The sequence below is a fragment of the Alkalibacillus haloalkaliphilus genome (genome assembly GCF_007991275.1).
GTDB lineage: Bacteria > Bacillota > Bacilli > Bacillales > Alkalibacillaceae > Alkalibacillus > Alkalibacillus haloalkaliphilus.
This window is the reverse complement of the sequence record NZ_BJYA01000010.1, coordinates 1-57671: the sequence shown is the minus strand read 5'-3', so window position 1 is coordinate 57671 and position 57671 is coordinate 1. Positions and strand designations below refer to the sequence as shown.

Below are 57671 nucleotides of genomic sequence, written 5' to 3'. Positions count from 1 at the left end.
ATGGACTGACGAATGCTGAGATCAGTGAAAAACTATTTATCGGAATTAAAACTGTGAAGACACACGTTAGCCACGTCTTGCATAAATTAGAAGTGCAGGATCGAACTCAGGCAGCGGTATATGCACATCAAAAAGGGTTAATGAAATAGCATATGCTCTATTAAGAAACGCTAATCAAATGCGGATGACGTATTTGGTTGGCGTTTTTTATTGCTTTGTGTTGGACTTGCATGAGAATTTATCGGCGTTCGGGGGCATTTATCAGCGCTCGGGAAAATTTATCAGCTTTCACAAGGATTTATCAGCGCTCACGAGAATTTATCAGCGCTCAAGAGAGTTTATCAGCACTCGTGAGTAATTATCGGCTCTGGCAATAATTTGGCTTTCGCGTAATTATTTTGGCGCTCACGTAATTTTTTTGGCACTCGTAAGAACTAATCTGGCGCTCACAAAAATTATTTGGCGTTCGCAGGGATTAATCTGGCGCCCACAAATTTTTATTGGCGCTCGCAAAGATAATTTGGCGCACGCACAAGTAAACAGTGCTCCTACAATTAATTGAGTTTACAATAAATGTTTTGTCGAAAAAAATAGACTATAATATAATGTAGAGTGGTTTATTGTGAAGATTAATAATTGAGGTGGCATTATGGCCGTTAAAACATATATGAGAAACACGTTCGGTAAATGGCGCTGGGTGCTATATAGTGTCGGTTTATTAATCGTGTTAAGTTTATTAGGATTTATGTTCATCTTATTAGGTGGGCGTTTTGTTGTAGATGATCAGCACTTCGTATTCTCTGAGTCGACTGTTCTTGAGACGGAAGATGGAGATGAAGTGGTTAAATTATACGACGAAAATAGAACTTATGTGCCGTTAGAGACGGTGCCAGAGCATGTTGTCGATGCGTTTTTGGCAATTGAGGATCATCGCTTTTACGATCATAGCGGAGTAGATTTTTGGGCTGTTGGACGAGCATTGTATCGTGACGTGACGACATGGAGTAAAGCTGAAGGTGCTAGTACGATCACACAACAGCTCGTTAAAAATACAGCTTTGACAAATGATCAAACGTGGATGCGTAAAACGAAGGAAGTGATGGGCGCGATCTATTTAGAAAGACAGCGCTCAAAAGATGAGATTCTCGAATATTACTTAAATGAAATTTATTTTGGAAATGGTATATATGGAGTTGAAGAAGCAGCGCAAACATTTTTTTCTAAGTCTGTTTCTGAACTTTCTATATCAGAAGGTGCGTTATTAGCGGCTATGCCTCGTGCACCAAACTATTATTCTCCATTAAATAATGAAGAAAGAGCGATGGAGAGAAGAGACCTTGTCATTGAGAGAATGTATCAAATTGGTATGCTAGATGCTGAAACAGCACGTCATGAGCAAGGGAAGACGTTAGGTTTAAACATTGGTGAAACGAAAGAAAGTCCGTGGTTAAGTAGTTATATTGATCTAGTGTTAGATGAGTTGGAAGAAGATTATCACTTTACACGTGAGGAAATTTATACAGGGGGATACCGTGTCACAGTAGGACTAGATCCGAAAGCACAAGAGATTGCATATCAAAGGATGCAACAGGATGAATTTTTCCAAGGATCGCAAGAAGGTGTTGAAGGTTCTACTATCATTTTAGATCAAGATACAGGTGTTGTTAGAGCTGCGATTGGTGGTCGTGAACATAACCGTGGTGATTTAAACCGAGTTAATATCAAAAGACAACCAGGCTCAACCTTTAAGCCGCTTGCGGTGTATGGCCCTGCTTTAGAAGAAAGCTTTTATCATCCTTATACGTTATTGACTGATGAACCAATAGACTATGGCAATTACAGTCCAAGGAATGTTGACCAGACGTATGATGGTGAAGTGACGATGTATGATGCGTTAAAAGATTCTAAAAATGTGCCAGCCGTTGCATTACTTGAGGAAATAGGTGTTGAACAAGGTTTATCATACTTGAGGGACTTAGGGTTTGATATAGAAGATCAAGGTTTATCAGTAGCTTTAGGTGGACTTGAAGAAGGTGTGTCACCGTTACACATGGCTGCTTTATACCGTACGTTTGCACAAGGCGGCGAATATATTGAGCCGTACACCATCTTGCAAGTTGAAAATCGACATGGTGAACGTCTCGACTCACCTGAACCTGTAGTAGGCCGACTGTTTTCCGAACAAACATCTTGGTACTTAACACGTATGCTTGAAGGTGTCGTAACAGATGGTACTGCAGCTGGTGGGGAATTTCCGAAAGATTTCGCAGGGAAAACTGGCTCGACTCAACATCCGCACCATGACGGCGGTGTTAGAGATGCGTGGTTTATCGGGTTTAATCCGAATTATACGGTTGCCTCTTGGATCGGTTATGATGTGAGTGACGAAGAGCATTATTTAACAGCAGGAAGTCGTATGGCAACAGCATTAGTTGATACGATTATGACGGATTTAGATGGCGAAAGAAGTCTTCAAACGAGTTTTACTGTCCCTAATCATTTAGATGACTTAGAGCCACCAGTAAGACTACCTGAAATTACTGATTTATCCGCTAATGTGTCATTAGGCTTTTTAGACGGTCTGTACGTCGATATAAGTTGGTCTGGTGAGACAGATGAGCGGATTAATTATAATGTGTACCGTGAAATAGATGGTGAATTAGAACATATTGGTACAGTAGCGGGAGAGACACGTTATAGAGTAAGGCAAGTGCAAATGATTAATAACCCTTCTTACTTTGTTATTCCAGTTAATCCACTAAACGGTGAAGAAGGAGAGCAATCGAACCGCGATTCAGCGTTCTAAATTAAAGGTTGCTGGAACTTGGTAACCTTTGAACATTTTATTACAAAGAATTAGGCAAAATGATGACATTTGAGCCCTATGACTATACACTATAAGCATTTTGTTTTATATTGAATGCAGATGGATAGACGAAAGGTGAGACATTATGACACAGTTCAATGATACGATTTTACGAGCATATCGTGGAGAGAAAACAGACTATACGCCACTTTGGTTTATGCGCCAAGCTGGACGTTCACAACCAGAATACAACAAACTAAAAGAGAAGTATTCCTTATTCGAAATTACGCACCAACCAGAACTTTGTGCTTACGTAACAGAGCTTCCAGTGGTTAACTACCAAACAGATGCCGCAATCCTTTACAAAGATATCATGTCTCCTTTACCGCCAATGGGTGTGGATGTAGAGATTAAAAAAGGAATCGGCCCTGTCATTTACAACCCAATTCGCTCGAAAGCTGATGTCGACAAGCTAGACGATTTGGACCCACAAAACGATGTACCTTACGTATTAGACACGATTAAAATTTTAACTGAAGAGAAGTTAAATGTTCCGCTTATTGGCTTTAGTGGTGCTCCTTTTACATTAGCTAGCTACATGATTGAAGGTGGACCGTCAAAACAATACAATAAAACTAAAGCGATGATGTATGGCGATTCAGAGACGTGGTTTGCGTTAATGGACAAGTTAGGTGATATGATCATCACTTATACGAAAGCGCAAATTGCTGCAGGAGCTAAAGCGATTCAAATTTTTGACTCGTGGGTAGGTGCAGTAAGTGCAGCTGATTACCGTATTTTCATTAAGCCAGTTATGGAAAAAATCTTTAATGCTCTAAAAGAAGAAGACGTTCCAACGATTCTATTTGGAATTGGTGCGAACCACTTATTACTAGAGTTTAATGATCTACCAGTGTCAACAGTTGGTCTAGACTGGCGCACGTCAATTACACAAGCAAGAGATATGGGGATCACGAGTTCATTACAAGGTAATTTAGACCCAGCAATTTTACTTGCTGATTGGGACATCATTGAAAAGCGCACGAAAGAAATTTTAGATCAAGGAAAAGATGAAGAAGGTTATGTGTTTAACCTAGGACACGGCGTATTCCCTGATATCGAACCAGATACGCTAAAGCGCTTAGCTGCGTTAGTCCACGAATACAGTTCGAAGTAAGAGGAGTTGAATAAAATTATGGCACAGAAAAAAGTAGGATTACTCGTTATGGCGTACGGTACGCCTTACAAGGAAGAAGATCTAGAACGTTATTATACACATATTCGTAAAGGTAATCGCCCGACTGATGAAATGATTGAAGATTTACGTAGCCGTTATGAAGAAATTGGCGGTATATCACCATTAGCACGTATTACACGTGGACAAGGTGAAGCACTAGAGGCGAAATTAAACGAAGAGCAAGACGATGTAGAGTTCAAACTATACTTAGGTTTAAAGCATATTGACCCATTCATTGAAGATGCTATTGAGCAAATGGCAAAAGACGGTATTACAGAAGCGGTTAGTATCGTATTAGCACCACATTATTCAACTTTCAGCATTAAGTCATACAACGGACGTGCGCAAGAAGAAGCTGAAAAGCACGGCGTTAACTTGAAGTCTGTAGTTGATTGGTACGATCAGCCAGGTTATATCGAGTACTGGGTAGAACAGGTTAATAAAGTATACGGTCAAATGACTGAAGAAGAGCGTAACAATGCTTGCTTAATCGTTTCAGCTCACAGTTTACCTGAAAAGATTATCCAAGATGGTGACCCATACCCAGAGCAACTGCAACGTACAGCCGATTTAATCGCTGAACAAGCAGGCATTACCGATTATGAGATTGGTTGGCAAAGTGAAGGTAATACACCAGAGCCTTGGTTAGGACCAGATGTTCAAGATTTAACTCGTGATCTTTTTGAGCAAAAAGGTTATACAACATTTGTCTATGCACCAGCAGGCTTCGTGTCAGATCACTTAGAAGTGTTATATGACAATGATATTGAGTGTAAAGAAGTATGTGATGATATTCAGGCTTCATACTATCGTCCAGAAATGCCAAACACTCATCCGAAGTTTATTAGCACGTTATCAAAGGTTGTACAAGAGACATTGAAGGGGTAATCCTTTATGACGAATAAGCGTAAGCAAATAGCAATTATCGGCGGTGGCATTACAGGTCTCACCGCCGCTTATTATTTACAAAAGAATGAAGTCGATGCTGATGTGACGTTAATCGAAAAGACTGACCATTTAGGCGGAATCATCTGGACTGAACGGCGTGACGGTTTTACGATTGAGCGTGGTCCTGATTCTTTTCTAGAACGCAAAACGACAGCCAAACATTTAGTTGAAGATTTAGGCTTAGAAGACAAATTAATTAGAAGTGCAACAGGTAAGGCTTTTATTTTATCCCAAGACCAGCTGCACCCAATGCCTCAAGGGGCTGTGATGGGAATTCCGACACAGCTAGCACCATTTTTTAGCTCAACGTTATTTACGTTTAAAGGTAAGTTAGACGCTCTGAAAGACTATACAACAGGTAAAACAGAAGTAGAAGATGACATTTCTGTTGGGCACTTTTTCCGCCGCCGTTTAGGTGATGAAGTAGTCGACAGGCTGATCCATCCACTTATTTCTGGAATCTATGCGGGAGACATTGATCAATTAAGCTTAAAGGCAACATTCCCACATTTTCTTGAAACGGAAAAGAAACACGGTAGCTTAATTCGCGGCTTACAAAAGTCAACACCGAAAAAACAGACCGGCGGCCAAAAGCAAGGGATGTTCTTAACCCTTGAAGGTGGCTTAAAGACGTTAGTTGACGGATTAACAGATGCGCTAACTTGTAATGTTCGTATGTCAACGGATGTTAGTCAAGTTGAAAAGCATGATGAACGTTACTTGTTACATATTAATGGTCAAGAAGAGCCGTTAGAAGCTGATTACGTCATTGCGACAACACCACACTATGTAACACAACAGTTGTTCAGTGAGTATGAATTTATGAATGAGCTATCTGAGACGAAAAATACGTCTGTTGCGAATGTCGCTATGGCATTTGATGAAGACGCGGTGAAAAACTTACCAGATGGAACAGGTTTCGTCGTTTCACGTAAAGAAGATTACCGTATTACCGCTTGCACGTGGACATTTAAAAAGTGGCCACATACAACACCTGAAGGATCTGTATTACTTCGTGCTTATGTTGGTAAACCAGGCGATGAAGAAGTGCTAGATTTATCTGATGATGAGATCTCTCAACTCGTCATTAATGACTTGAAGAAAATCATGACGATTGAAGACGATCCGAAGTTCAAACTTATAACACGATTGTATGACGCAATGCCACAGTATACGGTTGGCCACCTTCAACGCTTAGAAAGACTAGAAGAGAAGGTGAATGAGCAGTTACCAGGTGTTTATTTAATCGGTAACGCTTATCGCGGTGTCGGTTTACCAGATTGTATGGATCAAGCGATTAGAATCGTAGAAGAAATAGCTGAGAAATAATTGAATTTAGCAAAGGCTGTCCTCATCGTCATGAAAAGTGGCTGTTTGAGGGCAGTCTTTTTTTTGTGTGAAGATTAATTAGGCGAAATTTTCGATAATTAAGCGAAAATCTAAATAATTGGGCGAACTTCAAATTAATCAGGCGAACGCCTAAATAATTAAGCGTTCGCCTAAATAAGAGCGGACGGCTAGCTTAATCTACTTCTCGATAAGTTATTAAACCAGATGATGAATTAAAAGGAAAGTGATTAAAAACTTCCATAGCATGATCATCGGTTGTATCGAACTCTCCAACAATATGCAGAACACCACGATTGACCGCGTACTGTATTTGATGATTAATTAATGTAGGGATGATGTCCTGACTGTATCCCTCTGCAACGCCGCACCAGCCTAATTCATATGTGCCTTTTTCGTCTGATTCGTGTAGAAAAGAGTAAGCTGCAATGTTATCACGATCAACATAGATGTAGCTTCCATCTAGGGTCGTGTCTTCTGCTAGAATCATTTGCTTCCATTGATCATCGTCGAGTTTCGCGACTGGGTTTGCTAGGTGTGTGCGTTCATAATTGTTTTTAACAACTGTTACTAATCTATTTAATTTTTCTTCATCTAAAGAAAGATCTTTTAACGATTTTAAGACGTATGGTGTGTGGGTAGTTGGCCCAGGCACATCGAGTTGTGAAAGCTTTAGTGTCGGCAAATAAGTTCTTCTAATTTCTTGAAAATGATGAGATTCATAAAGGTGTCTAAGATGTTCTTGCGATTCCCAAACCGATGTTTGTAATGGAGCTTCCACCTTATCGTCATTGGTTAATTTACTTAATAATTTTTCTTCAACACGATAGTCTGGATTAGATAGAATACGAAAATATGTACAATTTGGGTGAATTGAACTTGTCCAAGCAAGGGCGAGCCCAATTAACTCTTGATCATTAAAAGCAGAGTAAGCAAATTTTAAACCAGGACTATTCAAAATGTGAAGTGAAGTGTGATCTTCATGACAGAAATCCAATAATTTAACCAGCTCACCTTTATGGTCAGTGTTATATGGCTTGATTGAAATTGACATAGGAAGCCTCCTTTATAAGCAGGTTGTCACTATATTAGCACAGAAGGACAGCAAAAAACACGCTCAAAATGACTTGAGCGTGTTTTCGTTTAGAGATGGATGGTTTAGTGATAAACTAATTAGTGAATTGAATCGCATTTTTCGCATTTGTTTGTGTAACAATCGGCTTGCTCTACCATGTCTTGTTTGCAAACTGCGCATTGCTTTTTCGGTAGGTTACGGAAAAACTGTACAGGTGACATTAACATGAGTAAGTCCTCCTTAAAGGTTTGAATTTTAAGAAAATTTATCTTGTACTTATACTATACTGTATTAATACAGATTTGTTAAGTGTTAATCTGTTATATAACTTAAAATGGGAGGAAAGACCTATATGGAATTAAAAGTGATTGGATATTGGGGCGCTTATCCAGAGGCTGAAAGCGCGACATCATGCTATTTGTTAGAACAAGATGGCTTTAAAGTAGTCATTGATTTAGGAAGTGGTGCCTTATCGAGACTGCAACAGTATGTAACAGTTGATGAAATCGATGCTGTTGTATTATCACACTTTCATCACGATCATGTAGCTGATCTAGGCTCATTTCAGTATGCTTGTTTAGTACAGCAACAATTGAAAAATATTCAAGGTCATATTCCGGTTTATGCAGCAAATGACAATGAAACAGATTTTAATCAACTTAATCACGTTGCAACTAAAGGAAAAGGCTATCAAGAAGGACAAGACTTACACATCGGCCCGTTTACTTTTTCATTTCAAAAAACGAAACATCCGAAAACGTGTTATGCGATGCGTGTCACTAACGGTGAGAAGACGTTTGTTTATACAGCTGATACAGCGTTTTTCCCAGAGTTAGCAGGTTTTGCGAAGGGAGCAGATTTGTTAGTTGCTGAAAGTAGTTTTTACAAAGGAATGGACGGGGCGAAAGCTGGGCACATGACAGGTGAAGAGTGTGGTAAATTAGCACGAGATGCGAGTGTGGAAGCGTTATGGTTAACGCATTTACCTCACTTTGGAGAACATGGTGACTTAGTCAATGAAGCGAAATCGCTATATAATGGCAGTGTCACGATTGCGTATGAAGGATTAACGTGGCGTTCTAAAGGGTAATCATTGCGAATGTTGTCATAGTTTCTTATACTTTTAATAGAGAGAATAGAAGGGGGCTTAACGGATGTTATATTTTATTGATAATGAAGGAATTACAGATCCACAACTTAATCTAGCAATTGAAGAATATGCGCTAAAGCATTTAAACATTGATGATGATCAGCAATACTTATTATTTTACGTGAATGGCCCGTCGATTATCGTCGGTAAAAACCAAAACTCTGTAGAAGAGATTAATACAGATTTCGTTGAGGCTAATGACATTAAAGTTGTTCGCCGTTTATCGGGTGGCGGCGCCGTATATCACGATTTAGGTAACTTAAACTTCAGCTTTTTAGCTAAAGATGAAGGTAATAACTTCAGTAACTTTAAAAAATTCACACAGCCTGTAGTAGACGCACTACAAAAGCTAGGGGTTAATGCTGAGTTATCAGGTCGTAATGACATAACAGCGGATGGCCGAAAGATTTCAGGTAATGCTCAATTTACAACAAAAGGTCGAATGTTTAGCCACGGAACGCTCATGTTTGATTCGGAAGTTGAAAATGTGATCCAATCATTACGTGTAAAGTCGGAAAAAATCCGTTCAAAAGGGATTAAATCAATCCGCAGTCGTGTCGCGAACATTTCTGAGTTTATTGATGAAAATATTACGATGGACGACTTTAAAGAAACGTTACTGAAATATATTTTCGATGTGGAAGATGTTAAAGATGTCCCGCGATATAAACTAGATGAAGAAGATTGGAAGAAAATCCACGAAATCTCTGAGTCACGCTATCAGAAATGGGACTGGAACTATGGCCGTTCTCCAGCTTTCAACATTCAGCATTCAAAACGAGTTGAAGGTGTTGGATCATATGATGTACGCCTAGATGTGAAAAAAGGTGTGATCCAAGATGTCACGATCTTCGGTGACTTCTTCGGTATCGGTGAAGTGTCAGATGTAGAGGACAAGCTTAAAGGTGTTAAATACGAACGTGAAGCAATCCAAGCAGCGTTAAAAGATATTGATTTACAGCACTATTTAGGCAAAATTGAAGATGAAGACTTCATGTCTTTAGTTTATTAAGTGAAAAACCGTCAGAGCTTATAAAGGCTCTGGCGGGTTTTTGCATTTTACTCCCGAACAGAAAGTTTAAAGGCGTAAGTTGCTTCCCCGTAGTATTGATCATCCCATGTGAGATAAAAAATATAATGGTGCACTCCAGGTTCATCTGGTGCTTCAAACGTAGGACTGTCTGCGATTGTAAACTCTTCTTGCTTTTCACCTAGTCGATAACGAGTCACGACAATACTACTTGGTTTTGGCGCAGCTTCATCAAAGCTGTCAAAGTCATCAACATTAGGTATTATAGTATGTTGGATTCGTTGTCCGGCATTTACGATAGGTGTTTGGTACCCTTCAGTAAGCTCGCGTGGGTCACTACTTTCAAGGTCACACGGTTGTTCTTCAGGCTCCCAACAATAGTTGTCTAAACTTGGTGTGTATCCTCGGTCATTTACTGATATACGAAATGCAGGCGGTTCCTCTAGTGCTAGACCGTTTTCGGTATCTTCTATGTATTCATTTTCAACTTCCTCTTCTACTTCGTTAGTAGGTGGCTTTACCTCTTCACCTGTACAAGCAGTCAATAAAAGAACTCCACTAAGTAAAAATATTATTTTTTTCACAGCTACATCTCCTCTATTGAAGATTAAAAAACTAATATCTCAAAGATACCTTATGAATGTGATTATAGAAGTAAGAAAACCTACATTCTATTCACGAACAGTAAGTTTAAATCCGTGTATAGATTCCCCGTAATAATCATCATCCCATACGAGATGGAACAAATAATAATGTAATCCAGATTCTTCAGGGGCATTAAAGGATTTATTTTCCATTTCAAATTCTTCTTGTAACTCACCTCGTTGGTATCGCATGACGATCACTTGATCCGGATCTGGAACTAAACCTCCTAATTTATCAAAGTCTTCTCCAGAAGTAACGATTCCATAAGAAATTTGTTCGTTAGCATTAACTAGGGTGTTTGGTAGTTCGCTCGTAATCTCTCGAGGGTCATTTTTTCAAGGTCACACGGTCTTTCTTCAGGTTCCCAACATAAGGTATCACGTGGAGAGAAAAGCTCTTCATTATCTACCTCCACTCTAAATGCGGGCGGACTATCTAATCTAGCGTTTTCTTCTGATTCTTCCTCTATGTTTTCCTGTTCACTTTCTGTATCTGATTCCAGTTCGTTAGTAGGTGGCTTTACCTCTTCACCTGTACATGCAGTTAATAAAAGAATTCCACAAAGTAAAAGTATTAATTTTTTCACCATCACATCTCCTTTGTTAAGACGGATATTATTTTAATATTCTATCATTTTATTAATTTTTTATCAATTTTTTCCAAACGAAGAGGTGTTTAGAAATAAATGTAGAAAATAAACATTAATTATATAGGAAGTTTTCCACTGAAAGTTATGAGGGGAGTTTGCAATTTTATGCATAAATTCATCATGTTTGAAATGAAGAAAGCCGCAAAATCTTCATTCTTTTACATATTGCTAGCTTTATTAGTTCTAGTGATTAGTGGCTATTTTATCTACAATTACATACAAACTGAACGAGTTGAAGATTTAATAGAAGAAGCTGAGACTACAGTATCAGCTTATGAACGTAGGCTTCAAGAAAGAGGATTTGAAAAAGGGAGCGACATAAATGACGTAAAAAACCCATTAGAAGCCAGAGAAATTGAAATCAATCTCAAGTTTATTGAAAGAAACGAAACAAGACTTCAAGGGTATGAAAACCATGACTGGAAGAAGGTTGTGGGAGAAGAAATAAAGATATTAGAATACTACTTTGAAAGATTTCCAACACAAGCGGAAGAACAAGTATATACATGGCTGACACACTTCAGTCGGGAAGTCAACTTAGAGCGAAATCGCTGGCTTCGAGACCGTGAGATCCGTCCCGTGTTTCCGATTCATGAGGGCACTGAATTAACGGTGTATGATGAAGTGTTTGATTCAGAAATAGATGAAGAAGCTGCTCATATGGCTAGTAATATCCATTCATCATCGGGCTTTTATTTTTTATACCGCTTGTTTGAATTGTTTTTAACGGTATTCGGTGCGGCTTTTTTCTTATTCTTGTTCGGTAATGTTATGACGAGAGAAGGGTTAGGACAAAATGGGCCGATTCACTTTATCTACACACAACCTGTTCGACGTGGAACTGTTTTCGTCAGTAAGGCTATATCAGTAGCGCTAATGTCGTTATTAATCGTGTTTAGTGTTGGTTTATTTTCATTGTTGCTTGGAGTCGTTTTTGATCGTTTGGGTGCATGGGATTATCCTGTACTGATCTATGAACCTGAATTCCAGTTTAGCTTTATGCTGATGGGGACATTTTTACTATGGTCAGCGTTGTTGTTTTTAATGGTACTCGTCTTCTGTTATGCCTGGTTGTTTTTATTTTCAGTATTAGCAAGAAGAACATCGATTGCGATTGGTTTAACGTTAGCTGTCGCGTTCTTGGGTGTACAATTCAGTGACCAAATCGTCGGTGCTTATAACCCATTTTTATATTTTAATGTGTACGAAATAATCACGTTGGAAACAGCATTAGTGCAGGAGAATTTTGACATCAATCTAGTCAGTGGTGTGTTGTCACTTGGGGTTAGTAGTTTACTAATTTTAAGTTTGTCATATTTCATATTGAGGGTGAGAATGAGATAGAGTGATGTAATTTTTTCTATTTTAAGAAGGTATTATGTAAGTGGGTGTAGAATTATGTACAATACATTTGGAAATTTTTGATAATTACCGTGAGGGGAGGGCTATGTCTTAATGATTAAATTTATATTTTTTGAAATAAAGAAAGCCACAAAGTCTGCATTCTTTTACATGTTGCTAGCTTTATTAGTTCTAGTGGTTAGTGGCTATTTTATCTACAATTACATACAAACTGAACGAGTTGAAGGCGAGGTAGAGGAGGCGGAGTTTAAAGTATCAGCTAGTGAACGCTCTCTAGAAGAAATGGGATTTGAAATAGGTGATGATTTATATGAAATCACCGATCACGTGGAACGATTAGCAATTGAAAGTGATATACAGATGATTGAGAGTAACCGAACAAGGCTTGAGGGGTATGAAAATCATGATTGGGAAAAAGTTACACAAGTTGAAGTGGACATGGGTGAAGAACATTTTGAAAGATTTCCAACGCAAGCGGAAGAACAAGTTTATACTTGGATGACACACTTCAGTCGGGAAGTCCACTTAGAGCGTAACCGCTGGCTTCGAGACCGTGAGATTCGTCCCGTATTTCCAATTCATAGTTTCTCTGAATTAACGGTGTATGACGAAGTATTTAATTCAGAAATTGAAGAAGAAATGGCTCATAACTTTAATAATATCCATTCATCATCGGGCTTTTATTTTTTATACCGCTTGTTTGAAATGTTTTTAACGGTATTCGGTGCGGCTTTTTTCTTATTCTTGTTCGGTAATGTTATGACGAGAGAAGGATTAGGACAAAATGGGCCGATTCATTTTCTATACACACAACCTGTTCAACGTGGAACTGTTTTCGTCAGTAAAGTTATCACAATTGCGCTGATGTCATTATTGACGGTTGTAGGTGTTGGTTTATTTTCGTTACTGCTAGGAGTTGTTTTTGATCGTTTAGGTGCATGGGATTATCCTGTGCTGATCTATGAACCAGAGTTCCAGTTTAGCTTTATGCCGATGGGAATATTTTCATTATGGTCGGCGATGTTGTTCTTAATGGTACTCGTCTTCTGTTATTCCTGGTTGTTTTTATTTTCAGTATTAGCAAGACGAACATCGATTGCGATTGGTTTGACGTTAGCTGTCGTGTTTTTGGGTGTGCAATTCAGTGAACAACTCGTCGGCGCTTATAACCCATTTTTATATTTCGATGTGTACGAAATAATCACGTTTGAAACAGCATTGGTGCAGGAGAATTTTAACATCAATCTAGTTAATGGTGTTGTGTCACTTGGGGTTAGTAGTTTACTAATTTTAGTCGTGTCATATTTTGTGATGAAAGTAAAAATGAAGTAGTGAGGGGGTTTTTGCATGATTGTTAAAGTTGATGGTCTAAAGAAAAAGTACAAGAAGGATTGGGTTTTAAAAGGAATTGACATAGAAGTAGAAGAACCACAAATTATAGCGCTCGTTGGCCCAAATGGTTCGGGTAAGACAACGTTAATGAATTGCATGACGAATTTATTAACCTATGATCAAGGTGAAGTGGAATTGCTCGGTCAGAAAAATTCTGATACGAAAATTTTTAAAGACGTATCGTACCTTCAAGATAATCGAATTTTATACGGAACGTTAACTGCTTATGATCATTTGAAGTTTATTTGCGATGTTCAAGGGTTACCTAAATCAAAAATTGAAGAAGTCGCTAAGCGCGTTGGGATGGAAAGTTACTTAAAGAAGCGCGTACAAAATTTCTCATTAGGGATGAAGCAGCATTTGTTGTTAGCTATGGTTATTATTAATGATCCAAAGGTGTTGTTAATGGATGAGCCACTAACAGGGCTGGATCCAACGAGTGCGATTGATATGCGTAATATTTTGTTAGAGCTAAGAGAAGAAGGAACGACGGTTATTGTTTCGTCGCACAACCTTGATGAAATTGATCGACTGACGAATAAAATATACTTTTTGAAAGATGGCGCGCTTTTAAAAGAGTCGCTCGAGCAATTTGCAACAAAGGAATATTACTTAACGGTTGATGATTTGGAAAAGGCTAAAGGTGTTTTAGAAGAAGCAGCCGTTCCATTTTTAATTTATAATCAAGAACAAGTAACATTTGAAGAAACAGATGTTGAACTTCAGACTGTCATTGATCATTTAAATAAGCAGGGTGTAGCAATTTTAGATATTGAAAATGAGCGTGTCGGTGCTGAAAAACGCTATCGTGAGCTGTTTGAAGGGGACGCATCTGTATGAAGTTATTAGTCTTTGAATTTAAAAAAATGTTCTTTTCGAAAAAGTTTTTAGTTTTATTGGCTTTTTTAGTCGCGTTAGTTGTACTGTTGTTTTTTCGGAATGTTATTTTAGAAGATTATGTTTTAGATGAGAAGCAGTCGAACTATAGCTATTTAGTAGAAGTTAGCGAGATGAATAATCGCACTTATACTAGACAGCTTGAACAAGATCTTGAAGAAGGAACAGAAGAATATGAAGAAATAGAAATGCGTCAAGAGATGAACTTGGATCTTTTAAATACAGCTGATGAACTGCATAATTTAGTTGGGACAGATGAATGGCAGCAGCAATTAAATGTTGAAATATCTTTTATGGAACAAGTAAGGGATTATCGCATGGCAGAAGGGGAGTACCCTATTACTGAAGAGGAAATTCACCATACGCTTGCGTTGAACCAACAACTTTTAGCACAGGGTATCCCGAAAGAAATCGAGAACTATAGTCATGCGCCACCTAACTTCTTGCTCCAAGTCGTTAATTTATGGGTGACGTTAGGTGCGTTGGTCGTTGTATTACTACTAATTGGTGATTTGATGACGAGTGAATTTGAAAGTCGTTCAATTAACTTATTGTTCACACAACCATTTAACCGTGCGCATATAATTGTGAGTAAATTTGTAAGCTCGCTAGTTATCTATTTGATTGTTTTAGTCGCTGTATTGCTGACGGCGCTCGGAGTTAGTTATCTGTTTGGGACGGAAGGCAATTTCCAATACCCAGTCATTATTGAAGTGGATGGTGTTTTAAGGGCGCTGACGTCTGTTGATTATGTCGTGCAAGCTGTAGGATTAATGAGCTTGATGGTCGTGTTTATGATTTCGCTCTATTTACTTTATAGCTTGTTATTCAAACAAACGATAATGACACTGTTTGCTTTGTTAGGAACATTATTATTAGGTTATATTTTAACCGCTACTTTTTCTATGGATGCCTTGGCGTGGTTTAATCCATTTAAATACGTCTTGCCTGAACAAGCAATTTTAACACAAGAAAATGAGAGGTGGTACGATGCAATTCCAGTCACATTAATCGTATCAGTCGTCCTACTTTTCATTGCTTCAACAAAAATTAAAACGAGTAAAGTTGATTAAAGAAACCCACGACAGCTTTAGTGGCTGTCGTGGGTTTTGGTTTATGGGAGGGTGGATTTTATACGGGTTTGTCCGACAATAATTGGTTCTCGTCCGACATTAATTAGCAGTCGTCCGGCAATTATGTGGTTTTGTCCGTCAATAAGTCGCTGTTGTCCGACATTAAGGGTAATCCGGTAATAAGTTGAGCTATTCGGTAATTATCACTCTCTATTCGGTAATAAGCAGTCCTTATTCGGTAATAAATCGATCCATTCGGTAATAAGCAGTCCCTATTCGGTATTAAATCCACTTATTCGGTAATAAACTGAGCTATTCGGCAATAACCCACTACACTACCCACTCTTCTTCTTCCCTGAAGCTGTAGTCTTTTTCTTTTGGCCTCCTCCAGTAGATTTCTTCTTCTGGCCGCCTTTTTGCGTTTTGTTAAGCGACTTTTCTAAAGCGTCCATTAGGTCGGTGACGTTGTCTGGTTTTTCTGGTTCTTTGGCTGTTGCGACTTCTTCGCCATCTTTCTTCTTCTCGATTAAATCGAGCAAAGCTGTGCGGTATTCGTCTGTATATTTTTCTGGATCGAATTCAGTTGTCAGTTGGTCGATTAACATTTTCGCTGTTTCTAATTCTTTTTCTACGACGTTGTCTTCCTCTGGCACGTTCGGCACTTCGCCAACATCACGGACTTCATCTGGGTAGTGGATCGTTTCCATGACAATCGTATTGTTATAAATACGCACGACGGCTAGATGTTCTTTTGAACGTATTGTAATTTTGGCTAAGCCAATTTTGCCGCTATCTTCTAAAGCTTGGCGCAGTAGTGAATAGGCTTTGCCACCGCCTTCGCTCGGTGATAAGTAATAGCTTCGATCAAAGTAGATTGGATCAATTTCATCCAACTTAACAAAGTCCACGATTTCAACGGATTTATCGTCTTTTGCTTCTTTTAAATTTTCTAAGTCTTCATCTTCCAAAATAACGAATTTATTTTTCGTATATTCAAATCCTTTAACAATATCGTCATTTGTCACTTCGGTTTCACAAACGGGGCACGTCTTTTCATATTTAACGGGGGATTGGCACTCTTTGTGCAAGTTGCGCAGTTTAATGTCTTTGTTTTCAGTTGCGGAATGTAGCTTGACTGGTATATTGACAAGGCCGAAGCTTATCGTCCCTTTCCACATCGTATGCATCACGATCATCTCCTTTATTGGTTATCTTTTCTCGTTTAGTGATAAAAATGCACCTTTACGTTAAAAATAACCATGTAAAATTGGAGGTGAGCGCTATGTGGAAGCCGATGTTGCTGACACTTGTTGAGGATATGCCGACAGGTGACAATTGGGTGTATGAAGTAAAATATGATGGATTTCGATGTGGGCTTGAATGGACGGAAAAGGGAGTGAAACTGTGGAGTCGTAATGGCAATGACTTCACTGCACAGTTTCCTGAAATTACGGCTTGGTGTGAAAATCATTCTGAACAGGTCAAACCGCATCTACCGCTATTTTTAGACGGTGAATTAGTCGTGTTGGATTCAGAATTAAAAGGAAACTTCTCAATTATTCAGACGCGTGGTCGCATGTCATCGAAAGATCGAATTCAAAGTGTCAGTCAAAAAAGACCCGCGACGTTTATGGCATTTGACCTGTTGCAACTTAAAGGAAAAAGTTTAGAAAGCCAACTTTTACATAAAAGGCGCAGTCAATTAGAGGAGTTATTCGGCGAAGGAGCATTTAGATATAACGAAAGATTAAACATAGTAAAACAATACGACGATGCGCAAAAAATATGGCAAGATGTGCAGTTGCACCAAGGTGAAGGAGTTGTAGCTAAAAACGCTCGCTCCAAAGTAACGAGTGGCAAGCGAAGTGAACAGTGGCAAAAGATCAAAAACTGGCGTGCGGTTACGGGCTTTTTAACAAAATGGAATATGGAAAATGAGTACTTTGATGTGTCGGTTTACAAAGGCGAGGAGATGCCCCTTTTAGGTAAGCTGAAACACGGCTTTTCAGATGAAGAAAAAGAAACACTTAAAGCTTTTGTTTATGAAAATGGTGAAAAAATAAACGCAAAAACGTGGGAGATCCCGCCGAGTGTCTGTTTAGAAATTCACTGTTTAGAAGCAAAAGATCGAGAGCTGCGCGAGCCTGTCTTTCATCAATTTCGTTTTGACATAGAGCCTAGTGATTGTACGTGCGAACGTGTTAGAGAAGGGTTAGGGCAGCTGCCAGAGTCAGTTGAGATTTCTAAGCCTGATAAGTTGCTATTTCCGCAGTTTAACAAACGTGACTTTGTGTTATATTTGCGCGAAGTGGCACCACTTTTACTTCCAAGGTTACAAAATAAGCGATTGACGATGATTCGGTTTCCTGACGGTGTCGATGATCATTCATTTTACCAAAAACATTTGCCTGATTATGCACCTGATTTTATCCAAACAGTGCCGGGGGATGAGGAAGATGAGGATATCATCTGCCAAGATTTGCAGACGTTACTTTGGTTCGGCAATCATGCGGCAATTGAGTATCATGTGCCTTTTAACACGGTTGACTCAGAGTTACCTGATGAAATGGTGTTTGATTTAGATCCACCGACTTTAAAGCAGTTTTCGTTAGCGGTTTTCGCAGCACAGTTGATTAAAGAAATGTGTGAACATCAAGGGTATGACGTGTATGTGAAAACGTCTGGGAAAACGGGTTTGCAGTTGCATATTCCGTTAGATGAAGAGACGACTTATGATGACACGCGCGAATTTATGGAAGCAGTGGCGAAAGTGCTCGTCGAAAAATATCCGGAAAAATTTACGATCGAACGGTTGAAGAAAAATCGTGGCAATCGACTTTATATCGATTATATTCAGCACGCACCTGGTAAAACAATCATTGCTCCTTACTCCCCGCGAGCGACGAAAGAAGGAACAGTGGCGACACCACTTTTTTGGGATGAAGTTAACGAATCACTTGACCCGCGTGATTATACGATGGATGTCATATCGAAACGGTTAAATGAGAGAGGGTGTCCGTTTTGGAGGTAGTTTTGGCCGGCTTATGCTGGCCTTTACTTTTGGAAAATACACCCTTTCCATTGGAATATTATGTTAAGATTTAGAGAAGGAAGGGGAATCTATATGGAACTTATAGCAATCATGTTACCAATCATTTCAGTTTTAGTTAGCTTGTACTTTATAACATTAGGTTTGTGGGAGTTAAGAGAAGGTGTGGACCGTAATCAATACATAAGATATATGTTTACAGGACTGTTTCTATTAGTGATTTTGACGCCAATGTTATGGCTGTTTGGAAGTAGTTTTATGGTGAACATTTAAGTAGAAAAAGGGGATTATCATTTTGATTATTTTTGGACTATTAATCGCATTGATTACAGGTGTTTTGTTTATAATTTTATGTACTAATATCATCATTTCTCTTTTCAGAAAGAAACCTTTTCCGAAAAAGATGTTGATTGCAACGTCGATCGGTTTCTTCCTATTACTGACCATTTACATATATGAGGTGTATTTTTTTACATTCAATCATATTGACCGAGACAACCTTCAAGAGGGGCCTGGACCTGTCGCATCACCTACAGAAGAGTATACGGCTAATGCATATTATGAGCCTTACGGAGGTGCAGCAGGTGGGGTGAATGTATTAGTTGAAATAACGGATCACCGGGATCATCAATCTCAAATTATATATTATGGTGATGCTAAAACTGATTTCAATTTGGATTGGGTAGGTGAAAACACTTTATATATTCACAATGACCACCCGGAAAATTCTAATTCGAATAGAAGTATAACGCTACAGGTAGACAAGGAAATTTATCACGAAAGTGGCTTCGTTTGTAAGAGCTTATTAATGAAAGATAGGTATGAGACTTGTTATCAAAATTAGTATATTGTAAAGCTGGTTAGTATATTTCATTATCTTATTATGATCGGCAGGTGTGTTGATCTCTTGAGTTTTATTTCAGAAAATTGTGTAACTTAACATCTTTCAGGTGGAATATTATGTTAATATTTAATTGTGAAGTATCTAGTATAAGAGGTGAGTTATGACTAAAAAAGCTTTATTAATAATAGATGTACAGAATGGAATGTTCCAGGAAGAAAACGTTGTGTATAGAGGAAACCAGTTGTTAGAAAATTTGAAAACGGTGATTAGTCAAGCACGATCATCAAAAGTACCTATCTTTTATGTTCAGCACAATGCACCTACTGGCAAACCTTTAGAGTATGGTTCTCATGGATGGGAAGTTCACCCTGACATAACGCCTGAAAATGGTGATGTTATCATTCAAAAGTCAACTCCAGACTCCTTTTTCAAAACCAATTTGGATCAAGAGTTGAAAAATCATAAAATTGCCCACTTAGTGGTAGCGGGAATTCAAACTGAAGTATGTGTCGATACCACTTGTAGAAGGGCTTTTAGTGAAGGATATAAAGTTACTTTAGTTTCGGATACACATAGTACTTGGAATGCAAATGGGTTAAGCGCTCAACAAATAATTGATCACCATAATGGAACTTTGAGGTGGTTTGCTCGTGTTACTAATCATAGTGAAGTCAGTTTTATATAGGAGATATTTTGAGAAGGTGAAAAAATGAGTAATAAATTAGACCCAATGATCGCTGCGCAAAAGTTTGTTGAAGAACATTTTCAAGGTTGTGAAGGTGCTTTATTGGCCGGAAGTGTTGTACGAGGAGAAGCAACATCGACATCTGATCTTGATCTCGTTATTTTTGGTCGTCACCTAGAATCTTCATATCGAGAATCGTTAATTAAATATGATTGGAATATAGAAGTTTTTGCACACAATCTACAATCTTATAAAACTTACTTTGAAAGTGACTGTAAACGCGCTAGACCGTCGTTACCTCGAATGGTAGTTGAAGGAGTCGTGTTAAAAGATAACGGCGTCATTCCTGGAATTAAGAGTGAAGCAGCGTCTTTATTAAATAAAGGACCTGAACCATGGCCAAAAGAGACTATAGATTTTAAACGGTATTTTATTACAGATGTATTGGATGATTTAATAGGTTGTCAGAATCGGGCAGAGGGGATATTTATAACTAACGAACTTGCGAATTTATTGAGTGAGTTTGTGCTTCGAACGAACAATCAATGGGTAGGGAACTCAAAGTGGATTATAAGGTCATTAAGGCAATTTGATCATAAACTTGCCGAACGATTTGTAGTTGCTCTTGACCAATATTATAAGTCGGAAAACAAAGGGCCACTTGTTCAACTGACAGATAAAATTTTAAAGCCATATGGCGGTCGTTTATTTGCAGGATTTTCGTTAGGGAAAAATTAATTTAAACATAATTTAGGAGGGTCTTTAATGGATCATTCTACAAGAGTTGCTAAATGCCCAAAATGTGGGAGTGCAGAATTAGGGAAAGGTAAACATGCAGGATATAGTGCCATGAATCCTGTAAATAAGCTGAGATTTGGTTCAGAGGTTGAGTATATTCTTTGTACTGAATGTGGGTTTATTATTGAAAGCTATGTAAAAAAGCCAGAAAAATTTAAGGGGACACTATAAAGTTTAATACTTCTATTTAATTCTAACACAATCGTTTTATAATTCGGTCTTTTAATTTAAGATTGCGACTCAGGAAATGCTTGGGGAGTGAGGGTATTATGAGCTTTTGGGTGAGAGGCGTTTTGAAAATAGTGAAGGGTTTTTCTTATTTATTCTCGAAGTAATACTTGTAAAATATGTATTTTAAGAGGTGGAGATATTGAAGAATTATCTGGAGTTTGAAAAGCCAATATATGAATTAAATGATAAAATCAATGAACTCATCATCTACGCAGAAGAATCAGACGTTGATCTTACTGAAGAGATTGCTAACTTGCAAGAGCGTGTCTCAAGTTTACAAGATGAAATTTATAATAATTTAACGCCGTGGCAAAGGGTCCAAATAGCACGTCATCCGAACCGCCCCACGACTTTAGAATATATTGATCTATTATTTGATCAGTTTATTGAATTGCACGGTGATCGTTACTTTAGTGATGATCAAGCAATTGTTGGTGGAATTGCTAAGTTTGAAGGTATGCCAGTTACCATTATTGGTCAACAAAGGGGTCGAGATACGAAGGAAAATTTAGCACGAAACTTTGGCATGCCGAATCCAGAAGGTTATAGAAAAGCGTTACGGCTAATGAAGCAAGCAGAAAAGTTCAATAGACCCGTTATTACGTTAATCGATACAAAAGGAGCTTTCCCAGGAAAAGGAGCAGAAGAACGTGGACAATCAAGAGCACTTGCACATAACCTTTTTGAGATGGCCGGATTGAAAGTACCCATTATAAGCATTGTTATTGGTGAAGGCGCGAGTGGGGGAGCATTAGGAATTGGAGTAGGTAACCACATTCATATGTTAGAAAATACGTGGTTCTCTGTCATTGCGCCAGAATCTGCAGCTGCTCTTCTTTGGAAAGATGCAACTCAAGGTGAGTATGCAGCTAATACGATGAAGATTACCGCACCAGATCTTAAAGAATTAAACATTATTGATGAAATTGTCCCTGAAATTAAAGGCGGAGCACACCATAATCCGAGTGAACAGGCAAATCGATTGAAGAAAGCAATAGAAAGCTCACTTAAGGAGTTTTCGACTTACACCGAAGAAATGGTCGTTGAACAAAGGTATGTAAAATATAAAGGTATTGGAGTATATAGCGAGTAAGAAAAATATACTAAAAAGAGTAATGCTTAGACGATGACTTTTTCCGAACTTTTGAGTAAGGAGAAAAGGATTGTATGAGAGTTTTGCAATTCAAATATATTTATTTTGGGGTGCTATGATGAATAGAGTGTTGTTAGTATGTATTATATGTTCGTTAATTGTTATGGTAGCTTGCACATTAGATGAAACAGATGTCCAATTGCCTGAGAATATTCCTGAATTTGTTCGAGAGGGTGACTTTGCACAAATAGATTGGGATAAAAAAGCCGTAACTTTTAATAACAATATTGTTGGTAACAAAGATAAGTCAGGTGTTATTGGTACAGATATGCCCAGTATAAACAATGATCAGAAATGGATGTGGCATCTCTGGGGAGTTGAGGAACCCTATTCTATTGAATTATCGGTTATTGGTTTTCATAAAGGAACTGAAACTGTCCATGAAATTTTAACAGACGGATGGTTAACTGGGCTTAGTGGAGAAAATAATGGTGCAGATGCTCATTCACCATCGACTGTAAATATACCAAAATCAGGGGACTGGGCTATTCTACTTTATACGAATGGGGAATTATTCGATATATTGATTTATGAAATAACAGAGTAGTAGGGTAGTGACAAACTTAGTTTTCTTGGGTTTCGTAATGTGTATTCATGTGTGGAATATACTGGTCATTATTATATATTAAAATGATATCAGCTATATGTTCACGATCCCATCTGATAACTTTATTAAGATGTTCCTTAGGTAAATAAATTTCAGTTCCTGCTGAATAATCCGTTGCCATATTATTCTTCCATTCTTCATTCTCATATTGATATTGAATTTCTCCTATCTTTTCAACAGGACTAAGGTCTAAATCATCTAAATATCCTACCTCGCTTACATCCCTATAAAAACTATCTTCAAACTTTATGACACTTATATCTTTTTCAACTAAATTATATATATGATCCATGTTAATGTCTGACACATTATTACTATCGTCTAATTCGCTGTTGGAGTCACACGAAATTAAAGCAGCTAAAAGTATGAATATACCAATCAATACTTTCAAAGTGATTCCTCCTAAAAATATCTAATTATTTAAATTTATATTAACATAAAGGTCAAAAAAAGAAGGTGGAATAGTAGATTCATCAATGTAGTGATTGGCTCAGGATAGTGAATAAGTGTAAATAATAGCCCAAGGCAAAACTAGCAGAATATAAGCACAGATATTACTAATTAGTCCTTTACAAAATAATGAAATAATTCTATACTATTGTTAACTTTTTATATTGGAGGGTTAACAATTAAACTAGTTCATCTAATCTATGTATCTATGTTCGCAGCAATTATGGGGGTATTAGGACTTCTTCCTCCAATTCCTTTAGGTTTCTCACCTGTACCAATTACGCTACAGACTTTAGGTGTAATGCTAGCGGGAAGCATTTTAGGAGCACGTTTGGGTCCTAAGTATGCAGCTTTAAGTCAGGTGTTATTTCTATTAATTGTGGCGACAGGTATGCCACTATTATCTGGTGGCCGTGGTGGAATAGGCGTATTTTTAACACCGTCAGCAGGATTTTTGATTTCGTGGATTGCAAGTGCTTATGTGATTGGCTATTTATGTCAGCGATTGAAAACGGTAGTAGTCTGGAAAATGCTACTGATTAATTTGGTAGGTGGTGTGTTTGTTGTTTACTTAATTGGGGTGCCCGTACAGGCAATGATGATGGAGATCCCTGTTACTCAAGCAGCAATTTATAGTCTATCATTTTTACCAGGTGATGTTTTGAAAGTGGTGGGTGCATCATTTATTGCTGTTAAATTGTATCATGCGGCTCCTTTTATGAAGGAGGCACGAGCCTAAATGAATATTACGGATTCATACGCTCAACATGCCGAAAAGCATCCAAGTCGTCCTGCAATCGTAACGGACGATAAAACAATTTACTACCGCGAGTGGGAGAAGATCGTTCGACAGACAGCGTCTGCTTTTTCGAAGGAGCCGGCTGTCCATAATCGAGTTGCGGTCTTCCTTCCGAATGGACACTTGTTCTTGCAAGTATTTGCCGGTGCAAGTGCGGCAGGATGGGCTAATGTCGTTGGCGATATGAGGTGGAGTCAATTAGAAATTGAAACACGATTGAAAGAGGTCGAACCTGATTTAATTGTGGCTGACGAAAGTATGAAAGATGTCTTTCAAAACCAAGATGCGAAAGTCATTTTCTCTGGAGAAATCAGTGAGTGGGTTCATAATCAAGATGAATGGCAATCCAGTGAAAAGGCTAACACCCCTTTTTATATTGGATTTACTTCAGGGTCGACAGGACAGCCAAAGGCATTTGTGCGTTCACATCAATCATGGGTGGAGTCGTTCCAATGTAATCAGGTAGATCTAGGTATGACATCAGAAGACCAAGTTTTAATTCCTGGATCTTTTGTTAATTCCATTTTTATATACGGAGCGTTAAGCACGTTATACATAGGTGGTACTGTTTATATCCTGAATAAATTTTCAACGAGTCGGTTAATGAGTGTGTTGGAAGATAACCCTATTTCGGTCGTGTATGTAGTGCCAACAATGATTCATGCCCTAATTAATGAAGGGTGGAAAAGCGTACAGCAACTAACTTTTATTTCTACTGGAGCCAAATTGTTGCCTTCTGTGAAGAATGAGGTGAAAGAGCACTTTCCACACGCAAGTATTTATGAATTTTATGGTGCTTCTGAACTAAGTTTTATTACAGTGTTAAATAATGATGATCAAATGACATATGCAGATTCAGTTGGTAAGGCTTTTCATAATGTAGAAATTAAAATTTGCGGGGATGATGGTAAAGAAGTACCTTCAGGTGAAGCTGGGGTGTTGTATGTCCGCAGTAAAATGTTATTTGACGGTTATCTCAATAATGAAGAGGAAACGGATAACGTGTTTGATGGCGAGTGGGCGACGGTTCATGATATTGCCAAAAAAGATGAAAATGGCTTCATATACATACTAGGACGCAAAAATGACATGATTCTCTACGGAGGTATTAATATTTATCCTCAGGAAATAGAAGAAGTGTTAAAAGGAATAGAAAGCGTTGAAGAAGTCGCTGTATTTGGTGCAAAAGATGCCTACTGGGGAGAGAAAGTCGCTGCCTATATCAAAGGAGACGTTACGATCCGTGAATTGAAAAGCTATTGCCTCGACTATTTACCTGCTTATAAAATTCCACGTATATGGAGAAAAGTCGATCACTTTCCTTACACATCAGGTGGAAAGATATCACGTAAGGAAATTAAAAAGTGGCTAGAGGAGGAGAAGCATGAAGAGAGCCGTAATCGTTAAGGCAAAAAGGACAGCGATTGGTAAGAAAGGTGGATCCTTAAAGGAATCCCCACCTGAACAATTGGCTGCGTCTGTCATTCATGAACTTGTCCAGGATCTACCTCTTCCCGTGGACGACATTTTGATGGGAAATGCAGTTGGTCCAGGTGGAAATCTAGCTAGACTGTCTTCATTAGAAAGTGGACAACCTATTTCAGTGCCTGGTGTAACGATCGACCGACAATGTGGTGCTGGCATGGAAGCCATTCGACTTGCGTGCCATTTGATTCAAGGTGGTGCTGGGGAAATTTTCATTGCTGGCGGTGTAGAAAGCACGAGCCAATCGCCTTTTGATAGCCGTGCGCGCTTTTCACCAGAATCTATTGGTGATCCTGATATGGGGATAGCGGCAGATCAGGCTGCCAAAAAATACGGGATTACTAGAGAAATGCAAGATGATTATGCGCGACTCAGTTATGAACGTGCGATTCATTCTTTAGAAAAAGGCTATTTTGATGACGAAATTGTAAGCTCTCAAGGGTTACCTCAAAAAGATGAAAGTTTGAATCCGAAAATGAATTATGAACGTATGCTGGAACGTTTATCGCCTGCCTTTACGAAGGGTGGGACTGTCACAATGGGAAATTGTTGTGGGATCAATGATGGGGCTGCTGCAGTGTTGGTCATGTCTGAGGATAAAGCTTATGAACTTGGGTTTAAACCTAGCTTAAGGTTTGTTGACAGTGTTGTAGTTGGTGTCGACCCGAACTATCCAATTGTCGGGGCCGTTACCGCCATATCTGAGCTGCTTTCTAAATGTGATTTAACTGCCGAGGATATTGATTTGGTGGAATTAAATGAAGCATTTGCTGCAAAAGCTGTGTTAGTTTCTCAAGAACTTTCGATTCCTTATGAAAGAATAAATGTAGAAGGCGGTGCTATAGCGCTAGGTCATCCATATGGTGCATCCGGCGCCATTTTAATCACACGGTTATATTATGTGATCCAGCGATACTTGGCGAAGTATTGTATTTCTGTCATTGGAGTAGGTGGAGGAATGGGTATTGCGATGTTATGGGAGCGTCCAGAATGAAATCAGGGAAAGTATCTGTAACGATTACAGAAAATATGGTTCAAGATTTTGAGCAGATTTTTGGAAAACAGGGTACACAGTCTCCAGTCTTTCCGATGATCTTTTACCGTTATATCGAGGTTCCTTGGGAGGCACCATCTCCTCCAGTTTTAAGAAAACAGCATGGTACGTGTACTAAGCAACTAATGATCGGAAAAACCTATCAATGCCAAGTGATCCTCGAAGCAGAAAAGCAAAGAAGAAACCATGTGTTTTACACGCAATGTCTTTACGTTTATGACGAGCATGGAGAGGAATGTGTTCGATGTGTTTCACAATTAGTCACGAGTTCACCGTTACAGAAGAAAAAATAAGGCAATATGCACTCTTAACTGGAGACGATAACCCCATTCATTTAGATCAGGCAGAAGCGGAACGTCAAGGGTTTCAAGCCCCCATTGCACACGGTTTACTAACAATGGGACTTGTCATGAATATGACTTCTCGTTTTACTGAAAAAGGAATGCATGTTTCCGATTATGAAATTAGATTTCTCAAACCGGTTTATAAAGATGAGACGGTTGAAGTTTCTGCAGAAGTAGAAACTTTAGAGAGCCAAGTTCAGCTGAAGATTACTGGGGGGAAGGTACAAGGTTCGGTGGTTTTAGAAGAATAGTTAGAGGTTATTTTTAAACATATGTTGTTAAGTTAACAATGGGTGAGCAGGGCGATCATTAAAGTTGATCGTCTTTTTTTATTGATACGATTGTTGGAATATTATGTTAACATTGTTGTAGAAGAAGAAATTGAACAAATGAATCAGGATATTTTTATGAACTACTAACTAGGTTTTAGGATACTCTCTTAGGAAATATTTTTAATAAGGTGGGATGAAAAATGGGGATTGAAAAAGAATATCTGAGAATTGTGATTGAAAGATTTAATAGTGTGAAAAAACTTGGAGATCAAACAATAAATCAATTATCGGAGAATGAAATACATTGGACTTATAATAATGAGTCCAATAGTGTTGCAACAATAGTAAAGCATCTAAGTGGGAATATGGTTTCTAGATGGACTGACTTTTTAACTTCTGATGGTGAAAAGGAATATAGAAATCGTGATGAAGAATTTATAAATGACATATCTGCGAAAACAGAGTTAATTACTGAATGGGAAAAGGGATGGAAAGTTTTAATCGATACACTAACTGATTTAAGTGAACAAGATTTATTAAAAAGTATCTACATTCGTGGTGAGGAGCATTTAGTGTTAGAGGCTATCGAAAGGCAAATGGCACATTATGCATATCATGTCGGGCAAATAGTGTTTATTGGTAAACAATTAAAGGGGGATAACTGGAAGAGTCTTAGTATCCCGAAAGGCAAATCTGAAGAGTATTTAAAGGAAATGCTTGATCAACATAAAGATAAATAACTAAAGGTTGTTTAACTAAATAGTCTGAAGTTTAGTAAGGAGATTTTTAGGCAGGCAAGTGGAGTGATCACTAAATGTGAAGTGAAAGAGGAAATGGTAATCAAAGAAGTAACGATATAGATGCTTTTATGGATCAAGTCGAGTCACTAGTAGAAAAAGTTGAAGGTACAACAACAATTTGATTAATTAAAATTTCCTTATTTAACTAGGAGGTGAATTCATGTCTACTTTTAATGATGATGTATATTGGAAATTATCTAATAAAAGAAAGTTTATAAGAAATGCTTTAACAACTCCTTTACTTGGCCCAGTGATCATGTTTTTCCTCATAGTTGAGCCATTCCCCCAACCATTTAATATTGTAATGTCCATTTTAATAATTGTTTTAGGGTCTTACTTTCTATTTAGCACCTATAGGAAATGGGTTAAAGATGAAGAAGAGTAATTCCACTATGTATAGGGGTGATAGGTTAGGAAGAATAAGGGTTTAGTAGATCTATTAAATAGAGATGAAAGAAGGAATAGAAGATGGCATTAACATTTAAATTACTAGATGATGAACTAACAGAATTAGTAGATTTATATACTCAGAACACATGGGATTTTCACTCTGACCCATCCCCGACCGTAGAAGATATTACAGAACGCTTTAAATCGGGTTGGTTTTCCGATGATCGAGAAACATATTGGGCTGAGAAACATGGAGAGAAGGTAGGGCTAGTTATTATTGGAGATTTCTCAGATACGATTCCGTTATTGTATGATGTAAGGCTAGCCAATAAAGCGCGGGGAAAAGGGTATGGTGAACAATGTGTCAATTGGGTTGCTAATCATATTTTCTCAAGTTCTAAGAGTAAAATTCGAATTGAATCCTATACAAGGTGTGATAACTATGCCATGCGGAAAGTGCTATACAACTGTAACTTTCAAAAGGAAGGTTACTTAAGAAAGTCATGGGAAAATGATGACTGCACAATAGATGACACGATAGTTTATGGCATTATAAGAGAAGATTGGGAAAATGGCGAGAGGACGTCCATTATTTTAGATGACATGCCTTTCTAATTAGAGGGCAACGTTAATAGCCACTATTTCAATTAATAGGAGAATGAAAATATTGAACCTAGGTAAACCAATAGCAAGCGGCAATACAGCTAATATTTATTTGTCGGGCGATAGAGTTGTAAAGGTGTTCCATGAGCACTTAACAAATGTTGACCCATACTATGAAGTGAATAAGCAAAAGTTCGCCTATTCATGTGGCCTTCCTGTACCTAAAGTGTTAGATGTAACGAAGGTTGATGGAAGACAGGCTATTATTATGGAGTATGTGAAAGGAAAAACGTTAGGTAACCTCCTCCATGATAATGAAGAAGATACAGCATACTATATGGGTGTTTCTATAGAAGTACAGCAGGCTATTCATCAGATTGAGGCTGCTGAAATCGAGACAATGACGGACAAATTAAAGCGTCAAATTAAGTCTGCTCATCTATTAAGTGATCAACAAAAAGAGAGGTTACTAGGGCAATTACAATCAATGCCGTCTGACAACAAACTTTGTCACGGAGATTTTCATTTGTTTAATGTTATTAAAAATAATGACGATGAAATGACAATCATTGATTGGGTTGATGCAAGTTCAGGAAATCCTGTTGCAGATGTTTGTCGCTCTTATTTGTTGTATTCACAAGCTTCAATAGACTTGGCGGAAATGTATTTACATATGTATTGTGAAAAAAGTGGGTTGCATAGAGAAAAAGTGATGGAGTGGCTTCCAATCATTGCTGGTGCACGGTTAGAAGAAAAGCTTCCAAATAGTGAGGAAGAAAGACTATTGAAATTGGTCAATTCCTCTTAAAAACTACTTAAGCTCAAAGCTGTTATCAATTAACGATTCACCATTTTCGTTTGTAAGATTAATAGCAAATTCATCACTTTTGATTCTAGGAAGGTCATGTTCTGCCGAATCACTCGGAATTAATTCCAGCTGAAACTCTTCGTCTTCTAATTCAACACCGATCGTTCCTCCATGTCCTTCAGGAGGTTTTAAACGGTCTGTCGTGTTGATAAGAACATATTGGTCGTCAACATAGTCAATATGGTTAATTTGATACTGGTGTTGAGGGTGTTCAATTAGTATTAGTTCGTGTCCTTCGTTAGTGGTAATGATTGTAGCATGATGGAAGTCTTCAGATACTTTGTTTAGTAACTCAATGATACTTGGTTCTGAATAGACAACTCGTTTTTCGCTTGAAGCATCTGCGCCAATTGAACAACCTGTTATGGCCAATGAAATTAACAAAATGATCGTCAACAAGATATTATTCATATTCACAAAGCAAGACTCCTTTTGAGAAAAGTGTTAGTTATATCTTATCACCCTAATTTTTCCATTGCAATGTGTGGTGTGTGACTTGCATGGCGGTTGGGAATGAACAAATCGGAGTGAAACTAAGTGAGGGAATCAAAAATGGATGTTAATAAAAAAACGTTGAAAAAATCTCTAACTTTCTTTATTCCAGCGGTAATTATAGCTGGTGCCGTATTATACTATGTTTATATACTCACACCTAAAAACTCGGTTGAAATGTATCAAGAGTTACGTTTTGCAGATAGTTTTGACGAAGTGCAATCATTAAGTGTAGAAGGATATGAAGAGTATTTTTCCGAGGAAGAGTTTAACTACATTCAAGAAAATAGGGTTAATAGAGTAGGGCAGTTCACGTTATTCGAGTATAACTCAAAGTCATATGTAATCATGACTTCTCCTGGAACTGAGAGGTTAGAGGTGCTTTCTGTAAATGAGTTGCCAGAGGAAATTAGAGAATTCTTTTTGGAATTACCGAAATAAAAAAGCATCGAATTGCTATACAATTCGATGCTTTTTTGCCTAATGGTGTTTATGTCCCATAGCTTCTGCTTTAGTTCTATGAACAGTGCCACGTGGGTGTTCTGGTGGTGCGTAAATTGAGTAAAGCTTAAGTGGTCTACGTCCAGTGTTAATTAAGTTATGCCATTTTCCAGCAGGGATGAAGATCGCTTCATTGTCAGCTACTTGACGTTGAAAGTCTAAGCGGTCGCGGCGGTCTCCCATTTGGACTAAGCCATGACCACCTTCAACACGGATGAATTGATCGTGATCACGATGGATCTCTAAGCCGATATCATCTCCAGGTTCAATGCTCATCAGTGTTAACTGCAAGTATTCACCTGTCCATAGGGCTGTGCGGTAGTTGTCGTTCATCATAGTTGCTCTTTCAATGTTGACGACATATGGATTGGGGCCGTGATCTGTAGTGTGGTGGTGACCAGGGTGATGGTGGTGCCATGCAGGGTTATTATGGTCCCATCCGTTGTTATTGTCCCAGTAGCCATTGTTGTTGTTCCAATTATTATTGTTGTTATCCCAGTAGCCGTTATTGTTGTTCCAGTTTTGGTCCCATTCTTGATGTTGTTGATCCCATCCTTGATTGTGGTGATTCCACCCATGATGTTGATCCAATCCTTGTTCTTGATGGTTCCAACGTTGGTGCATGTCATAAGGGTTGTAATACATAGTTAATCTCCTTTCCAATTTTCACTCCTTTATAACGTATGCAACTGTCTTAGGCTTAGGGATTGTTTGTTGTAAGAATAGGCCGTTGCCTTTCATGAAAAAGTGCTGTAAAGTTTAAACAAAAAGGGGGAGGACTTTTGAAACGGAAAGGTTTATGGTTAATTGTAAGCTTGGTAGTGTTTGGGAGTATCTTTTGGTTATCACGTACGGTAGAATATGTTGATGAAACGTATGAAGGGCTATTGTTCCAAGTCGGTGAAGGTAATGAAGACTTAGAAGAAATTGTGACGGTTGAATTAGATGGGGAATTTATAAATCATATGTTTTCTGATGAGCGATTTGAAGGGACGATGACGATTGATGGAGTCATCCACCCAGCTGAAACAGCAAGTGCTGACGTGTTAGAAATCACTTTTGTAGAAGATGGTTTTAGGCGTGGTGATGTGACATACATTGATCGAGATGGTGATGCTTTACAATCGATTGGTCATTTACATATGAGTGATGATTTTTCTGAATTGACGATTCAAGTGTGGGGAGAAGATATACATAACACACCAGAGCTTGGATCTTGGACAAGTGATGATGGCCATGTCATATCAGCTCCAGCATCTGATCGCGAAGAAGGGTTAGAGGTTTTGAACCGTTTGGTGAGCCCAATTTTTGATGGATATGAATATAACTAATAGTAAAGGAAGTGCATGGATGTCAGGACAACAAAGAAGCAATGTAGAAGTAGGAATGGAAGTTGAAGTCGTTCAAAAACAAGATCAACGAACAGGTAAGCTAACGCGAGGAATCGTAAAAGATATTTTAACGAAATCTGCCAATCACCCGCACGGTATTAAAGTCCGTTTAGAAGGTGGCGAAGTGGGAAGAGTGAAGCGAATTATCTAGTTCTTAGGCTTTTTGTAGCTTGCTCAAGTGACTTAAATAATTTATAATAAATTTAAATTGAATGATTATTCATTCAATTATCACTTGTAAGGGCTTACATACAAAGGGAGGTTGACAGATGAATTTAAGTGATCAGTTGTCTTTAACGGCGAAGCAACATTTAACAAAGCCGGCTTATGTGTTTAATGGGGAAGAGACGGATTACAAGACGTTAGAAGGATCCGTGACGAAGTTCGCATCTAGCTTAGAGTCATTAGGCTATGAAAAAGGTGACCATATTGCATTGGTGGTTGGTAATACGCCACACTTTGTCATTGGTTTATACGGTGCGATGCGTTTAGGTTTAACAGTTATTCCGATTAACCCGATTTATACGGCAGATGAAATTGCTTATATCATTAATAACGGTGATGTTAAAGGGGTTATCACGTTAGATGTTTTAATGGAGAAGTTCGATCAGATGACGTCCTTAATTCCAAATGTCGAGCATTATATTGTTGGTGAAACAGATCCGCAATTACAAGGTCGCACATCGCCATTGGAAGAGAAGACATACTCATTTACAAAGCTTGTCCAATCCGGAAGCTTAGAGTTTGACCGTCCGACTTTAAACGATGATGATACCGCTGTCATCTTGTACACATCAGGTACGACAGGCAAGCCAAAAGGTGCGATGTTAACGCATCGAAACTTATTTTCTAATGCACGTGATACGGCAGAATACTTACAGATCGGTGAAAACGACCGTGTCATTGCGGCTCTACCGATGTTCCACGTGTTCTGTTTAACCGTTGCGTTAAATGCGCCACTAGTGAATGGCTCAACGATTTTAATCGTACCGAAGTTCTCTCCAGATGCGGTATTTAACATTGCACGTGAGCACCAAGCGACTGTGTTTGCCGGTGTGCCGACGATGTATAACTACTTACTTCAGTATCCAAATGAAGAGGAGAAAGACTTCTCAAACATTCGCCTTTGTATTTCAGGTGGTGCATCAATGCCTGTTGCGTTATTAGAGAAGTTCGAGCAGCACTTTGATGTTCAAATTTCTGAAGGTTATGGCCTATCAGAAGCGTCACCTGTTACGTGCTTTAATCCACTTGATCGTCCGCGTAAAGCAGGCTCAATTGGAACGAGCATTGTGAACGTTGAAAACAAAGTCGTCAATGAGCACGGTGAAGAAGTGCCAACAGGTGAAGTTGGTGAACTTGCTGTACGAGGACCGAATGTTATGAATGGTTACTACAAAATGCCTGAAGAAACGCAAGCATCGATTAAAGATGGTTGGTTATATACAGGTGATATGGCGAAACAAGATGAAGAAGGCTATTTCTACATCGTTGACCGTAAGAAAGACTTAATTTTAGTCGGTGGTTACAACGTGTATCCCCGTGAAGTAGAAGAAGTACTTTACAGCCATGAGAATATTACGGAAGTAGCCGTTATTGGCGTACCAGATGAAAACTTAGGTGAAGCGGTCGTCGCATTTGTCGTGTCAAACAATGAAGACTTAACAGAAGAAGATCTTCGTAAGCTTTCACAAGACAAATTAGCAAAATATAAACAACCGAAAGAAATCAACTTCCTAGATGAACTACCGAAAAATACGACTGGAAAAATTTTAAGAAGAAGCTTAAAAGAACAAGTCGCAACACAGTAGTATAGTAAGCGTTTACAAAGATTCCTTAGCGAAATGGCTAGGGAATCTTTTTTTATTTTTAGGGTTGATTTTACTTGTGGCATTCCCTATAATTGAAAACAATATTCAGAAATTCTTTAGTACTTAAAAGCGTATATGCGTAAAAGGGGAGAGGTTAAAATGATGAAGCGAATGTTGTTATTAATGGTAGTAGGGTTCATGGTTATTTTAGTTGCATGTGGTGATGGTGAGGGAGAATCAGGAGATGTTGATTCTGAAGACAATCAAGCTGACAACGAATTAACGCGTGATGAAGCTGATTTTGTCGTTGGTGTATCACAAATTGTAGAGCACCCTTCACTTGATCGAGCAACAGAAGGATTCCAAGAAGCATTAGCGGATGCTGGGTTAGAAGTATTTTACGATGTGTCACTTGCGCAAGGCGATAATCAAAACGCACAGCTCATTGCAGAGAAGTTCGTTAGTGATGATGTTGATTTAATTTTCGGTAATTCAACGCCAAGTACACAGTCTGCACTAAATGAAACGCAAGATATTCCGATCGTCTTTACGTCTGTAACAGATCCTGTTGGTGCAGGATTAGTTGATTCGATGGAAGACCCAGGTGGTAATGTAACAGGTACAGCAGATATGCATCCTGACGCTGTTCCACAAGCAGTCGAACTAGTAGAAGATTTAGGTTATGACTCAATCGGTCTTGTTTATAACTCTGGTGAGCAAAATTCAGTGAGACAGATTGAATTAGTTAATGAAGTGGCTAGTGAAAGTGGTTTGGAAACACACGAAGCAACCGTGTCAGCTTCATCAGAAGTCATGCAAGCAGCTGAATCGCTAATCGGACAAGCTGATGTGTTTTTAATTATTACAGATAATACCGTCGTTAGTGCATTAGAGTCTGTTTTATCAGTTGGTCAAAATGAAGATATGCCAGTCTTTGTCAGTGAACTAGATTCAGTTGAACGTGGTGGTTTTGCAGGGTTTGGTTTTGACTACTTTGACATTGGTTATGAAGCAGGTGAAAAGGCCGCACAAGTTTTACAAGATGGAGTGAGTCCTGGAGACATTCCAGCATCATATCCTCAAAATCTATTCTTACAAATTAACGAAGATGCCGCTGAAAAGATGGGCGTTGAGCTAACAGATGAGTTAACAGAACGAGCGGAGATTGTCACGACTGAAGAAGAAGGTGAGTAAGGCATGATTACATCAATATACGGCGCAATTGAATCAGGTTTAATCTATGCGATTATGGCACTAGGGGTGTATATTTCATTTAGATTGTTAGATTTCCCGGACTTAACGGTTGATGGAAGCTTTGTAACAGGTGGTGCAGTCACATCAGTCATGATTGTGAATGGCACCGACCCGTTTACCGCAACGATTGCAGGGGCGATCGCAGGATTTTTCGCAGGGTGTATTACTGGCTTACTGCATACGAAAGGGAATATTAACCCTCTATTAGCCGGCATTCTCATGATGATTGCTTTATATTCTATTAATTTAAGAATTATGGGGCAGCCGAACATTCCGTTATTAAATGAACATACGTTGTTTACGACGTTAAATAACTGGTGGGAAGCGTTGAATTTAGAGGCGATCTTCATGGCGCCGTTTCATTGGTTAGGAATTGCTGATTTTGCCCCTAGGTCGTTTTACGCGTTAATGTCACTTTTAGTACTCATCATCATCGTGAAGAAGTTAATGGACTTCTTCTTACGGACTGAAGCGGGGACGACTTTACGTGCGACGGGTGACAATCAGAAGATGGTTCGAAGCTTCTCAGCGAATACGAGTTTGTACATTATCGTTGGAATGGGTGTTTCGAACATGTTAGTCGCCTTTAGCGGTGCAATGGTCGTTCAACATAGTGGTTTTGCCGATATTAACTTAGGTGTCGGTATGATTATTATTGGCTTAGCTTCAGTTATTATCGGTGAAGTGCTATTTGGTAAAGACAAAATTGTCCGCATGACGTTAGCAGTTATTTTAGGGGCGATTGTGTATCGAATTATTTACTCAATGGCGCTTCGAATCGATTTCTTAGAAGCAAGTGATATGAAGCTCATTACAGCACTGATCGTTGTCGTCGCCTTAGTATTCCCACATTGGCTCGGTCAGACGAATGCGAAGAACCAATATAAAAAGTCAAAAGCCAAAGCAGCAAGTGGATAGGAGGAGAAGACGATGCTTAGTTTAAATGAAATTCATAAAACCTTTTACCCGAATACACCAGATGAACGACTAGCACTAGTCGATGTGAATCAAAAGCTTGAAGCGGGTGATTTCGTCACGATTATTGGAAGTAACGGTGCTGGTAAGTCGACTCTTCTCAATACACTAGCTGGCTCAATCATTCCTGATGAAGGTGAAGTTTCGATTGACGGTCGTGATGTCACGCGACTTCCTGAACAGAAGCGCGCTGCTTATATTGGACGTGTCTTCCAAGATCCGATGGCAGGCACCGCACCAGGGATGACAATTGAAGAGAATATGGTCATCTCACTCGGACGAACGAAAAGACGCAGTTTGTTCCGTGGCGTGTCAAAACAACTTCGTGAGCGATTCCGTGAACATTTAGCGACATTAGAGATCGGCTTAGAAGACCGACTGAATACGAAAGTCGGCTTACTATCAGGCGGTGAGCGCCAAGCGTTATCACTATTAATGGCAACATTCACCGAGCCGAAGATTTTACTGTTAGATGAACATACAGCCGCACTCGACCCGTCAAAACAAGAACTGATCTTACGCCTAACACGCGAACTCGTTGAAAAACACAGCTTAACGACCGTTATGGTCACACACCAGATGGAACAAGCCATCGAATTCGGCAACCGCCTCTGGATGATGGACGAAGGCAAAATCATATTCGAAGCCAATGACGATGAAAAAGACGAACTCACCGTCCCAGACCTCCTCCAAAACTTCGAAAACATTCGTGGAAAGCGAATGGCGAGCGATCGCGCGTTGTTGTCGAAATGAATAAATTAGTTAGAACTCTTCCTGGATAGGGAGAGTTCTTTTTAGTTAAATGCACTATTTATGAGCTATTTTAGTAAGCCTATGAGCTATTTTTGCAATTCTATGAGCTATTTTTATAAATCTATGAGCCATTATCGCCATTCTATGAGCTGTTTTCGCCATTCTATGAGCCATTTGGAGCTAATATTGCGATTTTGTAGCAAAAATTTTTTTCAGGATCACCTTTTTTTGTTTTTCCCTATAATTATGACAACTTTGTACAGTTTTTTGATACTTTTTTACACAAAAACGTGTATTTTTGCATAAAAACCTTATTTTACTTTTTTATAAATATTTTTTAATATAATTTTGAAAATTATATCAAAGGGAGAGATTCTTATGGAAATTAAAGAAAATGGACGCATTTCTGCACAAACTATGGCGGTATTGCCACATAAATTCTCGGATGGTGTATATGGTTCGTATGTTGTGGATACGGACGATGAATTTTACAGCTATTTAACACCGAAACAATTAATGGATGATATTTGTAATTATTATGCTTGTAGTTTGAAAGGTCGCCTTGATGGTACTCGAAAAGCTTTTGGTGTATCACGTAAAGCACCGATTGTAGTGGAAGCTTCATCTGGCATGTTCTTTATGCCAACGACTTCGCCACATTCTAATGAGTGTGCTTGGATCGCTCACAGTTATGTTTCAAAACTTGAGCGTCTGGCTCCGAAAATGACGCGAATTTATTTTCATGGTGGTAAAACTTTAACGGTCAATTATTCACAAACGTCGTTAACGAATCAATTAAACCGCACAGCGCAGTACCGCCATTTAGTCATGGAGCGTATCTCGAATTATCAACTTTAAATAATTTTGACACACCCCACCCTAATTGCTAAAATACATCTAATTGTCTGAAAATCGTTAAGAAGTAGGTGTGTATAGATGTATGATGTGGCGATAATTGGCGCAGGTTCGATGGGAATGGCTGCAGGTTATTATTTAGCAAAGGAAAATGAGCGGGTTGTGTTAATTGATGCGTTTGATCCGCCGCATAGTGAAGGGTCTCATCACGGGGAGACGCGGTTAATTCGCCATGCTTATGGTGAAGGGGAAAGTTATGTCCCGATGGCGCTTCGAGCACAGGAGTTGTGGCATGAGCTTGACCGACAAGTTGATGAGAAGTTGTTTGATCCCACGGGTGTGTTAAATATCGGGGACAAGCAGTCTGGTTTCGTTAAAAATGTGATTGAAAGTGCTAAGACGCATGGCCTTAATTTAGAGACGTTAACGGCTGATGAAGTCAATGAGCGTTGGGAAGGGTTTCAGCTTGATGATCACTTAATGGGTTGTTTTGAGCCTGATTCAGGTGTGTTAATGAGTGAGCGTTGCATTCAGGCGTATCGTCATTTAGCTTTTGATGCTGATGCTGAGTTTAAGTTTAATGAACAAATTCAAAAGCTTGAGACCCGAGATGATGAAGTGACAATTACGTTATCCAATGAAACAATCCAAGCTAAAAAGCTCATCATTTCAGCAGGTAAAGGGACGAATCAAGTGTTAGCGCACTTAAATGAACAATTGCCTTTAAATCCTACGCGTAAAACGTTTTCGTGGTTTCAAGCTGATGAAGAACTTTACCATAGCGGCCGTTTCCCAGGTTGGGCTTATGATGTTGATGGGAAGACGTTTTACGGTTTTCCGAGTATTGAAAATCAAGGTGTGAAACTAGGTCGACATGATAGTGGTCACGCGTTAGAAGACCCGATGACGTTAGCGCCTTTTGGTCATTATGAAGATGATCTGGCAGATGTCACAAGCCAAGTTGAACGTATCTTTAAAGAGCCGATGTCTCATGATGAAGGTAAAGTATGTACTTATACGAACACACCTGATGGCCATTTTATAATTGATAAGCTTCCTAATCATGCGAACGTCTATGTCGCGTGTGGCTTTTCAGGTCATGGCTTCAAATTTAGTAGTGTTGTTGGTGAGATTTTGACGCAATTAACTTTGCATGGTCGTACACCATTTAATATCGAACCATTTCGTTTAAGTCGGTTTAATTAAGGCAACGGCATTTGTCCGTTGCCTTTTTCTATGCAAAATCCGGTGCTGGCTTCGTCGTTTCGGTCGTGATGTCATACATCAGTTCATTTAAAATGTGCTCGACTTTTTTCCGAATAGCTGGGTTGAAGTAGCGTCGTTCTTCTTCATAGCCGCGAGCTAGAAAGAGGTACGTGGAGAAAGTGTCGTTTTTCTGGATGAAGACGACGTCCATTTTCTTCTGGTCCATCGTTTTGCGAAGGCCGCGTCGTTCAGTGCGTGCTTGGTGAATCATGCGGCGTAGTAGTTCTAAGTATGGTTCATTTATTTTAAATGATCCGTTTTCGACCGTTTTAATATCTTGTTCTAAGACGACGATCGCCATGGATAAGAATAAAAATCGTGATGCCGTTTGTCCTTCTTCTTCACTTAAGTAAGGCATGATGATCCCTCCGTCATATGTTAATCGAACATCTGTTCTATTATTGTATGATAAAAACGAAAAAATATCAAACACTAATTCGTGGAACATGTGTCATTGTAAAAAAGTAGGCAAAAGGCTTATTTTTTTATAGAATGGAATAAGAGACACAGGATGGGAGAAAGAGACCATGAATGAAGAAACCAATTTAGAAGAACTACACGACCTTATATCAGATTCAGTTATAGGCGATTTGATCATCCAATTGCTAGAGTTCTATGGTGGTTTCGGGCCTTTGCCGGGAATTCTTTTACCTTTTATCGAAGCATTCATCCCGATTTTGCCGATTATCGTGTTTCTCTTGGCAAATTCGATTGTTTATGGGCTATTTTGGGGCTTTTTATTTTCATGGATTGGAAGTGTAGCGGGTGCGATTATCGTTTTTGTTTTGGTTCGTAAAAGTGAACGCTTTCGCTGGGTAAGGCGAATTAAATATCAACGCCATATTCAGAAGATCACGTCGTTTTTTGACCGTCGTGGATTTGGACCATTGTTTTTACTGTTATGTTTTCCGTTCTCGCCATCAGCGTTGTTAAATGTCGTCGCTGCATTTACGAAAATGTCGATTCAGCAAGTCATCTTAGCGTTCGCATTAGGTAAAGCGGTTATGATATTTTCCGTGTCGTATGTCGGCGATAGTATTGCATCATTTGCAGAAAATCCAGCTCGTACGATTATTCTTGGTGTCGCAATTGGCCTGTTTTGGTTGTTAGGAAAATATATTGAGAAGCGAATGAAGGTCGATGTAGAACGTGAAGATGGAGAAGCATTGTAACACAATTAAAAGGGGGAGCGCATGTGGGATTACAGTTTATTTTAGGACGAGCTGGAGCGGAAATTGGCTCGTACTGTTTAGAAGAGATCGAACGTGAATTAAAGCAAGACCCGAAAGGTGATCCGATTTTTTATATCGTGCCGGACCAAATGGCGTTCCAACAAGAGTATGATTTACTACGGAAAAGTGATTTAGCAGGCTCGATTCGTGCTCAAGTGTTTAGTTTTTCGCGTTTAGTGTGGTATGTGTTCCAAGAAGTCGGTGGTGGGACGAAGCCGTTTATTACGTCAACAGGTATTCAAATGTTACTACGTAAAATTGCGGAAGAGCATCAAGAGTCGTTTGATGCGTTTCAAAAGGCGATGGATAAGCAAGGGTTTATCGATCAGCTTGAGACGATGATTACTGAGCTTAAGCGTTATCGCGTCACACCTGAGACGCTTCAAAGTGTGCTAGCTGAATTGAACCAGTTCGAACATTTAACGCCGAATGAAGTGGCGTTAAAGCATAAATTAGAAGATTTATCGATGATTTATGATCAGCTCGATCAACAGTTAAAAGGGCATTATGTGGATAGTGAAGACCAACTGAATATGCTTGTTGAAAAGCTTGCTGAAACGAACGTGTTAAAAGACGCGACGATTTACATTGACGGTTTCCACCGTTTTACCCCACAAGAATATTATGTTATTGAGTCCTTAATGCGTTATGCAAAAGATGTGAAGATCGCACTCGTCTATGACGGTCGTGGTCAAGGGTTAGGCGATTTAGACTTGTTTTATCAAACGAAGACGACGTATGAGACGTTAGAAGAGATCGCGCAGACGTTTCAAATTAAAGTCGATGAGCCGGTTAAATTGTATCCAGATGAACAAAGGTTCAAAAACAATCCGGCGTTTCAACATTTAGAGCGTGAGTTTGGAAGGCAGCCGACTCCGAAGTATGAAGGAAGTGCACCGATTAAGCTCGTTGAAGCAGTCCATCCGCGTGCGGAAGTCGAGGGGATGGCACAAGAGATTGTCCGCTTAACGCGTGAAGAAGGCTATCGTTATCGTGATTTAGCGATTTTAATTCGTGAAGATAATACATATCATGATTTAATTGAAACGATCTTTAAAGATTATAATATTCCAGTGTTCTTAGATGAAAAGAAGACGATGTTAAACCACCCGTTTATTGAGCTGATTCGAACAGGTATTGAAGTCGTGGAGCGAAATTGGCGTTATGATACGCTGTTTCGTTTGCTTAAGACTGGGTTTGTGAAACCGACTGATGAACAATATCCGCTTACAGCTGATGCGATTGATCTTTTAGAAAACTATTGTTTAGAGTATGGCATTCGTACACGTGATCAATGGCTAAGCAATAAAGAGTGGACGTATCAACGGTTGTTTGGCCTTGATTTTCGTAAGCAGACAGATGAAGAGTTAGCGATGCAAAAGCAAATTAATGCGTATCGTAAGCAAGTCGTCGATGCTTTAGAAGCATTTGACTGTAACGTGCGTGAGGCAGAAACAGTAGAAGCGAGACTGCAAGCAGTTTTTGCCTGGTTAGAGCATTTAGATGTACCTGAGTCGTTAGAAGCGCTTCGTGATGATTTTGATGAACAAGGTGAAGTCGAAGTGGCACGTGAACAAGAACAAGCGTGGCAAGCGGTCATGCAGCTGTTTGATGAAATGGTCGACATGCTTGGAGAAGAGGAATTTTCGTTTAAATTGTTCCGTGAAGTAATTGAAGCTGGTTTTGAAACGTTGAAATTCTCTCACGTACCACCAACGATCGATCACGTCATTGTCGGTAATGTGGAACGTTCGCGTATTGCCAATGTAAAGGTGTGTTTCATTTTAGGGGTCAATGACGGTGTTTACCCGATGAAGCCACCAAGTGAAGGGTTAGTCACTGACGATGAGCGTGAGTGGCTTGAATCTAAAGGGATGATGTTGGCTGATCAAGCTGAGCGTGTTTTACTAGATGATCGTTTTTACATGTATTTAGCGTTTACGCTTGCTAGTGACAAGATGTGGGTCAGTTATCCGTTAAGTGATGAGGAAGGTAAGCAGAAAATGCCGGCTTCGATTGTGAAGCAATTAAAAGAGATGTATGCGGATTTAGAGGAGAAGTTTTTACTTGATGATGAAGATGACGAAGATCCGATGCGTTTTATTACGAATCCGGTGAAGGCGCGTGCGATTTTAACAGCGGAGTTATCGAAGTATTTACGCGGTTATCCAACGCATGACGTTTATTGGGATACGCTTCATTGGTTTATGAATGAAGAGTCTAAAAAAGGACAAGCGCAGACGGTGTTAAGTAGTCTGTTTTATCGAAACGAACCGCAAAGCTTACAAGATGATACAGCGAGTCAATTGTTTGATCAAACGATGCGCTCTAGTGTGTCGCGTTTAGAGACGTATCACCAATGTGCTTATCACTACTTTGCGAAATATACGTTAGGCTTACAAGAGCGTAATTTATATAAATTAGAAGCACCTGACATTGGTCAGCTGTTCCATGAATCGCTTCGTTATATTACAGAGTGGGTGTTTGAAGACGGTAAGGCGTTTTTCGAACTTACGAGTGATGACATTTTAAAATATGCAAGACTGGCAGTCGAGCAGTTAGCCCCGATGTTACAGCACCAAATTTTATTTAGTTCTAATCGTTATCAATATATTTTACGCAAGTTAGAACAAGTGATCATTCGGGCGACGACCGTACTGGCGAAACAATCGAAACATACGGACTTTGCGCCAGCTGGTATTGAGATTGGCTTTGGTAAAAAAGAAAAGCTTCCACCGTTGCAGCTTGATTTAATGAACGGTTATAAGCTTGAATTAAGTGGACGTGTCGACCGTGTTGACCAGACGGAAATTGATGATCGTTTGTTTTTACGGATTATTGATTATAAGTCGAGTAAAAAAGATTTAAGCTTAGTCGATGTGTATTACGGCTTAGCGCTTCAAATGTTAACGTATTTAGATGTTGTTTTAACGTATTCTGATCGTTGGTTAGGTAAGCAGGCTGACCCTGCTGGTGTACTTTATTTCCACGTGCACAATCCGACGTTAAACAATACAGGGTTAAAATCACTCGATGATGATGCTGTTGAAGAAGCGTTGTTTAAAGAATATAAGATGAATGGTTTGTTATTAGAAGATGAGAGAGTTGCTGAAGCGATGGACCGCTCATTAGAACAAGGCTCATCGAAAATCGCGCCATTTGGTGTGAAGAAAGATGGTTCATTTGATAGTCGTTCTAAAACAGTTGATGAAGATCTGTTCAAGCGTATGAATCAGTACGTTCGAGGGATGATGCGTCAGGCCGGTAATGAAATTGTAAGTGGTGAAGTGAAGCTTGACCCGATACAAAAGAAAGACCACGTCGCGTGTACATTTTGTCCGTACAAGTCGGTCTGTCAATTCGATCCGTCGCTTGAAGAAAATGAATTCGAGCGGTTAAAAGATGAAAAAGATGAAACGATTTTAGAGAAAATGGTTCAACGAGAGGGGGAGAAGTAGATGAAATGGACTGACGAACAAGCCTCGGCGATCTATGAAGGTGGAAAAGACATACTCGTCTCAGCGGCAGCTGGTTCTGGTAAGACGGCGGTTTTAGTTGAACGCATTATTCAGAAGATGTTGGATGAACACGATCCATTTAACATTGATGAAATGTTAGTGGCGACATTTACGAATGCGGCAGCTCAAGAGATGAAGACGCGTGTTGGTCAAGCGCTTGAAAAAGCATTGGAAGACAATCCAGATTCTCACCATTTGAAAAAGCAAATCGCACTACTACAACGTGCGAACATTTCAACGCTTCACTCCTTTTGTATGAACGTTGTGAGGAAATATAGTTACCAACTTGATTTAGACCCAAGCTTTCGTATTTTAGATCAAGTGGAGTCCGAAATGTTAAAAAAAGACGTCATTCAAGAAGTGTTTGAAGAGTGGTACGGCAAAGAGGAAGACGAGCAAGAGCAGTTTTTCCGTTTCGTCGATAGTTTTTCAAACGACCGTAATGATGAACAAGTAGAAGAGTTAGTGTTGAAAGTTCATGAGTTCGCCTTGCAAAATCCAAAGCCGTTTGAATGGTTGGATGAGTTAGTTGCGATGTATGACGTGAGCGAAGATGCGCCACTTGATGAGCTGAAGTGGATGCCTTTTGCGAAAGCCGATATTAAAGAAGTACTAGAAGCGGCAATGTTTGATGTTAATCAGGCATTAGATGTCGCACAAGACGTTGACGGGCCTGCGCATTATGTTGAAGCGTTAGAACAAGACAAAGAGCAGATCCAGTTAGTCATAGCAGCTGTAGGTGGGCCGTGGAGCAATATGCGTGAACAAGTGTTAGCGAATAAAAAGTTCGCCACCCTTTCGCGTAAAAAATATGAATGTGACCCTGAATTGCAAAAACAAGTGAAGTCGATTCGTGAGCGTTACAAAAAGAAATTTACCGATATGGCCGAGCGGTGGTTTAACCGTGAGCCAGCTTCGTTTGTGAAGGATTTGCGCAAACTGGTGCCACACATTGAGCAACTTGTCACGGTGGTCAAAGAGTTTCATGCGAAGTTAGAAACAGAAAAGCGTGAGCAAGGAGCGTTAGAGTTCGCGGACTTAGAGCATTATAGTTTAGATGTTTTGTTAGCTGAAGAGGCAACGATGGATGATTTGAAACCGTCTGACGTTGCCAAACAGTATCAAAACCAATTCCGTGAAGTGTTGATCGATGAGTATCAAGATACGAACTTAGTACAAGAGACGATTTTAAAGTTGTTAACAGGGGATGAAAAAGCCGGTCATTTATTTATGGTTGGTGACGTGAAGCAAAGTATTTACGGTTTCCGTCATGCTGAGCCTAGTTTGTTTATGACGAAGTATAAACAGTTCCAAGATGAAGCAGAACCGAGCATGCGTATAGATTTAGCGCGAAATTTCCGTAGTCGTCATGAAGTGTTAGCGAGTACGAACTACATTTTCCGTCAATTGTTAGATGAGCAAGTTGGCGAAATGGAGTATGAAAAAGATGCTGAATTAATTTATAGTAATCAAATTTATGAAACGTTAACGGATACTGAGGTCGATACAGAGCTTCATATTTTATCACGAGAAGATGGAGAAGAGCCAGAAGAAAGCGATGAGTGGAAGTATTTAGAGAAAGCGCAAATTGAAGCGCGTGCCTATGCGAAGAAGATCCAATCGTGGGTTGGGACCGATGACAATGAACCGATGTATATCATTGATAAAGAAACAGAACGACCACGACCAGTGCGCTATTCTGACATTGTCATTTTAATGCGTTCGAAAACGTGGTTTGGTGCAGTTGTTGAGGAATTAAAACAACTTGGCATTCCGATTTACGCTGATCTATCAGCTGGTTATTTAGAAGCGATTGAAGTTCAAGTCATGTTAAATGTGTTAAAGACAATCGATAATCCGAAGCAAGATATTCCGCTTGCTAGTGTCTTGAAGTCCCCAATCGTTGGTTTGAATGAAGATGAGTTAGCACAAATTCGTTTGCATGGCCGTAAAGAAAGTTTTGACGTTGCGGTGAAAAATTACATGAAGTCAGGCGAAAATGCTGAATTAATGAGACGTTTAGAGCGATTTTTCTCGATGTTTGAACAGTGGCGAAAACAAGCGAAGTACGGCGCGTTATCTGATTTAATTTGGCAAATTTATCGTGAGACGGGTTATTACGAATTCGTCGGGGGTACTCCAGGTGGTAAGCAACGCCAAGCGAATTTACGTGCATTGTATGACCGAGCGCGTAGTTATGAGCGATCGTCATATCGTGGGTTGTTCCGTTTCTTACGTTTTATTGAGAAGATGGAAGAGCGTGGCGATGATTTAGCAGCAGCTCGTGCTTTAGGGGAACAAGAAGACGTTGTGCGCTTAATGTCGATCCATACGAGTAAAGGTCTTGAATTCCCATTAGTGATTTTAGGGGCGGCAGATAAAGACTTTAATACACAAGATTATAAGAAGCGTTACTTACTTCATAAAGATTTAGGTTTTGGCGCGAAGTATATGGACGTTGATAACCGGATTATGTATAAAACATTCCCGTTTGAAGCTATGACTGTTGCGATGAAGCGGGAAATGTTAGCAGAAGAAATGCGTGTTTTATATGTTGCATTAACCCGTGCGAAAGAGAAACTCGTCGTTATGGGAACGGTTAATGACTATAGTAAACGTGTACAAAAGTGGCTTGAAGTGGGCGCGCATCAATATTGGGTGTTGCCAGCCCACATGAGAAGTGATCAAGCGAATTATATGAACTGGATTGGCATGTCGCTTGTCCGCCACGAGATGGCTGATGCGTTACATGAAGGAGTTGTGCCAGCGCAAGTACCTGAAGAGGTTCGTCGTGATGACTCGAAATGGAATGTCGTCGTGGAGCATGCTAGGGAATATGAAAATCCAGAGTTTATTACCGTTCAGCGTAATGACACGTTAGAGCGAGCGATTAAAGAGTGGGATGTTAGTCAAATTCAAGAGAAAACAGAACAGTTTGATGAAGTTGATCGCCGTTTGACGTATCAATATGAATACCCGAGTAGTCAGTCTAATCGTGCTAAGCAGACCGTGACAGAGTTGAAGCGAATACGCCAAGAGGAAGATGAGTATAGTGCGACTGATTTCTTACGTAAACAAATGAAATCATCGTTAAAACGTCCGCGCTTTATGCAACAAGATGTTAAAACGTTAACGAAAGCTGAAATTGGTAGCGCGATGCACGCTGTCATGCAGCATTTACCGTTTGACCGAAACTGGGATCAAGCCAGTTTAGAAGAATTTGTATCAGGGCTTGTGTTTAAAGAAATTTTGACCGATGAAGAAGCTGAAGTCATCGACTATGATGCTATCTTACAATTGTTCGATACAAGGGCTGGTCAGCTGTTAAATGAAGCACAAGACGTTAGACGCGAATTGCCATTTACGATGGAGCTAAAAGCGAAAGAAGTCTATCCTAATTGGCAAGATGACACGAATGAAAGTGTACTCATCCAAGGTGTGATCGACTGTTTAATGAATGTTGATGGAAAGTGGTATTTAGTTGATTACAAAACCGATACAATTGTCGGGGACGTTAATGAAAAGCAAATTGATCGATTGGCGAATCGATATGAAGTCCAAGTCGATTTATACCGAAGAGCGGTTGAATCAATCTGGGGTGTAGAATTAGCAGGCGTTTACTTATACTTCTTTGACCGAGCATTAGTAATTGAAATGTAAGGTTTGTCGTCATGATATCGTGGCGGCAAGCCCATTTTGCCATAAAGGGAGAAGGGGAATGGTATTTTGAAGAATTGGCTTAGTACAATTGGACAATTTATTCGACGAATCAACTGGAAGATGGTGTTTTTAATCATTGCCGGCTTAATTTCCATTACGATTATTGTGATTGTAGCGACTTTCGGTGTATTACTTATCTTAGAACAATTTGATGGGCGGTATGAAGAAGGTGTGGCAGGAGTTATGGCGCCTATGCTTGGTTGACAAAAATTGGGTACTGTATTATGTTTAGTATAACAATTATTGGAAGGATGAATTTATAATCATGATTCAATAACTCTAGCTTTTTAAGAAATGATCAGTGGTTTCCATAACTTTTATTATTCAGGTGTATTTTTGACATTTTGAATAGGGTTAGTTATGTCTTTATTGATTTTTTCTGAGGTAGGGTTATTGAGTGATGTTCGAATTTATTGGCTTAAAGTATACCTTTCTTTAAGTCTATATTTTGGTATGCACTGCCTCCTATCTCAGAAGTAGATCGGAGGTTTTTTTATTGTCTGGAAATATTATAATAGAAAATTTGACATTCAAATATTTATCAATGGCTAAGCCGATTTTTAAAGACGTTAATATAAACATTCATGAAAATTGGAAGTTAGGTCTTGTTGGAAGAAACGGTAGGGGGAAAACGACCTTTTTAAAGATTCTTTTAAACGAGCTTGAGTATGAAGGGAATCTACAATCTACGCTGAGGTTTAAGTATTTCCCTTCATATCCAGCAGTACATGAAGAATTAACGACACTTGAAGTCTTACTGCAACAAAATTTTAATGTAGAAGTATGGGAAATTGAGCGTGAATTCAATTTAATCGGTTTGTCGCCGGATTTATTAGACAGAAGGTTTAATCTATTAAGTGGCGGAGAACAGACAAAGGCTTTGTTAGTCGAATTGTTTTTAAATGAAAAGGCCTTTCCGCTAATTGATGAGCCTACTAATAATTTAGATGCACACGGTAGACACGTTGTAGGCCAATATTTAAATCAGAAGAAAGGTTTTATCGTCGTTAGTCATGACGAACATTTTCTTAATCAATTTGTCGATCATGTTTTAGCGATTAATAAACAGTCGATTGATCTCATCTCAGGTAATTTGGAAACATGGAAGGCCGAAAAACTGAATGCTGACTTGTTAACTCATAAGAAAAATGAAAAGCTGCAAGAGGAAATAAAACGTTTAAGTGAGGTTTCAAGTCAAGTTAACAATTGGGGTAATAAGCGAGAAAATAGCACGAAAGACTCTTCTGAAAGGCGTTTAGCCGCTAAGCAGATGAAACGAGCAAAAGCGATTAAGAAAAGAACCGAAGAAATGGTTGAAGAAAAAAGAAGCCTCATTAACAATATTGAAGAAGAAAGTGACTTAAAATTAAAGGTTAATCACCCTAGGAAGCAAGTGTTGTCTTTACGACAGTTTTCAATTTTAAGAGACGGCAGACCATTGTTTGAACCAATCGATATCGATGTTCAACCAGGGGAAAGGTTGTTTATTGAGGGGAAGAATGGTATTGGTAAATCGACTTTACTTAATTTTATATTAGGCCAAGATAAGTTTGAAACAATGGGTGAATATCATTTGAGACTACCTGAAAATTGTTCAACACTTCATCAATCGAATCAGCACATATTAGATATTGCTTCGGCTTTAAAAGCATATCCTTTTAAAAAAGAACGTGAACAATTTTTATACTTGTTACATCAATTAGGAATTAAGAGATCGCGGTTTACTGAACCCTCTAGTAAACATTGGAGTGCAGGTGAACAGAAGAAAGTGTTTTTAGCCAATGCTTTATTAGGTCACAATGAGTTATTTATTTGGGATGAAGTGACTAATAGTTTAGATATCATGGTGGTGCAACAATTGATTAATGCCTTAAACTTTTATGAACCGACTATGATCGGGGTGGATCATAATGAGTATTTCGTCGATGCTATAGCTACTAAAAGAATAGAATTGGTCCCTTATCAATAAGCAAATCCGCTTAGGAGTTTTTCCTGAGCGGATTTTTGTATAGGTAAAACCGTTTTAAATGCTCCTTATTTATCATTTTTTGCATATTAGTTCAATAAGAGTAAGTAATGTGGTATTATACTATTTATAATAATTATAAAATAATATAAATTATAATAAAAAGAATGAAGGGGGAGTTTGTGATGGTAAACCCTAACACATTTAAAGCGAAAGTAATACGTCACCGCGAGATCATTATGGCTGGTTTGGGTGGCTTACTTTTAATTGTCGCATTTCTATCTGAATCTTGGGGAAGTCCTGCTTTAACAGCAGTGCTATATATTTTAACGTATGCAGTTGGTGGTTATTTTAAAGCGAAAGAAGGCGTGCTTGATTTAGTTCACGATCGTACGTTAAATGTCGAGATTTTAATGATTATTGCAGCGCTTGGTGCAGCATCAATCGGATATTGGCATGAAGGAGCTATTTTAATATTTATTTTCTCTGTAAGTGGTGCACTTGAGACGTATGCGAATCAAAGAAGTGAGCGTGATCTATCTAAGCTAATTCAACTTGCACCTGATGAAGCTAATAAGTTAGGTGATGACGATTTTGTCGCGCAAGTTCGATTAGACGACTTAAAAATTGGCGACCGCGTACTTGTGAAAAATGGTGAACGGATCCCAGTTGATGGTGTCATTTTAAGTGGTCACAGTTCAGTTGATGAGTCAACAATCACAGGTGAGTCGCTTCCAGTTGATAAGAAGGAACAAGATGAAGTCTATAACGGAACAATTAATGGTGCGGGGTCACTCGTTGTAAAAGTGACGAAAGAAAATAAAGACTCGTTGTTCCAAAAGATGATTAGGTTGGTGGAAGAAGCGAAAGAAAATCGCCCGCCAAGTCAGCAGTTAATTGAAAAGATTGAAGGGCCTTACGTAATAACGGTCTTAGTCATAGTTGGTATTATGCTAATGTCCCCATTGATATTTGGCTTTAATTTTGAAGAGACGTTTTATCGCGCGATGGTGTTGTTAGTTGTAGCATCACCATGTGCTGTTGTTGCTTCGATTATGCCGACGCTTTTATCGGCTATTAGTACTGGAGCAAGGAAAGGCGTCCTTATGAAAGGCGGCATGTACCTCGAGCAACTTTCAAAGATGAAGGCTGTGGCGTTTGATAAAACAGGTACGATTACTAAAGGTGAACCCGTTGTAACAGATTTTTATGTGACAAATGGTGCTGATCGAGTCGATGTTTTAAATCAAGTTGTAGCGATTGAAAGGCAGTCTAATCACCCAATTGCAGAAGCGATTGTCGCATATGGCGAGAAGCAAAATGTGGAGAATGGACTTGATGTAGATTGGACTGAAGGGTTAACTGGACACGGTGTTAAAGCCGTCGTGCAAGATGAAACGTGGTATATCGGAAATGAGCAGCTCGTTAGTAAAATTTTATCAGGTGATGAGTTGCCTGAAGAGATTGAAGAGCGGAAATCAGCACTTCAAAATGAAGGTAAGACAATTATGTTCATTGTGAAAGGTAATGATGTCATCGGGGTGATGGCGGTTAAAGATGAAATTCGTCCTGAAGCAAAGGCGTTAATTCAGTCATTAAATGACCGTGGTATTAAAACGATTATGATAACAGGTGATCATGAACAAACAGCAAGGAAAATTAGTGAAGAAGCTGGCATTAAAGAGTGGATCTCGCAATGTTTGCCAGAAGAAAAAGTTTCTCAAGTGGATGACTTGAGAAAACAATACGGTTCGGTTGCGATGGTCGGTGATGGTGTGAATGACGCACCGGCTATGGCAAAAGCAGATATCGGCATTGCGATGGGATCTGGAACTGATGTAGCAATCGAGACGTCTGATATGGTGCTTATGAATAGTGAACTACAAAACATTAACTTATCGTTTAACCTTTCATCACGTTTGAACCGAATTGTTAAGCAAAATCTAGTATTCTCGATCTCTGTCATTCTATTATTAATCGTCGCGAACTTCTCTCAAAACTTAACGTTGCCTTATGGCGTGATTGCTCACGAAGGCAGTACGATTTTAGTTATTTTAAATGGATTGAGGATGTTGAAAGAATAGGTTGAGCGGATGTCAATTGAGTTTTGGCATCCGTTTTTGTGTGACAAGGGTGTTGTCCGACACTAAGGGCAGTTCGTCCGACATTAAGGGCGGTTTGTTCGGCAATTATGCCCGCTCGTCCAACAACAACCCCATTTCATCCAACACTTATTAGAAAAGGCTGGCACAACACCAGCCTTTTTCATTATTTATTCGCAATGATGGGTTGGTCTTTATAGTCAGGGTCAATCGGGTTAGATGAGCTTAAGAAGCTATTAGTCTGGACCATCGTACCTGTATTAAATGCTCCAGCACCTGCGTTTGTTTTCATTGAAGATTTTGGTGAAATGTAGAAGGCATCACCAAAGTTTACTGTGCCTCCACCATCTACACTATTAATTTTTAACGGTCCTACAATGGATGGCAAATCAATCACCTACTTATTATAAATTCCCACACTTATTCTTCATCTGTATCGAGAAGATGACGTATATGTTTGACACGACTGACGACATCTCCATGCTTTATTGAGCCAATATGAATCGTAGAACTTGCGGTTGCACCAATGACATTGATGTGGCCAACTTTAATATCGCCTTTGTTGTGACGGGTGATGTTTGGCCGAAAGTCAGCTAGATGTTCTGGCAGTGGGTCAGTGAAAAAGTCATAATTCATAAACGTGTGTCGTCTTTGTACTTCTCTAGTAAAATATGCACCTTCTTGTTGGATTGCAAGGGCGATTGAAAGGGGAGTTAAGTATTTCGTATCCCCGATTCTTAATGATGATGAAAACTCTAAAATGTTGGTGTTAATCGTTTTAACAACACTGTTTCTCATCATTTATCGACCTGCTGAGAATGGGACGACACTTTCAATGAAGTACGATTCTGGAGGTGTATCAAAAGTTGATGTGAATTGTAGGTGGTCAGCATCTCCAACTATAAAAAGTGAAGAAGATGAGACCCCGGTCACTTCTATATTGCCAACACTTAATTGTTCATTTACAAAATTAACGTTCATCAGGATGCTCCTTTATTTTCAACATGTGGTCTTTGATCCCACTTAATATTTCTTTTCGAATATGGTTCGTTATATATGAAAAACTGTCTGAGCCTACTGTCATTCGATCATTAGGACTCATCGTATTTAAATACTCTTTAACACGCTTTGGAATTTGTTTATGAACATCTTGTATGAGTAAAGTTTTCCACTCGTCTGTTAACTCGACACTATGTTCACTTGCAATTGTGTCGATCTTTTTAGGAAGTTCCTCACGCATGAATGGTTCTAATTCTTTAAGTGCGTTTTGTTCCATTTCGGTTAAGCCTTGTTGTTTCGGTAGATCGAGTTGTTCGAAAGGAAGGTCACGGTGTGGTGTTAAGCCGATGTTTAATGTTCCTTCTAGGGTTTCAATTTTCAATTGTTCGAAATGGTATTCAATTGTATCGACTGTTGCCTGCTTTTTTTCTGTTGGTTCTTCCTCATTTAATTGTTGGAGCAAGGATATGATTTGTGCCACCTGTTCCATTTGGTAATCTACTTTTTGTTCAAGACGGTTTAATCTCTCGATGATGTAAGGATGGACGTGCATATCGCTCACTCCTTCTCGGTTTGTTCAGGAATTGGTAGTTTCGGAATTCTTACGAGTGGTTGGTCAAGCGGTTCTGCAGGTTGAGCTGGTTCATCATACTCGCCTGTATTATAAGAATTGGACACAGATTGGATAGAACCTGAGCTTCCTACTTGTAAAACAGAGGAGTTTGTAATCGCATCGACTTTTAGAAAATTAATGTGAATTTGTTGGTGTACTGTTAGCTTCATAGTTTGCCACCTTCAAACAAAAATCCAGGGTCAATGTAAACATTAGAAACGCCAAGTTCTACTTCAATATTTTGCCCCGTATTAAATGAACCGCCACCTGCAAATGTTTTAGCGCTGCTCATCGGCTGCATCATATACGTATCGCCGATTTGAAATGTACTTGAAGAATCCACTGCCACAACGTTTACAGCTCCTACAAATGCAGGCATATAACCAATCTCCTTTCATATTAATATATGTATCTCGTAGTTATTTGTCACCGTTAAAATCAGATTTGATTTTGTCAATAACTAGAAATGAATTATAATAGAGAGAAGAGGTGAGAGGATGGAAGGGAATCAAAATCGAATTCAATCAATTGACGCTATTCGTGGTTTTGCTTTATTAGGAATTTTAGTTGTGAATGTGCTAGCGTTTCATTCGCCTCATTTTATGTACGGTGGGATCGATTCGTTTTATCAGTCGGCAACGGATTCAGCTTTATTAACGTTTATTGGTGTCTTGTTTCAAGCTAGTTTTTATCCGTTGTTTGCCTTATTATTTGGTGTCGGCATTTACATAATGTATGAGCGCCTAACAGAAAAAGTGAACGACCAAGCAAAGTCAGTGTTAAGAAGACGGATGTTCGTGTTAGCGGCAATCGGCTTAGCACACGGAGTTTTTATTTGGTATGGCGATATTTTACTTACGTATAGTATTGTAGGACTTTTAACTATTTGGTTAATTCAAAAGCCTGTTCGTTCATTGTTAAAATGGGCAGCGTGGATGCTCGGTTCGGTTACAGCGTTCATGACGCTCATGAATTACGCAGCGCGTGACTTTCTAGCAAATTATCGTGATGAAGAAGCGATCGCTCAGTCTTTCGCATTATATACAGGTACATATGCTGATATTTTTGATCGCAACATTGCTGATTGGTTAGTCATGTTTAATCCATTACAAGTTATTTTAATGATTTTAACCATATTACCTATGTTTTTAGTGGGTATTGTTTTAGTTAAATTAGGATGGGTGACTAACCCGAAACAACACATCAGTAATATAAGAAAATGGATTTGGATCACACTTATCATTTTCATAGTGTTTAAAGTAGGCCCTTATTTAATGGGTGATCCTGTTTGGTTAGATTATATTAAACAAGGCATTGGCGGGTCTTTCTCAAGTTTATTTTATTTCTTAATTTTACTAGTCACCTTTAGTTATGGTCGTGGCATGTTCATTCAATCAATTCTTGCACCTGTTGGTAAGCTGTCATTAACGAACTATTTATTACAGTCATTGATCGCGTTTGTTTTCTTTTATGGTGTTGGGTTTAATTTCTACGGTCAACTCAATATAATAGATTTAATGGCTTATGTTGTCATTGTATATAGTGTGCAAGTCGTATTAAGTATTTGGTACTTAAAAGTTTTTCAGTACGGCCCTTTCGAATGGGTGTATCGTACGTTGACGTATGGAAAGGTGCAGCGGCTAAAAAGGAGGTCGTAACGTGAAAAAAAGTTGGATTGAATCAGAATCTAAAAAATGGGTGGAAGAAGGGATTATCGACGAAAGTCAAAAAGAAGCAATTGCTAGTCGATATGAACGACAGTCCACACCGATGCTATTTTTCTTTTTAGCAGCTGTTTTAATCGGTCTTGCTTGTCTGTCATTAATTGCAGCAAATTGGACTTCTATACATCATTTATGGCGAGTTGTTTTAATCATTGGTGCTATGCTCTTGTTTTATTTCGTTGGAGCTCGTGCCTTTATGCAAAATCGCCAAGGCATTGGTGTTTTTGCTTTTGTAGTCGCTTTATCTATATTTGGTGCTGGTATATTCCTCTTAGGAGACATGTATCACTTTAGTATGAATAGTGCTTTTGCGTTTTTAGTGTGGGGGCTTGCTGTATTACTTATCTATTTAAGTCAGCCCCAAGTGTTTATTTGGATTTTTGGTTTAGTCGTCGTTTTTATCGGCCAGCTCGTTTCGACGATGCAGTTGCATGATTTTAATTGGTTACTCATGGCATTGTTTGTCGTTGGTTATGGAACGGTAGGTTATTTTATAAAACAACAAAACTTAATGTGGTTGTTTACTAGTTTGTTAGCTATTTTGTTATTTGCATTTTCAATTCAAGAGTTAACGTATTATTGGTATACAATCTTTGCGCTTATTTTATATTTATTTAGTTATATCATTAAGACAGGTGTTGTCAGTAAGCCTCTACAAGGCGTTTCGGTTTTAAGTATGTTTATTATAGTAGTTTATCAAGCGTTATTTTTTAACTGGGGTTGGCAGCCTGTTGTCAATGATATAGTTTATTATTTATTTCTCATTCCATTTTTAAGTTTGGCAGTGTTACTAGCGGTCCTAAATCGTGAACGTTTCGGTGTTATTCAATTAGTGTTGTTTTTACCGGTATTTGTATGGCCAGAATTTTCGACGTTACTTGCTGCTCTTGTGTTGTTCGCGTTTTCAATTGGGAAGATGATTGAAGGTGATCAGTTTGAAGATAGTCGTAAAGAAAAACTAGGCATCATCGCTTTTTTAATTAGTGTAAGCATTGTTTATGTAGAAGTTGCTTGGGTAGTATTAGACCGCACGTTATTTTTCTTAATTGGTGGTATCATTTTATTTATAGTTGGACTGTTGTTGAACCGTTATCAACAGAATCAAACGAAAGGAAGTGATGATCATGATGCGACGTAGAGTGTTTTTAATTGCGGTTGCTCTTCAAGTCGTCATTCTATTATTTATGGTCACTTCCAGTTATGCATTAGATCGATTTGGTAAAGTGATTACGATTCAGACAGAGGCATATGATACGGAGGATGTTTTTTACGGTGATTATGTTCATTTAAGTTATTTAGCTGAAACCGTACGTTCTGAAAATTGGTTTGCGTCAGACGATGTGAAATCCAATCAACAAATATATGTCTTATTTACTCCCGATGAACAAGGGATCTATCATCTCAAGGCAGCATCTGATCGTGAAATGAGTGCAGAAAGTGATGATGTTGTCATTATGGCACGTTATCGTTATCAAGATGAAGAGCAAGTACATCATATTGATTTAGGACTTGACCGCTATCATGCACATTATGAACAGCAAGGTGAAATTGAGTCTTCACAAGAGCGAATGTTAGTATCCATCGCTTTATCGCCTTGGGGTCAAAAGAAGATCGTTGAAGTTGAAAATGTTCAAGTGGAACCATAAACGTTAATGAAATTGATGGTGTTACGTTATGTTTTCAGTTACAATATGAAGCGGAGATATTGTAATGAGATTGAGGTGCGTACATGAAAGATCTATCGTTTGAAGAGTTAACATCACGTTTCTTTGTCTTTTTAGTCGGTGTATTTATATTAATTATGCTAAATGCCAATGGTCATGTATTTCACGTCCTTTATGTAGGGCGGGTTATTGAATTCCTTGTCGTAGTACTCCTATTAGGTGGTACGATCTATATGTCATTGTTTATCGGCAAGTTGACCGAGGGCTTAGGAAAGTTTAAGTTTCCGTTTCAATTAATCGTTAGTTTAGCAATTTTATCTTATATTTTCTATTTATGGGTTGTTTAAAAGGAGAGAACAAAATGACTTCAAATCGCTTATTAATTTATGAAATTGTATTATCATTTGTTACGTTGTTGTTTATCATTTTAGGATGGTTTGCAGACCAAATCTTTATTACAATTGCACTGTTTACAGGTAGTGCTATGCTTGGTTTAATGGCAGCTAGACGCTTTATTGAAGGAAGAAAAGTGTTCGGTGCGATTATAGTATTAATTGCTATATTTGTATTCTTAAGTGGTGTTGTAGAGTTTGTAGTATAACTGGAGAAGATGATCCGGTTGACTTTGAACATAACCCCAGTTAAAGGACTTAACTTTAAAAGTCCCTTAACTGGGGTTTGTTATGTTTATTGTGATATCAACAAATTGATTAAGTATGGCTTAATCATACCGTGGTGGAAATGCTTAGATTTCCATGATTTTTTACTTAAAAGGTTGGGTTTCTTTTACTT

At 38.8% G+C, this 57671-nt stretch carries 64 protein-coding genes (1 of these 64 running past the window's edge); 48 read left to right on the top strand and 16 right to left on the bottom strand.

Annotation, left to right across the window (positions count from 1 at the left end):
• The 5 genes from AHA02nite_RS07495 to hemY all read left to right on the top strand — a co-directional run.
• Positions 1-149, top strand: the final stretch of a protein-coding gene (locus tag AHA02nite_RS07495; RefSeq protein WP_146815934.1) for a response regulator. Its footprint begins 487 nt before the window's first position; only the last 149 of its 636 coding nucleotides appear in the window; its start codon lies off the left edge, out of view; its stop codon occupies positions 147-149.
• 500 nt (positions 150-649) lie between these two features.
• Positions 650-2806 carry a transglycosylase domain-containing protein gene (locus tag AHA02nite_RS07490; RefSeq protein WP_146815932.1) on the top strand — a complete coding sequence of 719 codons (2157 nt, stop codon included), beginning with the start codon at positions 650-652 and terminating at the stop codon, positions 2804-2806.
• A gap of 145 nt (positions 2807-2951) precedes the next feature.
• Positions 2952-3983: a uroporphyrinogen decarboxylase gene (hemE, locus tag AHA02nite_RS07485; RefSeq protein WP_146815930.1), complete on the top strand. Its 1032-nt coding sequence runs from the start codon at positions 2952-2954 to the stop codon at positions 3981-3983.
• An 18-nt stretch (positions 3984-4001) separates the two neighbouring features.
• Positions 4002-4931, top strand: coding sequence for a ferrochelatase (hemH, locus tag AHA02nite_RS07480; protein WP_146815928.1), 930 nt, complete (start codon positions 4002-4004; stop codon positions 4929-4931).
• A gap of 6 nt (positions 4932-4937) precedes the next feature.
• Entirely contained in the window at positions 4938-6320 is a 1383-nt protein-coding gene (hemY, locus tag AHA02nite_RS07475; RefSeq protein ID WP_146815926.1) for a protoporphyrinogen oxidase, read from the top strand.
• A gap of 193 nt (positions 6321-6513) precedes the next feature.
• Here hemY and AHA02nite_RS07470 read toward each other — a convergent pair whose 3' ends face one another.
• On the bottom strand, positions 6514-7392 hold the full coding sequence (locus AHA02nite_RS07470; protein WP_146815924.1) for a hypothetical protein: 879 nt from the start codon (positions 7390-7392) through the stop codon (positions 6514-6516).
• A 119-nt stretch (positions 7393-7511) separates the two neighbouring features.
• The gene (gene yhfH, locus AHA02nite_RS07465; RefSeq protein WP_307724921.1) at positions 7512-7634 is read right to left on the bottom strand and encodes a protein YhfH; all 123 of its coding nucleotides are present in this window, start codon (positions 7632-7634) and stop codon (positions 7512-7514) included.
• Between the two features lie 131 nt (positions 7635-7765).
• Here yhfH and AHA02nite_RS07460 point away from each other — a divergent pair, with 131 nt between their 5' ends.
• Complete coding sequence (locus AHA02nite_RS07460) at positions 7766-8503, top strand: MBL fold metallo-hydrolase (protein WP_146815922.1); 738 nt, start codon at positions 7766-7768, stop codon at positions 8501-8503.
• Positions 8504-8567: 64 nt separating this feature from the next.
• A complete protein-coding gene (locus tag AHA02nite_RS07455) occupies positions 8568-9575 on the top strand; it encodes a lipoate--protein ligase (RefSeq protein ID WP_146815920.1) in 1008 nt (335 codons plus the stop codon).
• Between the two features lie 47 nt (positions 9576-9622).
• Here the strand turns inward: AHA02nite_RS07455 and AHA02nite_RS07450 are convergent, their stop codons facing one another.
• The 3 genes from AHA02nite_RS07450 to AHA02nite_RS07445 form a co-directional block, all read right to left on the bottom strand.
• On the bottom strand, positions 9623-10177 hold the full coding sequence (locus AHA02nite_RS07450) for a membrane lipoprotein lipid attachment site-containing protein (RefSeq protein WP_146815918.1): 555 nt from the start codon (positions 10175-10177) through the stop codon (positions 9623-9625).
• Positions 10178-10264: 87 nt separating this feature from the next.
• Positions 10265-10429 carry a hypothetical protein gene (locus AHA02nite_RS15110; protein ID WP_170236016.1) on the bottom strand — a complete coding sequence of 55 codons (165 nt, stop codon included), beginning with the start codon at positions 10427-10429 and terminating at the stop codon, positions 10265-10267.
• A 98-nt stretch (positions 10430-10527) separates the two neighbouring features.
• Positions 10528-10824, bottom strand: a complete 297-nt coding sequence (locus AHA02nite_RS07445; RefSeq protein ID WP_146815916.1) for a hypothetical protein — start codon at positions 10822-10824, stop codon at positions 10528-10530.
• Between the two features lie 168 nt (positions 10825-10992).
• Here AHA02nite_RS07445 and AHA02nite_RS07440 point away from each other — a divergent pair, with 168 nt between their 5' ends.
• From AHA02nite_RS07440 to AHA02nite_RS07425, 4 genes are all read left to right on the top strand, one after another.
• Positions 10993-12231, top strand: a complete 1239-nt coding sequence (locus AHA02nite_RS07440) for an ABC transporter permease (protein ID WP_170236015.1) — start codon at positions 10993-10995, stop codon at positions 12229-12231.
• Between the two features lie 111 nt (positions 12232-12342).
• Positions 12343-13581, top strand: a complete 1239-nt coding sequence (locus tag AHA02nite_RS07435; protein ID WP_146815912.1) for an ABC transporter permease — start codon at positions 12343-12345, stop codon at positions 13579-13581.
• A 15-nt stretch (positions 13582-13596) separates the two neighbouring features.
• The gene (locus AHA02nite_RS07430) at positions 13597-14481 is read left to right on the top strand and encodes an ABC transporter ATP-binding protein (protein ID WP_146815910.1); all 885 of its coding nucleotides are present in this window, start codon (positions 13597-13599) and stop codon (positions 14479-14481) included.
• Positions 14478-15611: an ABC transporter permease gene (locus tag AHA02nite_RS07425; RefSeq protein WP_146815908.1), complete on the top strand. Its 1134-nt coding sequence runs from the start codon at positions 14478-14480 to the stop codon at positions 15609-15611. Before AHA02nite_RS07430 ends, AHA02nite_RS07425 begins: the two co-directional genes overlap by 4 nt.
• 335 nt (positions 15612-15946) lie before the next feature.
• Here the strand turns inward: AHA02nite_RS07425 and ku are convergent, their stop codons facing one another.
• On the bottom strand, positions 15947-16798 hold the full coding sequence (ku, locus tag AHA02nite_RS07420) for a non-homologous end joining protein Ku (protein WP_146815906.1): 852 nt from the start codon (positions 16796-16798) through the stop codon (positions 15947-15949).
• Between the two features lie 95 nt (positions 16799-16893).
• On the opposite strand from ku, the gene ligD reads away from it, so the two are divergent.
• From ligD to AHA02nite_RS07380, 8 genes are all read left to right on the top strand, one after another.
• Entirely contained in the window at positions 16894-18642 is a 1749-nt protein-coding gene (gene ligD, locus AHA02nite_RS07415) for a DNA ligase D (protein ID WP_170236014.1), read from the top strand.
• Between the two features lie 93 nt (positions 18643-18735).
• Positions 18736-18933, top strand: a complete 198-nt coding sequence (locus AHA02nite_RS07410) for a hypothetical protein (protein ID WP_146815902.1) — start codon at positions 18736-18738, stop codon at positions 18931-18933.
• Between the two features lie 22 nt (positions 18934-18955).
• Complete coding sequence (locus AHA02nite_RS07405) at positions 18956-19504, top strand: DUF5412 family protein (RefSeq protein WP_146815900.1); 549 nt, start codon at positions 18956-18958, stop codon at positions 19502-19504.
• Between the two features lie 160 nt (positions 19505-19664).
• Entirely contained in the window at positions 19665-20189 is a 525-nt protein-coding gene (locus tag AHA02nite_RS07400) for a cysteine hydrolase family protein (RefSeq protein ID WP_146815898.1), read from the top strand.
• 24 nt (positions 20190-20213) lie between these two features.
• Positions 20214-20927 (top strand): nucleotidyltransferase domain-containing protein, encoded by a 714-nt coding sequence (locus AHA02nite_RS07395; protein WP_146815896.1) that lies wholly within the window; start codon positions 20214-20216, stop codon positions 20925-20927.
• 27 nt (positions 20928-20954) lie between these two features.
• Positions 20955-21158, top strand: a complete 204-nt coding sequence (locus AHA02nite_RS07390) for a transcription initiation factor TFIIIB (protein ID WP_146815894.1) — start codon at positions 20955-20957, stop codon at positions 21156-21158.
• Positions 21159-21357: 199 nt separating this feature from the next.
• Positions 21358-22311 carry an acetyl-CoA carboxylase carboxyl transferase subunit alpha gene (accA, locus tag AHA02nite_RS07385; protein WP_146815892.1) on the top strand — a complete coding sequence of 318 codons (954 nt, stop codon included), beginning with the start codon at positions 21358-21360 and terminating at the stop codon, positions 22309-22311.
• Between the two features lie 70 nt (positions 22312-22381).
• Positions 22382-22918 (top strand): hypothetical protein, encoded by a 537-nt coding sequence (locus tag AHA02nite_RS07380; RefSeq protein WP_307724920.1) that lies wholly within the window; start codon positions 22382-22384, stop codon positions 22916-22918.
• 16 nt (positions 22919-22934) lie between these two features.
• Here the strand turns inward: AHA02nite_RS07380 and AHA02nite_RS07375 are convergent, their stop codons facing one another.
• Positions 22935-23369, bottom strand: coding sequence for a hypothetical protein (locus AHA02nite_RS07375; protein ID WP_146815890.1), 435 nt, complete (start codon positions 23367-23369; stop codon positions 22935-22937).
• A 237-nt stretch (positions 23370-23606) separates the two neighbouring features.
• On the opposite strand from AHA02nite_RS07375, the gene AHA02nite_RS07370 reads away from it, so the two are divergent.
• From AHA02nite_RS07370 to AHA02nite_RS07330, 9 genes are all read left to right on the top strand, one after another.
• A complete protein-coding gene (locus AHA02nite_RS07370; protein ID WP_146816050.1) occupies positions 23607-24167 on the top strand; it encodes a biotin transporter BioY in 561 nt (186 codons plus the stop codon).
• On the top strand, positions 24168-25634 hold the full coding sequence (locus AHA02nite_RS07365; RefSeq protein WP_146815888.1) for an AMP-binding protein: 1467 nt from the start codon (positions 24168-24170) through the stop codon (positions 25632-25634).
• Positions 25612-26706, top strand: a complete 1095-nt coding sequence (locus AHA02nite_RS07360; RefSeq protein WP_146815886.1) for an acetyl-CoA C-acyltransferase — start codon at positions 25612-25614, stop codon at positions 26704-26706. Before AHA02nite_RS07365 ends, AHA02nite_RS07360 begins: the two co-directional genes overlap by 23 nt.
• Positions 26703-27059 (top strand): hypothetical protein, encoded by a 357-nt coding sequence (locus AHA02nite_RS07355; protein WP_146815884.1) that lies wholly within the window; start codon positions 26703-26705, stop codon positions 27057-27059. The genes AHA02nite_RS07360 and AHA02nite_RS07355 overlap by 4 nt, the downstream gene beginning before the upstream one ends.
• Positions 27011-27361, top strand: a complete 351-nt coding sequence (locus tag AHA02nite_RS07350; RefSeq protein WP_170236013.1) for a MaoC family dehydratase — start codon at positions 27011-27013, stop codon at positions 27359-27361. Before AHA02nite_RS07355 ends, AHA02nite_RS07350 begins: the two co-directional genes overlap by 49 nt.
• Before the next feature lie 221 nt (positions 27362-27582).
• Positions 27583-28122: a DUF1572 domain-containing protein gene (locus tag AHA02nite_RS07345; protein WP_146815880.1), complete on the top strand. Its 540-nt coding sequence runs from the start codon at positions 27583-27585 to the stop codon at positions 28120-28122.
• Between the two features lie 220 nt (positions 28123-28342).
• Positions 28343-28567, top strand: a complete 225-nt coding sequence (locus tag AHA02nite_RS07340; RefSeq protein WP_146815879.1) for a hypothetical protein — start codon at positions 28343-28345, stop codon at positions 28565-28567.
• Between the two features lie 83 nt (positions 28568-28650).
• The gene (locus tag AHA02nite_RS07335) at positions 28651-29187 is read left to right on the top strand and encodes a GNAT family N-acetyltransferase (protein ID WP_146815877.1); all 537 of its coding nucleotides are present in this window, start codon (positions 28651-28653) and stop codon (positions 29185-29187) included.
• A 52-nt stretch (positions 29188-29239) separates the two neighbouring features.
• A complete protein-coding gene (locus AHA02nite_RS07330) occupies positions 29240-29983 on the top strand; it encodes a phosphotransferase family protein (RefSeq protein WP_146815875.1) in 744 nt (247 codons plus the stop codon).
• Positions 29984-29986: 3 nt separating this feature from the next.
• On the opposite strand, the gene AHA02nite_RS07325 is transcribed toward AHA02nite_RS07330, so the two are convergent.
• A complete protein-coding gene (locus tag AHA02nite_RS07325) occupies positions 29987-30460 on the bottom strand; it encodes a hypothetical protein (protein WP_146815874.1) in 474 nt (157 codons plus the stop codon).
• A gap of 135 nt (positions 30461-30595) precedes the next feature.
• Between AHA02nite_RS07325 and AHA02nite_RS07320 the strand changes: the two genes are divergently transcribed.
• A complete protein-coding gene (locus AHA02nite_RS07320; RefSeq protein WP_146815873.1) occupies positions 30596-30976 on the top strand; it encodes a hypothetical protein in 381 nt (126 codons plus the stop codon).
• A 39-nt stretch (positions 30977-31015) separates the two neighbouring features.
• Here AHA02nite_RS07320 and AHA02nite_RS07315 read toward each other — a convergent pair whose 3' ends face one another.
• On the bottom strand, positions 31016-31681 hold the full coding sequence (locus AHA02nite_RS07315; RefSeq protein WP_246118830.1) for a cupin domain-containing protein: 666 nt from the start codon (positions 31679-31681) through the stop codon (positions 31016-31018).
• Positions 31682-31818: 137 nt separating this feature from the next.
• Here AHA02nite_RS07315 and AHA02nite_RS07310 point away from each other — a divergent pair, with 137 nt between their 5' ends.
• The 8 genes from AHA02nite_RS07310 (at position 31819) to solA (ending at position 39281) form a co-directional block, all read left to right on the top strand.
• Positions 31819-32367 (top strand): hypothetical protein, encoded by a 549-nt coding sequence (locus AHA02nite_RS07310; RefSeq protein WP_146815871.1) that lies wholly within the window; start codon positions 31819-31821, stop codon positions 32365-32367.
• A 19-nt stretch (positions 32368-32386) separates the two neighbouring features.
• Positions 32387-32578, top strand: coding sequence for a YwbE family protein (locus tag AHA02nite_RS07305; protein ID WP_146816046.1), 192 nt, complete (start codon positions 32387-32389; stop codon positions 32576-32578).
• Positions 32579-32696: 118 nt separating this feature from the next.
• Positions 32697-34238: a fatty acid--CoA ligase family protein gene (locus AHA02nite_RS07300; RefSeq protein ID WP_146815869.1), complete on the top strand. Its 1542-nt coding sequence runs from the start codon at positions 32697-32699 to the stop codon at positions 34236-34238.
• Between the two features lie 159 nt (positions 34239-34397).
• A complete protein-coding gene (locus AHA02nite_RS07295) occupies positions 34398-35432 on the top strand; it encodes an ABC transporter substrate-binding protein (protein ID WP_146815867.1) in 1035 nt (344 codons plus the stop codon).
• A gap of 3 nt (positions 35433-35435) precedes the next feature.
• Positions 35436-36410, top strand: coding sequence for an ABC transporter permease (locus tag AHA02nite_RS07290; protein ID WP_146815865.1), 975 nt, complete (start codon positions 35436-35438; stop codon positions 36408-36410).
• Positions 36411-36422: 12 nt separating this feature from the next.
• Entirely contained in the window at positions 36423-37220 is a 798-nt protein-coding gene (locus AHA02nite_RS07285; RefSeq protein WP_146815863.1) for an ABC transporter ATP-binding protein, read from the top strand.
• Between the two features lie 378 nt (positions 37221-37598).
• On the top strand, positions 37599-38078 hold the full coding sequence (locus tag AHA02nite_RS07280; RefSeq protein WP_146815861.1) for a competence protein ComK: 480 nt from the start codon (positions 37599-37601) through the stop codon (positions 38076-38078).
• A 78-nt stretch (positions 38079-38156) separates the two neighbouring features.
• On the top strand, positions 38157-39281 hold the full coding sequence (solA, locus tag AHA02nite_RS07275; RefSeq protein ID WP_146815859.1) for an N-methyl-L-tryptophan oxidase: 1125 nt from the start codon (positions 38157-38159) through the stop codon (positions 39279-39281).
• Between the two features lie 28 nt (positions 39282-39309).
• On the opposite strand, the gene AHA02nite_RS07270 is transcribed toward solA, so the two are convergent.
• Positions 39310-39699 carry a hypothetical protein gene (locus AHA02nite_RS07270; RefSeq protein ID WP_146815857.1) on the bottom strand — a complete coding sequence of 130 codons (390 nt, stop codon included), beginning with the start codon at positions 39697-39699 and terminating at the stop codon, positions 39310-39312.
• Between the two features lie 169 nt (positions 39700-39868).
• Here AHA02nite_RS07270 and AHA02nite_RS07265 point away from each other — a divergent pair, with 169 nt between their 5' ends.
• The 6 genes from AHA02nite_RS07265 to AHA02nite_RS07240 all read left to right on the top strand — a co-directional run bounded on the left by AHA02nite_RS07265 (position 39869) and on the right by AHA02nite_RS07240 (position 51861).
• Complete coding sequence (locus AHA02nite_RS07265; RefSeq protein ID WP_146815855.1) at positions 39869-40513, top strand: TVP38/TMEM64 family protein; 645 nt, start codon at positions 39869-39871, stop codon at positions 40511-40513.
• A 23-nt stretch (positions 40514-40536) separates the two neighbouring features.
• Entirely contained in the window at positions 40537-44031 is a 3495-nt protein-coding gene (gene addB / locus AHA02nite_RS07260) for a helicase-exonuclease AddAB subunit AddB (protein WP_146815853.1), read from the top strand.
• Entirely contained in the window at positions 44032-47751 is a 3720-nt protein-coding gene (gene addA, locus AHA02nite_RS07255; RefSeq protein WP_146815851.1) for a helicase-exonuclease AddAB subunit AddA, read from the top strand. It abuts the gene before it with no gap.
• Between the two features lie 66 nt (positions 47752-47817).
• Positions 47818-48015: a hypothetical protein gene (locus AHA02nite_RS07250; RefSeq protein WP_146815849.1), complete on the top strand. Its 198-nt coding sequence runs from the start codon at positions 47818-47820 to the stop codon at positions 48013-48015.
• A gap of 292 nt (positions 48016-48307) precedes the next feature.
• Positions 48308-49780, top strand: a complete 1473-nt coding sequence (locus tag AHA02nite_RS07245; RefSeq protein ID WP_146815847.1) for an ATP-binding cassette domain-containing protein — start codon at positions 48308-48310, stop codon at positions 49778-49780.
• Positions 49781-49962: 182 nt separating this feature from the next.
• The gene (locus AHA02nite_RS07240) at positions 49963-51861 is read left to right on the top strand and encodes a heavy metal translocating P-type ATPase (protein WP_246118829.1); all 1899 of its coding nucleotides are present in this window, start codon (positions 49963-49965) and stop codon (positions 51859-51861) included.
• Positions 51862-52045: 184 nt separating this feature from the next.
• Here AHA02nite_RS07240 and AHA02nite_RS07235 read toward each other — a convergent pair whose 3' ends face one another.
• Genes AHA02nite_RS07235 through AHA02nite_RS07210 form a run of 6 tightly spaced genes read right to left on the bottom strand, consistent with a single transcriptional unit; the run spans position 52046 to position 53870 of the window.
• Entirely contained in the window at positions 52046-52276 is a 231-nt protein-coding gene (locus tag AHA02nite_RS07235) for a spore germination protein (protein ID WP_407642730.1), read from the bottom strand.
• Between the two features lie 23 nt (positions 52277-52299).
• Positions 52300-52680: a spore germination protein GerPE gene (locus AHA02nite_RS07230; protein WP_146815841.1), complete on the bottom strand. Its 381-nt coding sequence runs from the start codon at positions 52678-52680 to the stop codon at positions 52300-52302.
• Positions 52681-52860: a spore gernimation protein GerPD gene (locus AHA02nite_RS07225; protein WP_146815839.1), complete on the bottom strand. Its 180-nt coding sequence runs from the start codon at positions 52858-52860 to the stop codon at positions 52681-52683.
• The gene (gerPC, locus tag AHA02nite_RS07220) at positions 52850-53431 is read right to left on the bottom strand and encodes a spore germination protein GerPC (RefSeq protein ID WP_146815837.1); all 582 of its coding nucleotides are present in this window, start codon (positions 53429-53431) and stop codon (positions 52850-52852) included. Before gerPC ends, AHA02nite_RS07225 begins: the two co-directional genes overlap by 11 nt.
• Positions 53432-53436: 5 nt before the next feature.
• Positions 53437-53661, bottom strand: a complete 225-nt coding sequence (locus tag AHA02nite_RS07215) for a spore germination protein GerPB (RefSeq protein WP_146815835.1) — start codon at positions 53659-53661, stop codon at positions 53437-53439.
• On the bottom strand, positions 53658-53870 hold the full coding sequence (locus AHA02nite_RS07210; protein WP_146815833.1) for a spore germination protein: 213 nt from the start codon (positions 53868-53870) through the stop codon (positions 53658-53660). Before AHA02nite_RS07210 ends, AHA02nite_RS07215 begins: the two co-directional genes overlap by 4 nt.
• A 118-nt stretch (positions 53871-53988) precedes the next feature.
• Here AHA02nite_RS07210 and AHA02nite_RS07205 point away from each other — a divergent pair, with 118 nt between their 5' ends.
• The 5 genes from AHA02nite_RS07205 (at position 53989) to AHA02nite_RS07185 (ending at position 57480) form a co-directional block, all read left to right on the top strand.
• Entirely contained in the window at positions 53989-55149 is a 1161-nt protein-coding gene (locus AHA02nite_RS07205; protein ID WP_146815831.1) for a DUF418 domain-containing protein, read from the top strand.
• A 1-nt stretch (position 55150) separates the two neighbouring features.
• On the top strand, positions 55151-56353 hold the full coding sequence (locus tag AHA02nite_RS07200; RefSeq protein ID WP_146815830.1) for a DUF2157 domain-containing protein: 1203 nt from the start codon (positions 55151-55153) through the stop codon (positions 56351-56353).
• Positions 56340-56861 carry a GDYXXLXY domain-containing protein gene (locus AHA02nite_RS07195; RefSeq protein WP_170236012.1) on the top strand — a complete coding sequence of 174 codons (522 nt, stop codon included), beginning with the start codon at positions 56340-56342 and terminating at the stop codon, positions 56859-56861. The genes AHA02nite_RS07200 and AHA02nite_RS07195 overlap by 14 nt, the downstream gene beginning before the upstream one ends.
• Before the next feature lie 83 nt (positions 56862-56944).
• On the top strand, positions 56945-57226 hold the full coding sequence (locus AHA02nite_RS07190) for a hypothetical protein (protein ID WP_146815826.1): 282 nt from the start codon (positions 56945-56947) through the stop codon (positions 57224-57226).
• 14 nt (positions 57227-57240) lie between these two features.
• Positions 57241-57480, top strand: coding sequence for a hypothetical protein (locus AHA02nite_RS07185; RefSeq protein ID WP_146815824.1), 240 nt, complete (start codon positions 57241-57243; stop codon positions 57478-57480).
• The last annotated feature ends 191 nt before the right edge of the window (positions 57481-57671 follow it).

Excerpts from the sequence above, each read along its gene's own strand:
- hemY (WP_146815926.1), top strand. The coding sequence starts at position 4,938 with ATGACGAATAAGCGTAAGCAAATAGCAATTATCGGCGGTGGCATTACA.
- AHA02nite_RS07285 (WP_146815863.1), top strand. The coding sequence starts at position 36,423 with ATGCTTAGTTTAAATGAAATTCATAAAACCTTTTACCCGAATACACCA.
- hemE (WP_146815930.1), top strand. The coding sequence starts at position 2,952 with ATGACACAGTTCAATGATACGATTTTACGAGCATATCGTGGAGAGAAA.
- AHA02nite_RS07425 (WP_146815908.1), top strand. The coding sequence starts at position 14,478 with ATGAAGTTATTAGTCTTTGAATTTAAAAAAATGTTCTTTTCGAAAAAG.
- AHA02nite_RS07460 (WP_146815922.1), top strand. The coding sequence starts at position 7,766 with ATGGAATTAAAAGTGATTGGATATTGGGGCGCTTATCCAGAGGCTGAA.
- AHA02nite_RS07355 (WP_146815884.1), top strand. The coding sequence starts at position 26,703 with ATGAAATCAGGGAAAGTATCTGTAACGATTACAGAAAATATGGTTCAA.
- AHA02nite_RS07410 (WP_146815902.1), top strand. The coding sequence starts at position 18,736 with ATGGAACTTATAGCAATCATGTTACCAATCATTTCAGTTTTAGTTAGC.
- AHA02nite_RS07305 (WP_146816046.1), top strand. The coding sequence starts at position 32,387 with ATGTCAGGACAACAAAGAAGCAATGTAGAAGTAGGAATGGAAGTTGAA.
- addA (WP_146815851.1), top strand. The coding sequence starts at position 44,032 with ATGAAATGGACTGACGAACAAGCCTCGGCGATCTATGAAGGTGGAAAA.
- AHA02nite_RS07360 (WP_146815886.1), top strand. The coding sequence starts at position 25,612 with ATGAAGAGAGCCGTAATCGTTAAGGCAAAAAGGACAGCGATTGGTAAG.
- AHA02nite_RS07315 (WP_246118830.1), bottom strand. The coding sequence starts at position 31,681 with ATGTATTACAACCCTTATGACATGCACCAACGTTGGAACCATCAAGAA.
- AHA02nite_RS07190 (WP_146815826.1), top strand. The coding sequence starts at position 56,945 with ATGAAAGATCTATCGTTTGAAGAGTTAACATCACGTTTCTTTGTCTTT.
- AHA02nite_RS07300 (WP_146815869.1), top strand. The coding sequence starts at position 32,697 with ATGAATTTAAGTGATCAGTTGTCTTTAACGGCGAAGCAACATTTAACA.
- AHA02nite_RS07365 (WP_146815888.1), top strand. The coding sequence starts at position 24,168 with ATGAATATTACGGATTCATACGCTCAACATGCCGAAAAGCATCCAAGT.
- solA (WP_146815859.1), top strand. The coding sequence starts at position 38,157 with ATGTATGATGTGGCGATAATTGGCGCAGGTTCGATGGGAATGGCTGCA.
- AHA02nite_RS07265 (WP_146815855.1), top strand. The coding sequence starts at position 39,869 with ATGAATGAAGAAACCAATTTAGAAGAACTACACGACCTTATATCAGAT.
- AHA02nite_RS07320 (WP_146815873.1), top strand. The coding sequence starts at position 30,596 with ATGGATGTTAATAAAAAAACGTTGAAAAAATCTCTAACTTTCTTTATT.
- AHA02nite_RS07350 (WP_170236013.1), top strand. The coding sequence starts at position 27,011 with ATGTGTTTCACAATTAGTCACGAGTTCACCGTTACAGAAGAAAAAATA.
- AHA02nite_RS07195 (WP_170236012.1), top strand. The coding sequence starts at position 56,340 with ATGATGCGACGTAGAGTGTTTTTAATTGCGGTTGCTCTTCAAGTCGTC.
- AHA02nite_RS07390 (WP_146815894.1), top strand. The coding sequence starts at position 20,955 with ATGGATCATTCTACAAGAGTTGCTAAATGCCCAAAATGTGGGAGTGCA.
- ku (WP_146815906.1), bottom strand. The coding sequence starts at position 16,798 with ATGCATACGATGTGGAAAGGGACGATAAGCTTCGGCCTTGTCAATATA.
- AHA02nite_RS07230 (WP_146815841.1), bottom strand. The coding sequence starts at position 52,680 with ATGATGAGAAACAGTGTTGTTAAAACGATTAACACCAACATTTTAGAG.
- AHA02nite_RS07240 (WP_246118829.1), top strand. The coding sequence starts at position 49,963 with ATGGTAAACCCTAACACATTTAAAGCGAAAGTAATACGTCACCGCGAG.
- AHA02nite_RS07270 (WP_146815857.1), bottom strand. The coding sequence starts at position 39,699 with ATGCCTTACTTAAGTGAAGAAGAAGGACAAACGGCATCACGATTTTTA.
- AHA02nite_RS07395 (WP_146815896.1), top strand. The coding sequence starts at position 20,214 with ATGAGTAATAAATTAGACCCAATGATCGCTGCGCAAAAGTTTGTTGAA.
- gerPC (WP_146815837.1), bottom strand. The coding sequence starts at position 53,431 with ATGCACGTCCATCCTTACATCATCGAGAGATTAAACCGTCTTGAACAA.
- AHA02nite_RS07335 (WP_146815877.1), top strand. The coding sequence starts at position 28,651 with ATGGCATTAACATTTAAATTACTAGATGATGAACTAACAGAATTAGTA.
- AHA02nite_RS15110 (WP_170236016.1), bottom strand. The coding sequence starts at position 10,429 with ATGCGATACCAACGAGGTGAGTTACAAGAAGAATTTGAAATGGAAAAT.
- AHA02nite_RS07205 (WP_146815831.1), top strand. The coding sequence starts at position 53,989 with ATGGAAGGGAATCAAAATCGAATTCAATCAATTGACGCTATTCGTGGT.
- AHA02nite_RS07455 (WP_146815920.1), top strand. The coding sequence starts at position 8,568 with ATGTTATATTTTATTGATAATGAAGGAATTACAGATCCACAACTTAAT.
- ligD (WP_170236014.1), top strand. The coding sequence starts at position 16,894 with ATGTGGAAGCCGATGTTGCTGACACTTGTTGAGGATATGCCGACAGGT.
- yhfH (WP_307724921.1), bottom strand. The coding sequence starts at position 7,634 with ATGTCACCTGTACAGTTTTTCCGTAACCTACCGAAAAAGCAATGCGCA.
- AHA02nite_RS07295 (WP_146815867.1), top strand. The coding sequence starts at position 34,398 with ATGATGAAGCGAATGTTGTTATTAATGGTAGTAGGGTTCATGGTTATT.
- AHA02nite_RS07185 (WP_146815824.1), top strand. The coding sequence starts at position 57,241 with ATGACTTCAAATCGCTTATTAATTTATGAAATTGTATTATCATTTGTT.
- AHA02nite_RS07210 (WP_146815833.1), bottom strand. The coding sequence starts at position 53,870 with ATGCCTGCATTTGTAGGAGCTGTAAACGTTGTGGCAGTGGATTCTTCA.
- AHA02nite_RS07470 (WP_146815924.1), bottom strand. The coding sequence starts at position 7,392 with ATGTCAATTTCAATCAAGCCATATAACACTGACCATAAAGGTGAGCTG.
- AHA02nite_RS07215 (WP_146815835.1), bottom strand. The coding sequence starts at position 53,661 with ATGAAGCTAACAGTACACCAACAAATTCACATTAATTTTCTAAAAGTC.
- AHA02nite_RS07280 (WP_146815861.1), top strand. The coding sequence starts at position 37,599 with ATGGAAATTAAAGAAAATGGACGCATTTCTGCACAAACTATGGCGGTA.
- AHA02nite_RS07340 (WP_146815879.1), top strand. The coding sequence starts at position 28,343 with ATGTCTACTTTTAATGATGATGTATATTGGAAATTATCTAATAAAAGA.
- hemH (WP_146815928.1), top strand. The coding sequence starts at position 4,002 with ATGGCACAGAAAAAAGTAGGATTACTCGTTATGGCGTACGGTACGCCT.
- AHA02nite_RS07290 (WP_146815865.1), top strand. The coding sequence starts at position 35,436 with ATGATTACATCAATATACGGCGCAATTGAATCAGGTTTAATCTATGCG.
- AHA02nite_RS07345 (WP_146815880.1), top strand. The coding sequence starts at position 27,583 with ATGGGGATTGAAAAAGAATATCTGAGAATTGTGATTGAAAGATTTAAT.
- AHA02nite_RS07435 (WP_146815912.1), top strand. The coding sequence starts at position 12,343 with ATGATTAAATTTATATTTTTTGAAATAAAGAAAGCCACAAAGTCTGCA.
- AHA02nite_RS07225 (WP_146815839.1), bottom strand. The coding sequence starts at position 52,860 with ATGAACGTTAATTTTGTAAATGAACAATTAAGTGTTGGCAATATAGAA.
- AHA02nite_RS07490 (WP_146815932.1), top strand. The coding sequence starts at position 650 with ATGGCCGTTAAAACATATATGAGAAACACGTTCGGTAAATGGCGCTGG.
- AHA02nite_RS07430 (WP_146815910.1), top strand. The coding sequence starts at position 13,597 with ATGATTGTTAAAGTTGATGGTCTAAAGAAAAAGTACAAGAAGGATTGG.
- AHA02nite_RS07440 (WP_170236015.1), top strand. The coding sequence starts at position 10,993 with ATGCATAAATTCATCATGTTTGAAATGAAGAAAGCCGCAAAATCTTCA.
- AHA02nite_RS07400 (WP_146815898.1), top strand. The coding sequence starts at position 19,665 with ATGACTAAAAAAGCTTTATTAATAATAGATGTACAGAATGGAATGTTC.